This is a genomic window from Clostridium sp. Cult1, from assembly GCF_021655095.1.
In the GTDB taxonomy this organism is placed as follows: domain Bacteria; phylum Bacillota; class Clostridia; order Tissierellales; family Tepidimicrobiaceae; genus Schnuerera.
The window spans coordinates 760,922-805,302 of sequence record NZ_PPXW01000001.1 but is presented as its reverse complement, the minus strand read 5'-3'; the positions used below and the strand labels follow the sequence as shown (position 1 = coordinate 805,302).

Annotated in this window: 37 protein-coding genes, 1 tRNA gene, 1 pseudogene and 3 other annotated features; of the genes and pseudogenes, 38 read left to right on the top strand and 1 reads right to left on the bottom strand. The window is 31.9% G+C overall.

The annotated features are described in order from the left end of the window. Positions 1-164: 164 nt before the first annotated feature. The 24 genes and pseudogenes from C3E89_RS03840 to disA all read left to right on the top strand — a co-directional run. Positions 165-341 (top strand): annotated as a pseudogene (locus C3E89_RS03840) (site-specific integrase); the annotation flags it as partial. A gap of 638 nt (positions 342-979) precedes the next feature. Beyond that, entirely contained in the window at positions 980-2,110 is a 1,131-nt protein-coding gene (locus C3E89_RS03835) for a hypothetical protein (RefSeq protein WP_236911166.1), read from the top strand. 20 nt (positions 2,111-2,130) lie between these two features. Continuing rightward, entirely contained in the window at positions 2,131-2,640 is a 510-nt protein-coding gene (locus C3E89_RS03830) for a hypothetical protein (RefSeq protein ID WP_236911165.1), read from the top strand. A gap of 280 nt (positions 2,641-2,920) precedes the next feature. After that, a complete protein-coding gene (locus tag C3E89_RS03825; protein ID WP_236911164.1) occupies positions 2,921-3,790 on the top strand; it encodes a radical SAM protein in 870 nt (289 codons plus the stop codon). Between the two features lie 257 nt (positions 3,791-4,047). After that, on the top strand, positions 4,048-5,313 hold the full coding sequence (locus tag C3E89_RS03820) for a uracil-xanthine permease family protein (RefSeq protein WP_236911163.1): 1,266 nt from the start codon (positions 4,048-4,050) through the stop codon (positions 5,311-5,313). A gap of 120 nt (positions 5,314-5,433) precedes the next feature. Further along, positions 5,434-8,148, top strand: coding sequence for a sigma 54-interacting transcriptional regulator (locus C3E89_RS03815; protein WP_336512931.1), 2,715 nt, complete (start codon positions 5,434-5,436; stop codon positions 8,146-8,148). A 265-nt stretch (positions 8,149-8,413) separates the two neighbouring features. Beyond that, the gene (locus C3E89_RS03810) at positions 8,414-8,722 is read left to right on the top strand and encodes a PTS sugar transporter subunit IIB (RefSeq protein ID WP_025642731.1); all 309 of its coding nucleotides are present in this window, start codon (positions 8,414-8,416) and stop codon (positions 8,720-8,722) included. Between the two features lie 31 nt (positions 8,723-8,753). Beyond that, complete coding sequence (locus C3E89_RS03805) at positions 8,754-10,031, top strand: PTS sugar transporter subunit IIC (protein WP_005588583.1); 1,278 nt, start codon at positions 8,754-8,756, stop codon at positions 10,029-10,031. Positions 10,032-10,197: 166 nt separating this feature from the next. Continuing rightward, a complete protein-coding gene (locus tag C3E89_RS03800; protein ID WP_236911161.1) occupies positions 10,198-11,523 on the top strand; it encodes a 6-phospho-beta-glucosidase in 1,326 nt (441 codons plus the stop codon). A gap of 88 nt (positions 11,524-11,611) precedes the next feature. Next, a complete protein-coding gene (locus C3E89_RS03795) occupies positions 11,612-11,953 on the top strand; it encodes a PTS lactose/cellobiose transporter subunit IIA (RefSeq protein WP_025642725.1) in 342 nt (113 codons plus the stop codon). After that, positions 11,946-13,034 (top strand): DUF871 domain-containing protein, encoded by a 1,089-nt coding sequence (locus C3E89_RS03790; protein ID WP_236911160.1) that lies wholly within the window; start codon positions 11,946-11,948, stop codon positions 13,032-13,034. The genes C3E89_RS03795 and C3E89_RS03790 overlap by 8 nt, the downstream gene beginning before the upstream one ends. Before the next feature lie 154 nt (positions 13,035-13,188). Further along, a complete protein-coding gene (locus C3E89_RS03785; protein ID WP_236911159.1) occupies positions 13,189-14,412 on the top strand; it encodes an NAD(P)/FAD-dependent oxidoreductase in 1,224 nt (407 codons plus the stop codon). 40 nt (positions 14,413-14,452) lie between these two features. Beyond that, a complete protein-coding gene (locus tag C3E89_RS03780) occupies positions 14,453-15,745 on the top strand; it encodes an NAD(P)H-dependent oxidoreductase (protein ID WP_236911158.1) in 1,293 nt (430 codons plus the stop codon). Between the two features lie 83 nt (positions 15,746-15,828). Further along, a complete protein-coding gene (locus tag C3E89_RS03775; protein ID WP_236911157.1) occupies positions 15,829-16,815 on the top strand; it encodes a lipoate--protein ligase in 987 nt (328 codons plus the stop codon). Between the two features lie 54 nt (positions 16,816-16,869). After that, positions 16,870-17,090: a binding site (T-box leader), on the top strand. Between the two features lie 49 nt (positions 17,091-17,139). After that, positions 17,140-20,250 carry an isoleucine--tRNA ligase gene (gene ileS, locus C3E89_RS03770; protein WP_236911156.1) on the top strand — a complete coding sequence of 1,037 codons (3,111 nt, stop codon included), beginning with the start codon at positions 17,140-17,142 and terminating at the stop codon, positions 20,248-20,250. 281 nt (positions 20,251-20,531) lie between these two features. Further along, on the top strand, positions 20,532-20,852 hold the full coding sequence (locus C3E89_RS03765) for a putative heavy metal-binding protein (RefSeq protein ID WP_236911155.1): 321 nt from the start codon (positions 20,532-20,534) through the stop codon (positions 20,850-20,852). Between the two features lie 53 nt (positions 20,853-20,905). After that, on the top strand, positions 20,906-21,250 hold the full coding sequence (locus C3E89_RS03760; RefSeq protein ID WP_236911154.1) for a hypothetical protein: 345 nt from the start codon (positions 20,906-20,908) through the stop codon (positions 21,248-21,250). Between the two features lie 204 nt (positions 21,251-21,454). After that, complete coding sequence (fusA, locus tag C3E89_RS03755; protein ID WP_236911153.1) at positions 21,455-23,518, top strand: elongation factor G; 2,064 nt, start codon at positions 21,455-21,457, stop codon at positions 23,516-23,518. Between the two features lie 215 nt (positions 23,519-23,733). Further along, the gene (locus C3E89_RS03750) at positions 23,734-24,192 is read left to right on the top strand and encodes a CtsR family transcriptional regulator (RefSeq protein WP_236911152.1); all 459 of its coding nucleotides are present in this window, start codon (positions 23,734-23,736) and stop codon (positions 24,190-24,192) included. A 15-nt stretch (positions 24,193-24,207) separates the two neighbouring features. Beyond that, on the top strand, positions 24,208-24,723 hold the full coding sequence (locus C3E89_RS03745; protein ID WP_236911151.1) for a UvrB/UvrC motif-containing protein: 516 nt from the start codon (positions 24,208-24,210) through the stop codon (positions 24,721-24,723). A gap of 3 nt (positions 24,724-24,726) precedes the next feature. Continuing rightward, complete coding sequence (locus C3E89_RS03740; RefSeq protein WP_236911150.1) at positions 24,727-25,743, top strand: protein arginine kinase; 1,017 nt, start codon at positions 24,727-24,729, stop codon at positions 25,741-25,743. Between the two features lie 21 nt (positions 25,744-25,764). After that, on the top strand, positions 25,765-28,197 hold the full coding sequence (locus C3E89_RS03735) for an ATP-dependent Clp protease ATP-binding subunit (protein WP_236913435.1): 2,433 nt from the start codon (positions 25,765-25,767) through the stop codon (positions 28,195-28,197). Between the two features lie 36 nt (positions 28,198-28,233). Further along, positions 28,234-29,613: a DNA repair protein RadA gene (gene radA / locus C3E89_RS03730; RefSeq protein WP_236911149.1), complete on the top strand. Its 1,380-nt coding sequence runs from the start codon at positions 28,234-28,236 to the stop codon at positions 29,611-29,613. A gap of 101 nt (positions 29,614-29,714) precedes the next feature. Then, the gene (disA, locus tag C3E89_RS03725) at positions 29,715-30,758 is read left to right on the top strand and encodes a DNA integrity scanning diadenylate cyclase DisA (protein WP_236911148.1); all 1,044 of its coding nucleotides are present in this window, start codon (positions 29,715-29,717) and stop codon (positions 30,756-30,758) included. A 53-nt stretch (positions 30,759-30,811) separates the two neighbouring features. Here disA and C3E89_RS03720 read toward each other — a convergent pair whose 3' ends face one another. Continuing rightward, positions 30,812-31,228: a DUF1573 domain-containing protein gene (locus tag C3E89_RS03720; protein ID WP_236911147.1), complete on the bottom strand. Its 417-nt coding sequence runs from the start codon at positions 31,226-31,228 to the stop codon at positions 30,812-30,814. Between the two features lie 213 nt (positions 31,229-31,441). Here C3E89_RS03720 and C3E89_RS03715 point away from each other — a divergent pair, with 213 nt between their 5' ends. The 14 genes from C3E89_RS03715 to C3E89_RS03650 all read left to right on the top strand — a co-directional run bounded on the left by C3E89_RS03715 (position 31,442) and on the right by C3E89_RS03650 (position 44,244). Continuing rightward, entirely contained in the window at positions 31,442-31,924 is a 483-nt protein-coding gene (locus C3E89_RS03715; RefSeq protein ID WP_236911146.1) for a CarD family transcriptional regulator, read from the top strand. A gap of 71 nt (positions 31,925-31,995) precedes the next feature. Then, complete coding sequence (locus C3E89_RS03710) at positions 31,996-33,093, top strand: PIN/TRAM domain-containing protein (RefSeq protein WP_236911145.1); 1,098 nt, start codon at positions 31,996-31,998, stop codon at positions 33,091-33,093. Between the two features lie 107 nt (positions 33,094-33,200). After that, a complete protein-coding gene (gene ispD, locus C3E89_RS03705; RefSeq protein WP_236911144.1) occupies positions 33,201-33,941 on the top strand; it encodes a 2-C-methyl-D-erythritol 4-phosphate cytidylyltransferase in 741 nt (246 codons plus the stop codon). A gap of 11 nt (positions 33,942-33,952) precedes the next feature. After that, the gene (gene ispF, locus C3E89_RS03700; protein ID WP_236911143.1) at positions 33,953-34,441 is read left to right on the top strand and encodes a 2-C-methyl-D-erythritol 2,4-cyclodiphosphate synthase; all 489 of its coding nucleotides are present in this window, start codon (positions 33,953-33,955) and stop codon (positions 34,439-34,441) included. A gap of 50 nt (positions 34,442-34,491) precedes the next feature. Next, positions 34,492-34,699, top strand: a binding site (T-box leader). Positions 34,700-34,791: 92 nt separating this feature from the next. Continuing rightward, positions 34,792-36,516: a proline--tRNA ligase gene (locus tag C3E89_RS03695; RefSeq protein ID WP_236911142.1), complete on the top strand. Its 1,725-nt coding sequence runs from the start codon at positions 34,792-34,794 to the stop codon at positions 36,514-36,516. Positions 36,517-36,659: 143 nt separating this feature from the next. Further along, a complete protein-coding gene (locus C3E89_RS03690) occupies positions 36,660-37,517 on the top strand; it encodes a DUF1002 domain-containing protein (protein WP_236911141.1) in 858 nt (285 codons plus the stop codon). 76 nt (positions 37,518-37,593) lie between these two features. Further along, positions 37,594-39,075 carry a glutamate--tRNA ligase gene (gene gltX, locus C3E89_RS03685; protein WP_236911140.1) on the top strand — a complete coding sequence of 494 codons (1,482 nt, stop codon included), beginning with the start codon at positions 37,594-37,596 and terminating at the stop codon, positions 39,073-39,075. Between the two features lie 65 nt (positions 39,076-39,140). Beyond that, positions 39,141-39,354: a binding site (T-box leader), on the top strand. A 113-nt stretch (positions 39,355-39,467) separates the two neighbouring features. Next, a complete protein-coding gene (cysS, locus tag C3E89_RS03680) occupies positions 39,468-40,865 on the top strand; it encodes a cysteine--tRNA ligase (RefSeq protein WP_236911139.1) in 1,398 nt (465 codons plus the stop codon). 69 nt (positions 40,866-40,934) lie between these two features. Beyond that, positions 40,935-41,300 (top strand): Mini-ribonuclease 3, encoded by a 366-nt coding sequence (locus C3E89_RS03675; RefSeq protein WP_236911138.1) that lies wholly within the window; start codon positions 40,935-40,937, stop codon positions 41,298-41,300. Between the two features lie 25 nt (positions 41,301-41,325). After that, a complete protein-coding gene (gene thyX, locus C3E89_RS03670) occupies positions 41,326-42,084 on the top strand; it encodes an FAD-dependent thymidylate synthase (protein ID WP_236911137.1) in 759 nt (252 codons plus the stop codon). 35 nt (positions 42,085-42,119) lie between these two features. Next, positions 42,120-42,869, top strand: a complete 750-nt coding sequence (gene rlmB / locus C3E89_RS03665; RefSeq protein WP_236911136.1) for a 23S rRNA (guanosine(2251)-2'-O)-methyltransferase RlmB — start codon at positions 42,120-42,122, stop codon at positions 42,867-42,869. Then, entirely contained in the window at positions 42,850-43,383 is a 534-nt protein-coding gene (locus C3E89_RS03660) for an NYN domain-containing protein (protein ID WP_236911135.1), read from the top strand. The genes rlmB and C3E89_RS03660 overlap by 20 nt, the downstream gene beginning before the upstream one ends. Before the next feature lie 110 nt (positions 43,384-43,493). Next, positions 43,494-44,111 (top strand): RNA polymerase sporulation sigma factor SigH, encoded by a 618-nt coding sequence (sigH, locus tag C3E89_RS03655; RefSeq protein ID WP_236913434.1) that lies wholly within the window; start codon positions 43,494-43,496, stop codon positions 44,109-44,111. A gap of 57 nt (positions 44,112-44,168) precedes the next feature. Beyond that, positions 44,169-44,244 (top strand) — tRNA-Thr (locus C3E89_RS03650). Positions 44,245-44,381: the final 137 nt, after the last annotated feature.

Sequence of the window (44,381 nt, the reverse complement as noted above, 5' to 3'; positions counted from 1 at the left end):
TTAAGCCTCTCAGCGCCGATGGTACTTGGGTGGTAACGCCCTGGGAGAGTAGGACGCTGCCAAGTACATATATAAAAACCCTCTATTTCGTAGGTCGAAATAGAGGGTTTTATTTTTTTGAATAAAATCTAAAATAGCTATATACATATATAAATCTAGGATTTGAGAAAATAGGCACACACACATTAAGAAAAACATTTGGATATTGGCACTATAAACGTTATAAAGATATTGCACTATTGCAGAAATTGTTTAATCATTCAGCTCCAAGTGTTACTTTAAGATATATTGGAATTAATCAAGACATAATGGATAAGACTATTGAGGACTTTTATTTGTAGAAAGGGGTTGAAATAGTGAAAGAAATTAAAGTAAACATTGAGGAACTAGAAAAGTTTTTAGATTGTTTATAAGACAAAGTTGAGGAATGTTATAAGTTTGAAACTGAAAAAGTAATTAGGGAATATTTAAAAGAGGTCAAAAGGAGTTGGAAATATTAATGAGAAATATATAGGCATTGATTTTAATATGATAGAAAGATTTAAAAAGTTAAGTAGATAGAAGATAAAAAAGATAGTAGTATAGTTTTCTTATTACCTTTAATACAAACTTCGACAAATTAGTCGAGTGTAATATAATATACTTTAATTAAAATATAGAAAAAGACCAAGATGCATTAAAAGGTATCATTTATAACTAATTATTTATAGCTAATCTTTTATAACATAAATATTATCGCTTTGAGCCTATTAATATACTTCATAATCCAGATATTTTTATCAATATACCTATAAAAAAGAGTTAAATGACAATATAGATAATGGGAGGTGGATATTATGTTATATATTAGGACAAAACCAAAGTAACGGTAGCAACTGTGAAGAGGTTATAGTTATAGTGAATGTTTAAAAAAATTAGTTTGAGTGTTCAAGTATATTTTTGTATTTGATACTACGGTAAAAAAAGAAAGGTAATTGTTATGAAAAAAAATAATTTCACGATAATATTAATAATTAGTTTATGCTTAGTCATGTTCACAAATACAAGTGTTATAGCTATTAGTACATTTGTTGATTTTAATGAACAAGAAATTGATAAATATATAGAATATATTACGAATAATAAAACTGTTACAAGTGATAGCGATAATTCAATAAATGATGTTTTTTGGGATTTGTTTTTAACAGGCGTTGACTGGGTAATCAGTAAAATAAGTGGTGCAGTTTTTTATAGAGAACCTGATGTTGTGGAAGGGCCTAATTGGTGCCAAGTATCTACTGGCAGTCTTACTTATGGAAATGATGATGATGACATCAGAAGAGTTAGAAGAGAACTAGACTTGCCTCAAAAATTTACTATTGATGCTTGGGCACAAACAGATTGGCATAATTGGTTAGAAAAGATAAATATATGGATAGAGGATGAAGACGGTTATGAAGTAGCAGGTGCAAATGCCACACATAATCAACATGTTATACATTATGCTGATCCTGAATATTATGAACTTTATTATAGCTCCTCTGATGGTGAATGGGATCATTATGTTATGCTTTTGGATTTTACAGAGGATTCAGAAGGATATTCTGCAGATAAAATAAAATATGCAGTAAATTCTGATGGAACTAAATTTGAATATATGTTAGATGAAAATAGCAATAAACATTATGTATTACCTAGTGGCATCTTTAATGCAAACACATCATTTAGAAAAAATGTTTTAGATAATGGAATAGCACTAAATGCTAGGGATTTGTATTATCAATTTTATGATTCAGAATTAAAAATATCAGTAAATGCTTTAAAAGATTTTGATGTTGGCGATTCTATAATATTTGAAGATACAATAAAAGATATAAAATATGATCATGAGACAAACTCAACTAAAATTTATTTTGACTGTTTAGATAGTTGTGACCTCATGTGGCCTTTTAACGGAGATTTAACTGAAAAATATGTTGTTGATGATTCTTTGAGATTAAAATTCGAAGTCGTTGAAGAATATTCTGAAGATAGTTATGTTTTTGAAAATCTTGATTATATACTAGAAGGTTATAAAGGAGTTCTTGGAGGAAGTTATCCAGAGCTAGAAGATTATATCATTGAAAATTAATTATTGTGGAGATAATGAGTATGAAAAAGATTGTAAAATTTGCATTGCTAACAATATTATTAATATTTGCTGCATCAATTATTTATGAAATATATGAAAATAGTAATTCATCTTATGCAAATAGAAGAATAGATACTGTATTGAGAGCAATGTTTATTTATCCTAAAGGCACTAAATCTTATAATGAGCAAGTTTTATTGAATTTAGAAATGGAGAAATATCCCGGAGTAGTATTAATGACCGAAGAAAAAAGGCTTACCTATAAGATAGTAGTTAACAATAAATTAGCTGACAATGTATTAGGATATAAAATATTAAATATTGACCTTAGACGTTCGTCGTGGAATAAATCTAGCATAGCTTGGGAAATACCATTTTTTGTTGATTTGCTCGTATATACAGATAAGAAGAATATAGAGATTACTGCTTTAGGCATTGCAACTTTTGATTTAAGTAATTCAAATAAGCCTTATAAAATATCTAATATATACATTAGTACTGATATAAATAAAATTGTAACTCAACAGTAATTTTGATATGCTCCCCTTTAAGTAGATAAATGAAATAAAAAATCTGTCTATAAAAGGGGAGCTATCTTTATTTCTAAAAGGAATAAAGATTCTGCAGAATAAAATAGAATATAAATGTTGATAGTATTATTATTTGCAATCATATAACTCCTTTTCGTAGGTCGAAGTAGAGGGTTTTTATTGTCGTAATATTTTAGATATATTATAATCTTATTATAGGAATAATGATAGAAATCTAGGGTAAAAAGGAAAATGGGGATAAAAGAAGGAGAAGATACAAATGAAATATGAAGGAGCTCTTTATAGGCCACCTAGTGAAGCCTATAGTCTTATAGTTCAGGCTACAATAGGTTGCTCTCATAATAAGTGTACTTTTTGTTCTATGTATAAGGGAAAAAATTTTAGAATAAGAAGTACGGAAGAAATAATGGAAGATTTAATTATAGGTAGAAAACATTATAGGAATGTGAAGCGTGTTTTTTTAGCTGATGGAGATGCTTTAGTAATTAAAACTGAAGAATTAATCAAAATATTACAAGGCATAGAAGTTTTGTTTCCAGAATGTGAAAGGGTAGGTATATACGGTTCTCCTAGATCTATTCTAAACAAGTCCCAGGAAGAGTTATTGGAGTTAAAAGCTTTAGGGTTAGGTATTGTATATTTAGGTTTAGAATCCGGAAGTGACAAGATATTAAAGGATATTAAAAAGGGTGTAAATTCTGCTCAAATGATAGAGGCAGGTAGAAAAATTGTAGGGGCTAATATAGAACTTTCAGTGACTTTAATATCTGGGATTGGAGGAAAAGTAAATTCAGAACTTCATGCTGTAGAATCAGCTAAAATTCTAAATAAAATGAAACCCCATTATATTGGATTGCTGACTTTATTACTAGAAGAAGATACCCAACTTTACAAAGAGGTACTGGAAGGAAGATTTCAGCTTTTAACTCCTAGAGAAGTATTAAAAGAGACAAGAATTCTAGTAGAGGGGCTTGAAATAAATAATTGTATTTTTAGAAGTAATCATGCTTCTAATTATGTTTCATTAAGAGGAACTCTTATGAAGGATAAGAAGCTTATACTTGATCAGATTGATGAAGGTCTAAATATAGGCGGATTAGATGATAAAGAAATATATAGACGATTGTAAAATAATTATTGCTTATTGGAGAATATAATGATATAATATTTAGGAATAAAAACATATAGTAATCTTTAAATCAGTCCAGAGAGACTGGCAAGATTGTAATTAGTATGGATAATTATGCCTATTTGCATAAAAGGTCTTGCTGTTAGCGAGACCTTTTTTATGGCTAAATTATTACAATCTAACAGTCCTTTAAATCAGTCCAGGGAGGCTGAAAAGGAGAGAAAACTCTCCTTTAAATTAGAAAGGGAGGTTTTTTTATGACTGAAAATGTAATTGCAAGTAAATCTAAAAAAGAAGAGGCTAGATTATGGCAAAATTCAAAAAAGGTTATTTTAGCTCTTCAACATTTAATTGCTATGTTTGGGGCAACGGTTTTAGTACCTATATTGACAGGATTCGATCCATCGGTGGCATTATTTTCTGCTGGACTTGGAACTATCATATTTCACCTTTGCACAAAAGGTAAAGTTCCAGTTTTCTTAGGTTCATCATTTGCATTTATTCCGGTAATATTGACAGTAAAGGAGATATATAATGGTGATCTTGCATATGCACAAGGTGGGATGGTAGCAGCAGGTTTAATATATATATTTTTGTCCTTCTTAATTAAAAAAATAGGAATAGAAAAAATACAAAGATATCTTGCTCCTCAAGTAGTAGGGCCTATGATAATAGTAATAGGTATGAATTTAATTCCAGTGGCCTTTGGAAATGCCAGTGAAAACTTTTTAATAGCTGGTATAACCTTAGGAATAGCATTATTAGTTAATTTTAAAGGAAAGGGCATATTTAAACAATTGTCAATATTGATAGCTGTAACTGCTGGCTATATAGCCTCTTATAAAATGGGAATTACAGACACTAGTGTGGTAAAAGAAGCGGCTATATTTGCAGTGCCTGCTTTTAGATTACCCAAATTTGATATAGGCGCTATAACTATAATCGCTCCAGTAGTATTAGCAGTATTTATGGAACATTTAGGAGATATAACTACCAATGGACAGGTTGTAGGTAAAAACTTTATAGAAGATCCAGGTCTAAATAGAACGTTATTGGGGGATGGATTAGCTACAACCATGGCAGCTCTAATAGGAGGACCTGCCAATACAACTTACGGAGAAAATACTGGAGTTTTAGCCATAACAAAAAATTATGATCCATCTATATTAAGGCTAGCAGCAGTTTTCGCAGTAGTATTAGGGTTTGTGTCAAAAATTGGTGCATTTTTAAGTACCATACCTACCCCAGTTATGGGTGGAATCAGTTTAATGCTTTTTAGTATGATATCTCTTATAGGTGTTAAAACCATAAAAACAAATAAAGTAGAACTTAACTGGAAAAACATTATAGTCATGGGAACTATATTAGTACTAGGCCTTGGAAGTGGTGTTATAGAAAATAAATTAGGTATTACTATAGGAATTCCTATCACCGAAACTGTAAAAATATCAGGACTAAGTTTCGCTGCTATAGTGGGGATAATATTGAATGTTGTTCTATATAGAAAAGAAAAATTAAATTGATAAAATGAAGCCTGTCTTGAATCATAAGGACAGGCTTTATTTTATTTGGTATAATAATTACAAGATAATCTAAACTATTTATTAATATCTTTATTATAAACCAATATTATAGTTGAAAAGGTGGTAAATTTGGGCAGAGTAGATGAGGTATTTGAAATTTTGCTCCATCTGGAAAAGAAAAAAAGGGAAGGTGTTTCTGCTAAAGATATAGCTTCTATGCTGGAAACTGATAGATCTAATATTAGCAGGTATTTAAATATCCTTCATAAAGAGGGAAAGTTAGAAAAAATAGATGGAAGACCGGTTTTATATAAATCTATTAATAATGATACTAATAGGGTTTCCCGAGGGGGGAATTCAATAGTGGATTCTAACAACAGCCTAGACAAAATGGTAGGAGCGACACAGAGCTTAGCTATGCCTATACAAAAGGCAAAGGCTGCTATTATGTATCCTCCTAAAGGCTTGCATACTTTACTTTTAGGGGAAACAGGCGTAGGAAAATCCATGTTTGCTGAACTTATGTATCAATTTGCTATAGAATCTAATATAGTGAGAAAAAACGCTCCTTTTATTAGATTTAATTGTGCAGACTATGTAGATAATCCAAATCTATTGACGGCTCAAATATTTGGGGTTAAGAAGGGAGCCTATACTGGTGCTGATAGGGATAGGAATGGATTGCTTACAAAGGCAGATTCGGGATTTATTTTTTTAGATGAAATCCACAGGTTACCGCCTCAAGGTCAAGAGATGTTGTTCACCTACATTGATAATGGTTTTTTTAGACCTTTAGGAGAAACGGAAAAATTAATCCATGTAGATGTTAGAATAATTGCTGCAACAACAGAAAATCCAAATTCCCATTTATTAAAAACTTTCACTCGCAGGATACCTATGATAATAACCTTGCCTCCTATAAGGGATAGGAGCCTACCTGAAAGATATTTTTTAATAGAAACCTTTATCAAGGAAGAATCCCATAGGCTTGGGAAGAGCATATATATAAATAAAAATTCTATTATTTCTTATCTATTGTATGATTGTCCAAACAATATAGGTCAGCTTAAATCTGATATACAACTGGCTTGTGCTAAGGCTTTTCTTAGATATAAATCTGAAAATGGCGATTACCTGATTATCAACCAAGGGGATTTACCTAATCACGTAAGAAAAGGAATTTTAAATATCAATGAGTATAGGAGTGAAGTAGATGAACTACTAAATACTACCTATGATATTTTTAAGTTTAACCAGCATGAAGAACCTCCCCTTCTATTGAATATAGATGATAATAGATCCGAGGATTTTTATACTGCTATTGAAGAAAAACTAGAATCTTTAAAGGGATCGGGTATAGATGAAAAGGACATTAATGAGATAATAAACATTGATATTGAATCCCATTTTGAAAAATATATAGGAAGTATACATAGACGTTTTGATAGAACCGGGATATCAAATGTAGTAAATGATGACATACTTCAAGTAGCTGAGGAAATATTATTATTGGCTCAAAAACATTTGGGAAAAGAGTTTGATGAAAAAATATACTTTGGGTTATCCTTCCATTTAGAGCGGAGTATAGAAAGGATAAAAAAAGGGGAAAAAATATACAATCCTAAGCTAAATTCTATAAGAATTAATTACGAGGAAGAATTCTTATTTGCTATGAAAATTGCAAAGATATTGGACAGTAAATTTCACATTGAAACTCCTGTAGATGAAATAGGGTATCTGGCCATGTTTTTTACAACAGATTCAGATAAAAAATTTAGAGAAGAAAAGCCAAAGGTAGGAGTAATAGTTGTCATGCATGGTAGATCTACTGCAAGCAGTATGGTAGAAGTAGCCAATAGTTTAATAGGCATAGAACATGCCGTTGCCTTAGATATGCCTTTATCCATGAATCCCAAAATTATGTATGAGCTAACAAAGGATAAGGTCCAGCAAATAGACAAGGGAAAGGGAGTAGTAATGCTAGTGGATATGGGCTCTTTAACAACATTTGGGGACATGATATGGGAAGAAACTGGAATAGAAGTAAGAACACTTGAAAAGGTTAGCACTCCCATGGTTCTTGAGGTATTGAGAAAGGTTGTAATGGGCTATGGTTTAGATGAAATTATTGAATCTTTAAACAAAAAGGATCTTTATAAAGATGAGCTGCCGAAGAAAAAGATAAGGAAAAACATAATTGTTACCGCTTGTTTTACAGGAGATGGGGCTTCTAAAAAGTTAAAATCAGTAGTAGAAACCTCTTTAGTTGATGAAAATATAGAAATAATGGCCATAAATATTATAGATGAAGAAAAGTTAGAAAATAGAATATGTAGATTAAGTAAAGAGTATAATATCATAGCCATTATTGCAACGGTAAATATGGATATAGGATATATACCTTTCATACCTGCCATAGAAGTGTTCAGGGGTTATGGCATAAATAAATTAAAGAAAATTATAGATGAAGAAAATATGTATATGAAGGTAGCAGAATCCTTAAAAGAACATTTAACAAATTTAGATGGGGAAGAAATAACTAGGGATATTAAATATTTAATCTATAGTATTGAAAACAAGCTGGAAATAGAAATAATATCCGACGCTAAGATAGGAATCGTACTCCATATATCTTTTTTAATAGATAATCTATTGGCTGGTGTAATCCCTAGGAAATTTGAAGATTTGAAGATTTATAGAAATCTATATGAAAAAGAGATGAATATTATTAAAGAATCTATTTCCTTTATGGAGAAAAAATATAAGGTTTCCTTAGGGGAAGATGAATTAGCCTATATATTGAAATTGTTTTTGTTAAACCAAAATACTGTGTAATAGTGTGTAAACTTTTACACAGTATTTTCTTTTTTTGTTTAGAAATTTACACGGTTTTTATATATTTATTTTACCCATTATTAAATATATAATGGTGAAATTATGAAAGAAGCTGCTAAAGATAGATTTTTATTATTTGAATTATTTTATCAGTGATATTGGCAAGGTAATTGCAAATGTAATATAGTACATAAAAATAAATTGTTGGAGGTGAATAGGGTATAGCTTAAACTACTCATTAACCTTACAGAAAGGACTGATTCATATGGTAAATATTATGCTTGTCTGTTCTGCAGGCATGTCCACTAGTTTACTAGTAAGCAAAATGAATAAGGTAGCTAAGGAAAAAGGGATGAATGTAAATGTATTTGCTGTAGCAGAGGCAGATGCAAAAAATATTATGGATAAAATTGATATTGTTTTACTTGGACCGCAGGTAAGGTATCTATTGCCAAAGATGAAGGAACTAATGGAACCTAAGGGGATACCCGTTGATGTAGTGGATACCATTAATTATGGGACTATGAATGGGGAAAAGGTTTTAGAACAGGCTTTAAGTATGGCTAAAAACTAATAAAAGTTTCATATTTAAAAGGGGGATTAACATGAATAATTTTTTGGATTTTATGGAAAAGAGATTTGTTCCCGTTGCAGCTAGGATTGGTGGACAAAGGCATTTAGTTGCTATCCGAGATGGTTTTGTAGCCATTATGCCTTTGATACTTGCAGGTTCTACTGCTGTATTATTAAAAAACACTATCTTCCAATGGATAGCACCATTAGGAATATTAATTCCTATATGCGATCAAGTTTGGTGGGGTACTTTAGCTATAATGACATTATTAGTTGTTTTTTCTACAGCTTATAGTTTAGCAAAATCCTACAATGTAAACTCTCTTGCAGCTGGACTAATTGCAGTAGGTTCTTATTTTGCTACATTACCACAGGCCCATGGTGATGCAGGTTGGGGATATATTCATTGGGGTTACTTACAAGCTACAGGTTTGTTTACAGGATTGATAGTAGCGTTAATTGCCACCGAAATATTTGTTAAATTGATTAAAAGAGATTTAACTATAAAAATGCCAGAAGAGGTACCTCCGGCAGTAGGTAGAGCTTTTGCAGCTGTTATACCAGGAATGATTACTATCTTTACTTTTGGAATTGTATTTCTGATTATAGATAAGCTAGGAGGAGTAAGTTTATATGATGTAATATACGAAGGGATTCAAAAACCACTGCAAGGTTTTAGTCAAGGAGTAGGTTCAGCTATGGTAATGGCCATGTTAATCAATTTGTTTTGGTTCTTTGGTCTACATGGTGCAAATATATTGGATCCTATAATGAATGCATTATATCTACCTGCTCTTACAGATAATGCTGCTGCAATAGAGGCAGGACTGGCGGCACCAAATGTAATAACTAGGGTTTTCTTTGATACCTATGTACATTTAGGTGGCTCAGGTGCAACTATAGGATTAATAATTGCTATTTTTATTGCAGCGAAGAAGAGAAAGGAATATAGGGAAGTTGCTAAACTATCAACACCATCGGGGATATTTCAAATTAACGAGCCTATGATGTTTGGACTCCCCATAGTGTTAAATCCAATATTATTTATTCCATTTATAATAACTCCTGGAATATTGACTCTTATAGGTTATATTGGTACCGCTACAGGTTTTGCACCTCCAACGTATGTTGCTATACCTTGGACTACTCCTCCAGTAGTAGGAGCATTTTTAGCAACAGGGGCTACTTCAGCAAGTTGGAGGGCAGCAGTTTTAGCTGCTATAAACCTTGTAATTTCAGTACTCATATATCTACCTTTTATTAAACTAGCTGATAGACAAAGTAGGAAAACTAAAATAACTAATCAATGAATTATTTTATACTAAGGGGATTGGGATTTTTTATATCGGAAATATATTTAATATTCAATTTACTTCTAACTAATATCTTATAGGATATTTGGTTTGTTTATTGGTGTATAAAGGACTAATTCTTTATACACCAATAACAATATTATTTTGTAAAGGGGTGGCATATTTGAATAAAAAAATTAAAATAGCTGTAATTGGCGGTGGTTCATCTTATACTCCAGAATTTATTGAAGGGATAATCAAAAGGTACGAAGAACTTCCGGTAGATGAACTTTGGCTTGTAGATGTAGAGGAAGGCAAGGAAAAGCTTAATATAGTTGGAAATTTGGCCAAGAGAATGGTGGAAGAGGCTAAAATACCAATGGATATTTTTCTAACTTTAAATAGGGAGGAAGCATTATACGGAGCTAGTTTTGTCACAACTCAAATAAGGGTTGGGATGCTCGAGGCTAGAAATAAGGACGAAAGTATTCCACTATCCCATGGATTTATTGGGCAAGAAACCAATGGGCCAGGCGGACTTTTTAAAGGGTTAAGAACTATACCAGTATTATTAGAAATTGCTGATGATATGACAAATTTATGTCCTGATGCTTGGTTAATAAACTTTACAAATCCAGTAGGCATGGTAACCGAAGCTTTTTCCAAATATTCAAGACATAGGAAGTTTATAGGTCTTTGTAATGTCCCGATAGGAGTAGAAAAGGGTATAGCAGAAATAATGGGTATAGAAGGAGATAGGATTAGAATAGATTTTGCTGGATTAAATCATATGGTATATGGATTTAATGTATTTATAGATGGAGAAGATAGAACAGATGAGGTATTAAATATATATATAGAAAATTCAGCTTCTATAAATATGGAAAACATAGATCCTATGGAATGGGATAAAGGATTTATTAAGGCCCTCAGGTTAATACCTTGTCCATATCACAAATATTATTATAAAACTAAAGACATGCTGGAAAATGATATAGTGAAATTTAAAGAAGGTAGGAATAGGGCGGAGGAAGTAATGGAAGTAGAAAGATCCTTGTTTGCACTTTATAAAAATAGGGAATTGAAGCACAAACCTAAAGAATTGGAAAAGCGAGGAGGTGCCTACTATTCTGATGCTGCTTGTAATCTTATAAGTTCCATATATAATGATAAGGGAGACCTTCAAGTAGTAAACACATTAAATGGAAATACTATTAAGGATTTAGATAGAAACAATGCTATTGAAATAACTTGTAAGATAACAAAAAATGGGCCTATACCCTATAAATTTATTGATGAGTTTCCCATTCCTATAAAAGGAATTATACATCAGATAAAAGCTTTTGAAGTATTAGGAGCAGAGGCAGCGGTAGAAGGGAATTATGAGAAAGCCCTTCTAGCAATGATAACGAATCCCCTTGTTGCAAACGATAGGGAAGGACATAAAATGTTGGATGAACTACTACAAGCACATAGAAGTTATCTTCCAAACTTTTTTAAAGGAATATAGATAACATAATTTTAAAGAGGATTTGTGTCATATTATAGATTATTGTAGCAAATGTATATAATTTTTAAATTTTAAAGGAGAGAGTAATATGGACTTAGAGATGATAATAATGAATATTATTAATTACAGTGGAGAAGCAAGGAGTCTATGTATGGAGGGGATATCTTATGCAAAAAAAGGCGATTTTGATAAAGCAAGAACTAATATAGAAGATGCAAATGAAAAGATTGCTTGTGCACATAAAAGTCAAACTAAGCTGATACAATCGGAAGCTCAAGGGGAAAAACAAGATTTCTCCCTGCTTTTAGTTCATGCTCAAGATCATCTAATGAATGCCATAACGACTAGAGATATGGCTAGAGAATTTATAGACCTATATGAAGTAGTTTATAGTTCTATAGTGGCAGGGGGTAGTAGAGTCAATGCGTAGACTAGGTGTATCCATATATCCAAATAACTCGTCCCTAGAGGAAGATAGAAAGTATTTAAGTTTAGCAACGAAATATGGATTTAGTCGGATATTCACAAACTTGATTTCAATTGATGAAGATAAGGACAGGATACTAAGGGAGTTTAAGGAAATAATAAACTATGGAAAGGATCTAGGCATGGAGGTAATAGCAGATGTATCTCCATCCGTATTTAAATCTTTAGATATTCATTATTCAGATCTAAAGTTCTTTAAGGATATGAATTTAACGGGAATTAGATTGGATTTAGGTTTTTCTGGCAATGAGGAAAGTATAATGTCGTTTAATCCCTATGGTTTAAAAATAGAGATAAATATGAGCAACAATACTAAATATTTGAAAAACATAATGGCATATATGCCAAATAAAAATAATATTATTGGATGTCATAACTTTTATCCTCATAGGTATACGGGATTATCCAGGAAACATTTTATGGAGACATCTGAGAGCTTCAAAAAATATGGCCTTAGGACGGCAGCCTTTGTTTCTTCAACAAATGCTACCTTTGGTCCTTGGCTAGTTAATGAAGGCCTACCTACATTGGAAGAGCATAGAGAGCTTCCTATAGAAACTCAAGCCAAAGATCTTTTTAATACCGGGCTTATAGATGATGTGATAATAGCAAACTGTTATGCTTCTGAAGAGGAATTAAAAACCCTAGGGAAAATGAACAAGGATCTCCTTACGCTAAAAGTAGAGTTAATAGATAGTCTACCAAAGTTGGAAAAGAAAATAGTATTGGAAGAACTCCATATTAATAGGGGAGATATATCAGAGTACGTAATTAGGTCAACTCAAAGTAGGGTTAAATATAAAGGTTATGACTTTAAATTGATTAATCCAAAGGACATTGAAAAAGGAGATATTATAATAGACAGCAGCTTATACGAACATTATGCTGGTGAATTACAAATAGCATTAAAGCCTATGAAAAATAGTGGAAAAACTAGCGTAGTAGGGAAAGTAGTAGATGAGGAAGTATTTTTACTAGATCATATAAAGCCTTGGCAAAAATTTAAGTTGGAGTCTTTTATATAGAATTTGCAAGCGAGAAACACTGAGGTTATAAATTTTCCGTTCAAAAGGAAAATCTATAACCTTTTTTTAATTAAATAGACAAAACCACAAATAACATATAAAATATAATGGAATAATAAGAAATGAATCTTAAATTAGAGAGGAAGTTTGAATCATGCCTAAGGTATTAGTAGTAGGCGGTGGTGCTGCTGGGATGATAGCTGGAATTTTTGCGAGGAATTATGGTGCAGATGTAACTATACTTGAAAGAAATAATAGAGTAGGTAAAAAGATACTAGCTACAGGAAATGGTAGATGTAATTATACCAATGTGAACTTGTCTATAGAAAATTATCATGGTAACAATCCAAAATTTGCCTATAGCTGCCTATCCAAGTTTGGAGTAGATAAAACATTAGATTTCTTTGAACAGTTAGGCATAACCCCTGCCATAGAAGATAATGGCAAAGTATTTCCCCTATCTTATCAAAGTTCTAGCGTTTTAGATGTATTAAGGTTTGAGCTAGAGGAATTAGGTGTAGAGGTTATAACCGATGGATTTGTGGTAGATATAAAAAAGGATAAGAGATTTGTATTAACTTTAGAAGACGGTAGAAAAGTATATGGAGATAGGGTTATTTTGGCTACTGGAGGCAATGCAGCTCCTAATACGGGTTCAGATGGCAATGGTTATACCTTAGCTGAAAATATGGGTCATAGCATAGCAGAGATTTTTCCCGGATTAGTACAGCTTAAACTTGAGGGAAATATATTTAAGCAAGTAGATGGAGTTAAATTTGTGGGAACAGTAGGCCTTTATAATGGGAATCAATTAATTAAAGAGGATAGTGGAGATATATTGTTTACTAACTATGGTATATCTGGTCCTCCTATTCTTCAACTGAGTAGAATAGCTTTAAAATGTTTAAAGGATAATAAAGATGTAGAGCTAAAGGTAGCCATTATTCATAGTAAGACAGAAGAGGAGCTATATAACTACCTAATATATAGGTTTGGGTTTATGGCAAAAAAGACTATAGAAATAGGATTAATAGGATTAATAAACAAAAGATTAATTCTTCCCATATTGAAGGAATTAGGAATTGATAAAAACAAACAAATTGCTAGTTTGAGTAATGATGAGGTAAGTAGATTATCAAAAATACTTACGGATTGGAGATTTAAAATATCTGGTAGTAAATCTTTTAAAGATGCTCAGGTAACAGCAGGTGGAGTAGATACTGATGAAATAGACAACTCTACAATGGAATCAAAACTAGTAAATGGATTATATTTTGCAGGAGAAATTGTTGATATAGATGGTGATTGTGGCGGCTTTAATCTTCAATGGGCTTGGTCATCAGGTTATGTGGCTGGCAGAAATGCCTCTTTAGAATAAAGGAGAATAAGGGAAGAAAGATATTGAAAGGACGGATTTCATGCTAACTATGAATAGAAAATTAAATGAATTAGCAGAACAAGGTAAATATATAAAGGTTGCTATAGTAGGAGCAGGGAAGATGGGAAAAGGTTTGGTAAACCAAATGTCTAGAATTAGAGGTATGTTGCCCTCTTTGGTTGTTAATAGAAATATAGAAAAAGCAGTAGATGCATTTTTCTCAGCAGGAATTGGACAAGAAGATATTGTAATTTCAAACTCATTAAATGAAATAAATTATTATTTAGAAAAAGGAAAATTCATCGCAACTGAGGATATGGACATAGCAACAAAGGCTAATACTATCGAAGCGGTGGTAGATGCTACGGGAGTACCAGAAGTAGGGGCAAAAATTTCTTTAGATTCAATAGAGAATAGAAAGCATATAATTATGTTAAATGTGGAAGCTGATTCGGTAATTGGACCAATACTATATAAAAAGGCCAAGGAAGCGGGAGTAGTATATACAGGAACTGCAGGAGATGAACCTGGTGCTGTTATGGAGTTATACGATTTTGCAGTAGGTTTAGGTTTTGAAGTATTAGCAATTGGAAAGGGAAAAAACAACCCTTTAGATTTAGAAGTAAATCCAGATATTGTATATGAAAAGGCTTTGAAAAAGGGATTAAAACCCCATATGCTTACAGGATTTATAGATGGTACCAACACCATGATAGAGATGACCTGTATGGCCAATGCTACAGGTTTTGTTCCAGATATAAGAGGAGGACATGGTATTAATAGTGATTTAAAGGATTTGACTAGCTTTTTTAGGCTAAGGGAAGAAGGGGGTATTCTCAATAAATATGGAATAGTTGACTATGTTATGGGAATTGCTCCAGGAGTTTTTGCTATATTTACTACTAAATTAGATGAAGTACATAAACAATTACAATATTTAAATATGGGTTCAGGGCCTAATTATGTACTATATAGGCCTTATCATCTTACTAGTTTGGAAACACCTATAACTATATTTAATGCCTGTTATTATAAAGAAGCAACTATAGCACCTACAAAGGGAATAGTTGCAGAAACTATTACAGTGGCTAAGAAAGATTTAAAAGTAGGGGATAGATTAGATGGCATAGGAGGATATACTGTCTATGGTAGTATTGAAGAGTATAAGGTGGCAAAGGAAAAAAACTTAGTACCTATAGGACTTATCGACAAGGATACAAAAGTAATCAAAGATATTAAGAAAGGTCAACCTATAACCTATGATATGGTAGCAATGAATAAAGAGAGAAATATATATAAATTGAGAAAGTTACAAGAGGAAGTAATGGGTTAAATGCTAAACAATATTTTACAACTTTAAAAAAATTAGATAAAATATAAGAGTATTATTAATTATAATAGCATGGAGGGATTTTTATGATATACATAAAAAATGATGATAATAGGCCTCAATTCAATTTAGCTTTAGAACAATATGTTTTTGATAGTTTAAATCAGTTTGATGAGATATTTTTATTATGGATAAATGAACCTTCCATAATAGTAGGGAAAAACCAAAATACCATCCAAGAAATAAATTTAGATTATGTAAAGGAAAATAATATTAATGTAGTTAGAAGGTTATCTGGTGGGGGAGCCGTTTACCATGATTATGGGAATTTAAATTATACAATTATATCAAAAAGTAAGGAAACTTCTGCTTTTAACTTTGAAGCTTTTTCTCAACCGGTAATAGAAGTATTGGCAAAACTAGGAGTAAAAGCTGAATTCTCTGGTAGAAACGATATTACAATAGATGGCCAGAAATTCTGTGGCAATGCTCAATATATGAAAAAAGGAAAGGTCCTTCATCATGGAGCAATGCTTTTTGATACGGATTTAGAAGTTTTAGGAAAAGCTTTAAAGGTATCAAAGGATAAAATAGAATCCAAAGGAGTTAAATCTGTAAGAAGTAGAGTAACTAATATTAAGGATCATTTAAAAGAAGATATAACTGTAGAAGATTTCAAACAACTTTTATTAGAGCATATGTTTAAAGAAAATAAAGAAATTGAAGAATATAAATTAACAGAAGAAGATTATGCTAATATAAATAAATTGATGGAAGAAAGATATTCTACATGGGAATGGAATTTTGGAAGTTCCCCAGATTTTAATATAGAGAAATCTAGGAGGTTTCCTTCAGGGAAAGTGGAAATTAAAATAGATGTCCAGGAAGGAATTATAAGGGGAATCAAATTTTATGGTGATTTCTTTGGTGGTGGAGAAATATCCGATGTAGAAGATAAATTCATAGGTATTAAATACAAAGAAGATGAAATCAGTAAGGTATTAGACAATATAGATATAGGATATTACTTTTCAGGAATATCAAAATCTGATATAATGGGTTGTATTATATAAATAAACTTGACAAACTAGACTTAATTGTTATATATTAGTACTCAAAATGCAATATTAATTACGAAGATGAGGATAGTAGTAAGGGGAATTTATTATACAGAGAAATAATCCTAGGGTGAGAGATTATTAATAAACCTTTTATGAAGATCACCTCGGAGTATAGTATCCGAAATTATAGTAGGATATTACGCTATAGGCGTTATATTAAAGGAGTGATAGGATAGTAGATTATTTATCCTATAATTTGGGTGGTACCGCGGAAATCCGTCCCTAAGCTTTGCTTAGGGACTTTTATTATACTTTAATATAGAAAGGATGAAAAAATTGAAAAGGTTTAGAGAACTATCTAACGAACCAGTGAACAAGAGAGAGCAGAATATTTCAAAATACTGGGAACAAATCGATCTTCTTCATAAATCTGTAGAGACTAGGAATGAAAGTAAGCCTTTTGTTTTCTATGAAGGGCCACCAACTGCTAATGGGAAACCTGGAATTCATCATGTAATGGCTAGGACCTTAAAGGATTTAGTATGTAGATATAAAACTATGGAAGGATATCAGGTTAAAAGAAAAGCAGGATGGGACACCCATGGGCTACCTGTAGAAATCGAAGTTGAGAAAAAGTTGAATTTAAAAAATAAGCATGAAATTGAAGAATATGGAGTTGAAAAATTTAATAAACAATGTAGGGAATCCGTATTTCAATATGAAAAACTTTGGAGAGAAATGACTACTCGAATGGCCTATGAAATCGATTTAGATAATCCATATATAACTTTAGAGAATGATTATATAGAATCAGTTTGGTGGATTCTAGATAAATTCTTTAAGGAAGGGTTAGTATACGAAGGCCATAAGATATTGCCTTATTGCTCACGTTGTGGAACTGGGCTAGCTTCCCACGAAGTAGCTCAAGGCTATGAAGAGATAAAATCTGAAACAGTGGTAGTTAAATTTAAGCGAAAGGATAGGGATGAATACTTCCTTGCTTGGACTACTACACCTTGGACTTTACCTAGTAATGTATGTCTCACTGTTAATCCAGAAGAAACATATTTAAGAGTAAAACAAAATGATGAAATATACTATATAAGTAAAGTTTTAGCTGATAAAGTATTAGGAGAGGATTATGAAGTATTAGAAGAATTCAAGGGTAAGAATTTAGAGTATGTAGAATATGAACAGTTAATTCCATTTATAAAAGTAGACGAAGGCAAAAAAGCATTTTTTGTTACATTAGGAGACTATGTAACTACAGAAGATGGTACAGGAATAGTCCATTCTGCTCCAGCTTTTGGGGAGGATGATTATAATACAGGAGTGAAATATAATTTACCAGTATTACAACCAGTAGATGATGAAGGGAAGTTTACTGATACTATTTGGAAAGGGAAATTTGTCATAGATGCAGACCCAGATATAGTAAAATGGTTAAGGGAAAATGGTAAGCTTTATAAAAAAGAAAGAATGGCTCATAATTATCCTCATTGTTGGAGATGCCACACACCCCTTCTATATTATGCAAAACCAAGCTGGTATATAGAAATGACTAGATTAAAAGAACAACTAATTGAAAATAACAATGGAGTAAACTGGTATCCTGATTTTGTTGGAGAAAAAAGGTTTGGAAATTGGTTAGAAAATTTAAATGATTGGGCTATATCTCGAAGTAGATATTGGGGTACACCACTTCCAATATGGAGATGTGAAGGTTGTGGGCACACTACTAGTGTGGGTTCAATAGCTGAATTAGTAGAGAGGTCAATGGAGGATATAGATGAATCTATAGAACTTCATAGGCCTTATGTAGATAATGTTCATTTAAAATGTGAAAAATGTAATGGTATAATGAACAGAGAATTAGATGTAGTGGATGTATGGTTTGATAGTGGTGCAATGCCTTTTGCTCAACACCATTACCCTTTTGAAAACAAAGAAAATTTTGATAAATTATTTCCAGCAGATTATATATGTGAAGGAATAGACCAAACTAGAGGATGGTTCTATTCATTATTAGCTATATCTACTTTTGTAACTGGTAAATCTCCATATAAAAATGTCTTGGTTAATGACTTAGTTTTAGATAAAGAAGGTAAGAAAATGTCTAAGTCTAGAGGCAACACAGTAGATCCATTTACTCTATTTGATCAATATGGAGCCGATGTATTGAGATGGTATTTAATCTACGTATCACCACCATGGACTCCAACAAGATTTGATGAAGACGGGCTTAGAGAGGTAGAAAGCAAATTCTTCAGAAGTATAAGAAATGTGTATAACTTCTTTTCTCTTTATGCCAACACAGATGATGTAGACCCAAGAGAATTCTTCATAGAATATGAAAAAAGGGAAGAAATAGATAGGTGGGTACTTTCAAAATACAATAGTCTTATAAAACAAGTAAAAGAAGATATGGATAAATTTGAATTGACCAGAGTAGTAAGGGCAATCCAAGAATTTGTCATAGAGGATCTTTCTAATTGGTATATTAGACGCTCTAGAAGACGTTTCTGGTCTACAGAATTAGATGATGATAAAAAGGCTGTATATAATACTACCTATGAAATTTTAGTAGGTATTAGTAAGATGATTGCACCTTTTGTACCTTTTATTGCAGAAGAGATATATAGAAGCCTAACTGACAAAGAATCAGTCCATTTAGATTACTATCCTGATTGCAAAGAAGAATTGATAGATTTGGAATTAGAAGAAAAGATGGATTTAGTAAGAGATTTAGTAGGGTTAGGCAGGGCTTCTAGGGAAGCTGTTAGGATTAAGGTTCGTCAACCGATAAAAGAAGTATTGATAGATGGAAAGTATGAAGACAAGATCCAAGATTTAGTGCCTCTGATAAAAGAAGAGTTAAATGTTAAAGAAGTTGTATTTGAAAAGGACCTAAGTCAATTTATGAACTATTCTTTAAAACCAAACTTTAAAGTAGTAGGACCTATCCTAGGTTCTAAGGTTAAAGCCTTTGGAAAAGCTTTGAATGAGTTGGACCCCCATAAAGCAGTGGGGAAATTAGAATCTGGAGAAAAGTTAACTTTAAACCTAGATGGAGAAGAAGTAGAAATAGAAAAAGATTATATTATGGTTACTATATCTTCAAAAGAAGGTTTTGATGTAGCTATGGAAAACAATCTGTTTGTAATCCTTGATACAACTCTTACTAAGGATCTAATCAACGAAGGATACGCAAGAGAATTTATATCAAAAGTGCAGCAGATGAGAAAGAATAATGGCTATGAAGTTTTAGATAATATTAATATTTATTATGATGGAAATGATGAGATAAAGGAAGCAATAGAGTTATTTGAAGACTATATCAAAGAAGAAACTTTAGCTAAATCCATTGAAAGAGTAACTGATGAATCCTTTGAAAAACAAGATTTAAACGGTCATATGACAGGGATAAAATTGGAGAAATTTGAATAGCAAAGCCGTAGCGAGGTTTTCACTGCTTGAATACTAAATAGATAGCATTAGCTATCTATTTTTTTATAACGAATAAGAAAGTTCTCACTTATTTCTGATTTATAAAAAGAACTTGACCTTATGAGTTTCAAGAGAAGCTACCTTATAATGCTTAAATAGAAGCCTTTCTTATCAATTAAGAATAATGTTCTGAATATTATAATCACTCATATTTTAGCTTATTAATTTATGATACAATGTATTATAAGATTAATAAAATATAAAGAAGGAGGCCGTTTTTAATGATATCGACAACAACGCCTAATATCGAAGGTAAAAGGATAATAGAGTACAAAGGAATCGTTTTTGGTGAAGTGGTTTCAGGGGTAGATTTTATCAAGGATTTTGCAGCAGGATTATCTAATTTTTTTGGTGGTCGTTCGAAATCTTATGAAGGTGAATTAATTGAGGCAAGAGAAAATGCTATAAGGGAAATGGAACATAGAGCATCAAAATTGGGAGCAAATGCTGTTGTAGGAGTGGACATAGACTATGAAGTATTAGGCCAAGGCGGGAACATGATTATGGTAACTGCTTCTGGAACAGCAGTAGTTGTTGAATAATAATTTAAATAAAAAGAACCGTCCCAGTATTTGAAAGTAGAAAGAGGTATTCCATGAAAAGCAAATCAGTTATAAGGGGTTTAACAAGGTATGTAATAAGAGTAATAATCACGGCAATAATTATTATGGCATTAACATTTATATTAAGTAATATTCTAGATAAAGAATTTAAAGTTCTATTAGAATATGCTGCTTTAATAGTTATATCTATTGGAGGGTTCTCAGTAATTGGCGGTCGTAGTTTGCCGTCTAATTATGTATATAACCGTTCTAAACCCACAAGAAGAACGATTGAGATAGGGAAAAGTGATATGGATTTAATAAATGAGAGTTACAGATTTTTAATATTTATGGTTTTGGTTGGCGTCGTATTATTAGTATCTATATTAGCTTTTTAAACCTAATAAAACCTTTCCCATTATATGAAAAATTTGTAATATATTATGAATAATTTTTCTGACAATAAAAAACACTATGACAATTAGCAGTTTCATGATATAATCTAAAAGGATAGTTGTAATGATTTTTCGATTTGAAAGGTTTTATAATATAAAATCTTTGAATATAAATAATAAAACGCTGGTTAAGGGGGAAAGGTATTCATGAAAGTATATCAAACTGATGAAATTAGAAACCTAAGCTTAATAGGACATAGTGGTAGTGGAAAGACAACTTTAACGGAAGCAGTACTATATGTTGCAGGCATAACCAAAAGACAAGGTAAGGTAGATGATGGAAATACTGTATCAGATTTTGATAAGGAAGAAATTGCAAGAAAAGTCTCAATTGGTACAGCTGTAATTCCTGTGGAGTTAAATGGTATTAAATATAATTTTTTAGATACTCCTGGATATTTTGATTTCGTAGGAGAAATGTACGGCGCTCTAAGGGCAAGTGAAGGCGCTATATTACTTGTAGATGCTTCCTCAGGCGTAGAAGTAGGAACAGAGAAATCATGGAAACTTGCAGAGAAAAACAATACCCCAAGAATTATATTCTTGAATAAAATGGATAAAGAAAACGTTAATTTTGAGAAAGTTTTAAATGATATTCAAGGACAGTTTGGGGATAAGGTAGTGCCTTTTACTTTACCTATTGGGCAAGCTGAAAGTTTTAAAGGATTGGTAAATATAATTGATGAAACAGCTTTTGAATATACAGGAAAAGATGCTAAGCAAATAGACATACCAGCAGAAATTCAAGGAGAAATTGAATCAATAAAAGAATCACTAATGGAAAAAGTTGCTGAAACAGATGAAGAACTAATGGAAAAATACTTTGAAGGTGAAGAGTTTACTATTGAAGAAATTAGAAAAGGGCTAAAACTTGCAGTTGCTAATGGAGATTTGGTACCTTTACTAGTTGGTTCAGCGGAAAATTCTATTGGAATTGATATATTATTAAATGTAGCTAAAAATTATATACCAAAACCAACAGAGGTTGGTCCAAATATTGGCTATAAAGGGGAAGAAAAAGTTGAAAGAAAAGTAGAGGTAAATGAACCATTTTCAGCTATAGTATTCAAGACTATTGTAGACCCATTTGTAGGAAAATTATCTTTATTTAAAGTATTGTCGGGCAAGATTACAAAAGATCAGGACATATATAATGTCAGTAAGGATAAAACTGAAAAACTAGGTGGATTATTTGTACTTAGAGGTAAAAATCAAATAGAAGTATCGGAAATAGTAGCTGGAGATATTGGAGCTACATCAAAACTACAATCAACTCAGACAGGAGATAGTATCAGCTATAAATCTGATCCAACCTTATACGATAGGATAGAATACCCACAACCAACATTATTTTTAGCGGTAGAACCTAAGGCTAAAGGGGATGAAGAAAAGATAGGGACATCTTTGCATAGGTTAACAGAAGAAGATCCAACCTTTGTAGTAGAAAGAAATGCGGAAACGAAACAATTATTAATAGGCGGTCAAGGCAATATGCAATTGGCAGTTATAATTGACAAATTGAAAAATACCTTTGGTGTTGAAGTTAATTTAATTAATCCAAAGGTTGCCTATAGAGAAACTATAAAAGGCACATCTAGTGTACAAGGGAAACACAAGAAACAATCTGGTGGAGCTGGACAATATGGTGATGTTCATATAAGGTTTGAACCTACAGATGAAGAATTCGTCTTTGAAGAAGAAGTATTTGGAGGAGCAGTTCCAAGAAACTTCTTCCCTGCAGTAGAGAAAGGATTAAGGGAATCTTTAGAGGAAGGAGTACTTGCAGGATATCCTGTAGTAAACTTAAAAGCTACATTATTTGACGGTTCTTATCATCCAGTAGATTCTAATGAGATGGCGTTTAAAATAGCAGCTTCCCTTGCTTTTAAGAAAGGTATGGAGGAAGCTAAACCAATATTATTAGAACCTATTATGAAAGTAGAAGTATTGATCCCTGAAGATTATATGGGTGATGTAATGGGAGATATGAATAAACGTAGAGGTAGAATTCTAGGTATGGAACCTCAACCAGATGGTTCTCAGCTAGTTATAGCAGAAGCACCACAAGCTGAATTATTTGAGTATGCTATAGATTTAAGAAGTATGACCCAAGCTAGAGGAAGCTTTACTATGGAATTCATTAGATATGATGAAGTTCCATCCAATATTGCAGAAAAAATAATAGAAGAGGCAAAAGCCGAAAAAGAATAGATTAATGAGAAAAAGTTCGATTGTAATAATCGAACTTTTTTATTTTAATTAAAACAATTGCGTAATATTAATATTTATTCTGGGTATAACAAATATATATACTTTCTTATCTATGCTTTATTTATTATTTTTGAGATAAGATGTTGAAAATATTGAAAAAAAATATATAATATATATTGAAGGACAAAGAAAGTCAAAGTCAAGGGAGTGATACTTTGCCACGAATAAGTAATATTATTGAAAGATTTATAAAAGAAATGTTAGAGGAAGCAGAAAATGGAATAATAGAAATAGGTAGGAATGAGTTAGCCGAACAATTCGGTTGTGCACCTTCCCAAATAAACTATGTGTTAACTACTAGATTTACTCCTTATAAAGGATACTATATTGAGAGCAGAAGAGGCGGAGGTGGTTATATAAAGATAATGAAAGTAGGTATAGAAGAGGATCAAGATATGGGGAATTTAATTATTAATGTAATAGGAGATTCCATAACTAAAAATAAGGCATATCACTTAATTGAAGGCTTAAGAGAAGAGAAGGTAATTTCAAAAAGGGAAGAAATGTTGATGAAGGCAGCTATAGAGGATACTGCTTTAGCCAATGTAACTGCAGGTAGAAATAATTTACGAGCAGATATACTTAAGAATATGCTTCTTATTCTTATTAGATGATTGGGAGGTGTCAGTATGTTATGTCAAGTTTGTAACAAAAAAGATGCTACAGTCCATTATACTAAAATAATAAATGGTGAAATAGAGGAATTGCATATGTGTGATGAATGTGCTAAGGATAACAATGAGTTTGAATTTGATTCTACTTTTTCATTTCATAAGCTATTGACGGGACTAATTGATAGTCTTCAAGGTGAAACAAAAAGAGAGGAAATTGGTGAATTTATTTGTCCTTTTTGCGGATTAAGTTATGCTCAATTTAGACAAACAGGGAAATTTGGGTGTTCTCAATGCTATGATACATTTCAATCAAACTTAGCTCCTTTATTTAAAGGCATCCATGGTCATAATAAACATATGGGAAAAGTGCCAAAAAGGACTAATAAAACTCTTGCCCAAGAAAGGGAAATAGCTCGACTTAGAAGGGAAATGAGTAAACTTGTATCACAGGAAGCTTTTGAAGAAGCAGCAATATTGAGAGACAAAATCAAGAAATTGGAGAATGAATTAGACAGTCAAAAGGAGGAATAGGGAATGGTAAAATGGGTTGAAGGAACTGGTTTTGATGAAGATGTGGTGGTTAGCACAAGAGTCAGATTAGCTAGAAATTTAAAAGATTTTAGATTTCCGCAAAAAATGAATATAGAGGAATCTGAAAAGCTTACCCAAAAAATTTTGAATGTAATGAAAGACCTTCCCAGCAATATAAATTATAAATTTATTAGGATAAACAATTTGACTCCTTTAGAAAGAGTAGTTTCTATAGAAGAGCATTTGATAAGTCCAGGACTAATACAAAAACCAGATTATAGTAGCTTTTTAATAAGGGATGATGAAAATATTACTATAATGATAAATGAAGAAGATCATTTGCGAATACAGGTTCTACTCCCTGGTTTAAATTTTGAAGAAGGTTGGAAGACTAGCAATGAAATAGATGATTTTTTAGAAAGTTCTTTAGATTACGCTTTTCACCAAGAGTTCGGATATTTAACGGCTTGTCCTACCAATGTAGGAACAGGACTTAGAGCTTCCGTAATGGTTCATTTACCTTCTTTATCTATAACAGGTTATATTAATAATTTGATAAATGGTTTAAATAAAATTGGGTTGACTGTAAGAGGACTTTATGGAGAAGGAACGGAAGCAGTAGGCAACTTATTTCAAATATCCAATCAAATAACTTTGGGGGAAGGAGAAGATCAAATAATAAGGAAGCTAAAAAATATAATATATCAAATTCTAGATAAAGAAAGGAATGTTAGAAATAATTTACTAGAAAACAGAAAAAATCAAACAGAAGATAGGGTCTTTAGGTCTCTAGGCATATTAAAATATTCTAGAAACATAACGTCTAAAGAGGCAATGAGACTTCTTTCTAATGTGAGATTGGGTATAGAAATGGGTATAATCGATGATATAGGGTTTAAGGATATTACTAAGCTGATGATTGAAGTTCAGCCAGCTTCTATTCAAAAATATGCGAATAAGGAATTAACCCAGGAGGAAAGAAATATAATAAGAGCTAATTTTATTAGAGAAAGAATATAGAATAGGAGGGATAAAATGGCAATGTTTGGAAGATTTACTGAAAGAGCTCAAAAAGCCATATTGTTAGCTCAAGAAGAAGCAAAAAGATTGCGTCATAATTACGTAGGAACAGAGCACATATTATTAGGATTACTTGCAGAAGGAGAAGGAGTTGCGGCTACATCACTTGGGAAAATGGGTGTAGACTTAGAAACCGTTAGAAATGAAGTTGTAAAGGCTATAGGAGAGGGAAGTTATGATGCAGATATAATGGGGTTTACCCCTAGGACTAAAAGGATCTTTGAATTAAGCTTTTTGGAAGCTAGGAATTTGGGGCATAACTATGTAGGTACTGAGCATATACTATTGGGGTTATTAGAGGAAAGTGAAGGAGTAGCTGTAGCTATATTGAAGAAACTAGGTGTTGATACATTAAAATTAAGACAGGGTATCCTAAGTGTATTATCTGATGGTATAAATAAATCAACATCATCACCAGAGGGAGGTAAAGGAAACACCCCTAATCTTGATAAATATGGAAGGGATTTAACTAAACTTTCAGTTGATGGAAAAATTGATCCAGTTATAGGAAGATCAAAGGAAATTGAAAGGGTAATTCAAATATTAAGTAGAAGAACAAAAAATAATCCGGTATTAATTGGAGAGCCTGGGGTAGGTAAGACTGCCATAGCAGAAGGTTTAGCTCAAAAAATAGTAGAAGGTCAGGTTCCAGAGATAATAAAAGATAAAAGAGTAGTAACTTTAGATTTACCTGGAATGCTTGCAGGAGCTAAATATAGAGGTGAATTTGAAGAAAGGTTAAAATCTGTAATGAAGGAGCTAAAAGAATCTGGCGATGTAATACTGTTTATTGACGAACTCCATACCATAATTGGTGCTGGAGCTGCAGAAGGAGCAATAGATGCCTCTAACATTTTAAAACCGGTTCTGGCAAGAGGAGAACTTCAAGTAATAGGGGCTACCACCATAGATGAATATAGAAAACATATAGAAAAAGACTCGGCTTTAGAAAGAAGGTTCCAGCCTATTATGGTTGAAGAGCCTACAGTAGAGGATACTATTAAAATACTAGAAGGATTAAGGGATAGATATGAAGCTCATCATAGAGTTGAAATTTCTGATGAAGCTTTAAAGGCAGCAGCAGAATTGTCAAGCAGATATATTACAGATAGGTTCTTGCCAGATAAGGCTATTGATTTAATAGACGAGGCCGCTTCTATGATCAGGATAAACTCTTATATTGCTCCTGATGGATTGAAGGATTTAGAAGAAAGGTTAGAAGAATTATCCCAAGAAAAAGAAGAAGCTATAAACACACAAAATTTTGAAAAGGCAGCTAAAATACGAGATGAAGAAAAGAAAATCAAAAAAGAATTAGAAAAAGAGAAGAATCGATGGGAGAAAGAAAAACAAACATCTAATATGGTAGTAGGATATGATGAGATAGCCCGTGTTGTATCTAACTGGACTGGAGTTCCAGTAAGCAAAATGACTACAGAAGAAACTCAAAGGCTTCTAGACCTTGAAGAAGTATTACATGAAAAGGTAGTGGGACAGGAACAAGCAGTAGAAGCTGTGTCTAATGCAGTTAGACGTGCAAGAGTAGGGTTAAAAGATCCAAAAAAACCAGTAGGTACATTTATATTTGTTGGACCTACAGGTGTTGGTAAAACTTACTTAGCTAAAGCATTGGCTGAAACTTTATTCGGGGACGAGGAATCAATGATAAGGATCGATATGAGTGAATATATGGAGAAACACTCGGTATCAAGATTGGTAGGTTCTCCTCCGGGATATGTAGGTTATGATGAAGGAGGACAATTAACTGAAGCCGTTAGAAGAAAGCCATATTCTGTAGTATTATTTGATGAAATTGAAAAAGCCCATCCAGATGTATTCAATATATTATTACAGATATTAGATGATGGTAGACTAACTGACTCAAAAGGGCGAACTGTTGACTTTAAAAACACGGTAATAATAATGACATCTAATGTGGGTGCTACAACTATTAAGAAGCAAAACGTATTAGGTTTTTCAATAGGTACTCAAGAGGATAAAGAAGAATATGAAAAGATGAAGGAAAGCATTATGGAAGAGCTTAAAAGAACCTTTAGACCTGAATTTTTAAACAGAATAGATGAAGTAATTGTATTCCATTCTTTAAAAGAAGAAGATGTAAGAAAAATTGTAAGTATAATGATTAAAGATCTAGAGAAGAGAATGAAGAAACTAAATATAAATATTAAAGTTACAGATAAGATAATAGACCATATAAGCAGAGAAGGATTTGACCCGGTATATGGAGCTAGACCTCTTGAAAGAACCATAACTAAGATGATAGAAGATCAGCTAGCAGAAGAAATATTAAAGGGAAAGGTTTCAAAAGAAGATAATATATTGATTGATTTTAAAGACGATAAATTAATATTTGACAAAGAACCTGTAGTTTAAACTATGGGTTCTTCCTACATATCTTAGGAGGAAAACATGAAGAAAAAGATTATATATAGATGTTCTCAATGTGGAAATGAAAGTATAAGATGGATGGGACGCTGTTCTGAATGTGGTTCTTGGAATAGCTTTGACGAGGTCCTTATAGACCATAAAAAATCAGATAATAAAAAGCAAAATCGGAAAGTTGAAGGAATATCTCCTATAAAACTTTCTACAATAGATGTAGATAATGGACAAAGAATAGTAACGAGTATAGATGAATTCAACAGGGTATTAGGCGGTGGTATAATAAAAGATTCCGTAACTATACTGACTGCTAGACCTGGAGCTGGAAAATCTACTTTATTATTAGAAATAGCGAAGGACATTGCCCAAAAAGGTTTTAAAGTATTGTATGCATCTGGTGAAGAAAGTGAAACTCAAATAAAGAATAGAGCTAATAGAATTTTAGATGAAATTCCAAAGGATATTTGGATTTTATCTGATATCAGTATGGACAATGTTCTGCAAACAATTGATACTATTGATGCGGATTTAGTAATTATTGATAGTATTCAAACCTTTAAATTGGATGAGTTTAATTCAAGAGCAGGTTCCCCGATTCAAACTATAGAATGTGCTAATGCACTAGTAGATATGGCAAAAAATAAAAATAGGCCAAGAGCTGTAATAATGGTGGGGCATATGACTAAGGCTAATGAGATGGCTGGACTTAGAACACTGGAACATTTAGTTGATACTGTCATATATTTAGAAGGAGAAAGTGATGAGGAATTAAGAACTTTAATGGCTACTAAGAACAGGTTTGGACCTACAGGAGAGATTGGGTTATTTGCTATGGAGGAAAAAGGGATGGTACCCATAGATAATCCATCTGAATTCTTTTTAACAAGTCGTAAACAGAATGAAATAGTTCCAGGTAGTGCATTATCCGTCATAAAAGAAGGATCAAGGTTAATAATTGTTGAAATAGAGAGTTTAGTATCCCATTCCTTCACTCCTTATCCTGCTAGAATAGGAGATTGTTTAAGAAAAGATCAGCTAAGCACTCTAATATCAATACTCGAACAAAGAGGTAAGATAAGTTTATATGATAAAAATGTGGTTATAAAGACTACAGGAGGATTGAGATTAAGCGAGCAATCTGTTAATTTAGCTATAATAATGAGTATAGTATCTTCAGTAAGAGATAAAGGAATACCTAGTGATGTAGTGTTTATTGCAGATGTAGGTCTTACTGGAGAATTAAAACGAGTTCCTTCTATAGAAGCTAGAATAAAAGAATTAGATAGAATGGGTTATAGAAAAGTATATACTTATAAAGATGGAATAAAACCAAATATGAAATGGGAAGGTATTGAGGTAATAGGGTTAAAGACCTTGCAGGAAGTAATAAATCATGTTTTTAGTTAGATAAGGGCTATATACTTTTATTGTATATAGTCTTTTTTTAGTATTAGAATGTAAAATTCTCCATATAATATCTTACAGTATAAGGATTTGGAGGCATCTGTATGAGTTCGGATCTATTAAATACTTTAAAAATGGTGGCCCCAGGAACTCAATTAAGAGATGGGCTAGATAATATAATAAATTCTAAAACCGGAGCCCTAATAGTTATGGGGAACACAAAGGAAATTTCAAATATTACCCATGGAGGATTCTATATTAATTGTGAATATAGTCCTGCCCATATTTATGAATTGGCCAAAATGGATGGTGCAATTATATTAAGTAATGACTGTAGGAAAATTTTGTATGCTAATGCACAGCTTTTTCCTTGTCAGTATATACCATCAAATGAAACGGGAACTCGTCATAAAACAGCGGAAAGGGTTGCAAAGCAAACAGGAGCCCTAGTAATTGCTATATCTAAAAGAAGAGAAGTAATAACTCTTTATAAATCAAACTATAAATATGTATTGAAAGATATTGGTGAAATACTGAGTAAAGCTAATCAGGCAGTTCAAACTTTAGAGAAATATAAAGATGCATTGAAACAGGTAATATTCAATTTAACATCTTTAGAATTTAAAAATATGGCAACTCTTTATGATGTAACCAATGCGATTCAAAAGATAGAGATGGTTTGGCGAATAGGCAATGAAATAAATATGTATATTTCCGAATTGGGAACTGAAGGGAGACTGCTTAACATGCAAGTTGTAGAGCTTATGAATGGGGTAAATGACGATAGGATTAACTTAATAAAAGATTATATAAACAATGAACATAAAGATTATATTACTGTAATTAAAGAAATTAATAGTTTTAATTCTCGAGAATTACTAAATCTAAATTTAATTGCCAATACACTTGGCTATAATAAAGGATTGGATACATTAGATATTAAAGTAGAACCTAAAGGCTATAGAGTAATTAGCAAAATACCAAGAATTCCTTCTAATGTTTTAGAAAATCTAATATTTACCTTTGGTTCTTTAAAGAACATTATGGATGCTAGTTCTTACCAATTAGGTTTAGTTGAAGGAGTAGGAGAAGTAAGAACTATCAATATAATGGAAGGTTTAAAAAGGATTAAAAGCCAATTTTTATAATACTAATACAAAAGGCTAGAATATAAAATATATCTAGCCTAATATATTTAGCATTATTTGAGACTAAAAATCCCTAATGTCTTCATGTTTCCATATTCTTTTAATATTGCTTCTGATAAGTTTATATTCAAAGCGTTACATAGGGCAGATAAATAGAAAATATAGGCTCCTATTTCTTCTTCCAAAACTTCTTTACAGCTAGGGCATAAATTTCCTTTTACATGATTTTGCATATTGTTTTTGATTTCTTCTAGTGATTCTCTATTATAATCTTGCTTTGTAGCATGAATTTCAATACAACCGCAATAAGTGACAGATTTTACTACAGCCCTGTCAATTCTGGAAGTATATTCATTTAATTTAGTAATTATATCAAGAATACTTCTATGTCTAATAAGCACATCTTCTACTTGAGCTTGAAAATCATCACAACTAACGTTTTTATCAATGCTTACTGTGTTTCTGTCCATATAGTTCCACCCCTGTCAAATGATTATTGTTTATGTTTTTATTATACTGACAAGGACAAGTTGTTGTCAAATAATTCTAGCAATTATTTTTAAAAGTAAAATTAAAAATAAATAGTTGACAAGCGAAATATGACTATGGTAGAATATAATCTTTACAACCTTTAATTATTATTGTATAATATAATGAGAAGCAGTATGATAGGAGGTTGTTACATGTTTAATATTGGAGATAAAGTTGTTTATCCTATGCATGGGGCGGGAATAATAGAAGGAATAGAAGAAAAAGAAATTTTAGGAGAAAAAAGAAAATATTATATAATGCGAATGCCAATAGGGGATATGAAAGTAATGATACCTGTGGATAATGTAGAAGAAATTGGAATCAGAGAGATAATCAATAATGATGACTTGGAAAAGGTATTAAACATTTTAAAAGGAGATAGAACCAAAATGCCCCAAAATTGGAATAGACGTTATAGGATAAATATGGAAAAAATAAAGTCGGGAGATATATTTGAAATTGCATCTGTAGTTAGGAATTTAATGTTAAGAGACGCTGAAAAATCTCTTTCTACAGGTGAACGAAAAATGTTAAATAGTGCAAAACAAATGCTCATAAGTGAAATTGTTTTAGTAGTTGATTCAAATCAAGAAGAAACTGAAAAACTCATAAATGAAGCAATTAATTCAGCATAATTTTAAAATGAAAAAATTTTTGTTATATTATTCGATTAAATGGTAATAAATATACTTAGGGAGGTGAACTAATGATTGATAAAATTATTAGAGGTGTTATTACATTAGTTGGATTACTAGTAGGATATGGTATTGTGGCAGGTTTGATAGCTTTGGAAATAATAAACCTGTCAAATAAAGGTTGGTTAAGCTTAATGTTTTATTTAGGTATAAGTTTGATTTTTGGAATTATTTTTTTCTTACTATCTCCAAGGGTTATGAAGGTTGGAAGGGTAATCATTCAGTTTGTTGAGACTGAACTTCAAAAAGTTCCGGCCTATGACATTGCTTTAGGCTCTGTTGGTCTTATTATTGGTTTAATAATTGCATATTTACTAAGCCAACCTTTTTATAAACTTGAGATTCCTTATTTAGGTGTTGCTATATCAATAGTTCTTTATATAATATTTGGTTACTTAGGGATAAAAGTTCCTACTAGAAAGAAAGATGATTTTTCAAACACTATCGGGAGTTTCCGTAAAGGTTTTGGAAAAGATAAACTGAAGTCAGATTGCAGGTCTTGCCCTAAAATACTAGATACCAGTGTAATCATTGATGGAAGAATTGCAGATATTTGCAAAACTGGTTTTATTGAAGGGCCTTTAGTTATACCAGAATTTGTATTAGAAGAACTTCAACATATAGCTGACTCTTCAGATGCTCTAAAAAGAAATAGGGGTAGGAGAGGACTGGATATTTTAAACAAAATACAGAAGGAATTAGATGTAGAAGTAATTATTCATGACAAAAAATTTGAGGATGTTAAGGAAGTAGACTCTAAACTGTTGAAACTTACCCAATTATTAAAAGGAAAGATTATTACAAATGATTATAATTTAAATAAAGTAGCTGAAGTACAGGGCATTAGCGTTTTAAATATTAATGAATTAGCCAATGCTGTTAAACCAGTAGTTTTACCAGGAGAAGAAATGGTGGTTCAAGTTATAAAAGATGGTAAAGAATCAGGGCAAGGTTTAGCTTATTTAGATGATGGTACCATGATAGTAGTAGAAAGTGGTAAAAAGCATATTGGAGAGACTATAGATGTGTTGGTAACTAGTGTTCTTCAGACATCTGCAGGCAGGATGATATTTGCTAAACCTAAAACAATTGTAGATAAAGCAGTATAGGACCAATTTTATTGGTCCTTATATTTTGTGCATTTTTAGGAAATATAAATATATAAATCGTTTGATCTTCATCTTATCTATGCTATAATGTTTAAGAGGTGAAGTATATGTATGAAAATCACTATATTTCTGTTGTAATCGCCGCTGCTGGAATGAGTAATAGAATGGGATCTAAGATAAATAAGCAATTTATTTCTATAAATAATAAACCTATACTTGCTCACACCATAGGAAAATTTGAAAGATGTAGATATGTAGATGAAATAATAGTTGTTGCAAAAGAAGATGATATAGAATACTGTAGGAAAGAGATAGTAAAAAGGTTTAAATTTAATAAAGTATCTAAGATTGTGAGAGGTGGAAAAGAAAGGCAAGATTCAGTATACAATGGCATATTAGCTTTAAATGAAAGATGTAATATAGTTTTATCCCATGATGGAGCAAGGCCTTTTGTCAACATTAAAAATATAGTCGATGGAATAGAGGGGGCAATAAAACATGGAGCATGTGTGATTGGAGTACCTGTTAAGGACACTATAAAGATAGTGGGAAATCATAATCATATAGATAGTACTCCTAAAAGAGATTTCCTATGGGCAGCCCAAACTCCTCAATGTTTTAAAAAAGAAATTATTATGGAAGGTTATAAAAAGGCTATAAATGATAATTTTATTGGTACAGACGATAGTTCATTAGTAGAAAGATTAGGAATAGATGTTAAAATGGTAATGGGTAGCTATGAAAATATAAAGATAACAACTCCAGAAGATTTAATAGTAGCTGAATCTCTTTTGAAGGATAAAAGTATAGTTTTTAAGAGAAAAGAATTTGTATTACAAAGTAGATAGGATGATAAAAGATGAGAATAGGCATAGGGTATGATGTTCATAGGTTGGTAGAAGGGAGAAAACTAATAATTGGCGGTGTTGAAATTCCTTGTGAGAAAGGATTGCTAGGCCATTCAGATGCAGATGTTTTAGTACACGCTGTTATGGATAGCATATTAGGTGCTTTAGGTCTGGGAGATATTGGGAAACATTTTCCAGATGATGATATTCAATATAAAGATATTTCTAGTTTAGTTTTATTAGAACGGGTTTATAATATTATGTCTCAGTCAAATTATAGAATAGGGAATATAGATGGGGTAATTATAGCAGAAGAACCAAAAATGGCTCCCTACATAGAAGATATGAAGAAAAATATGGCTAAAATCCTTAGGATCCCCCTATCGCGTATAAATATTAAGGCCACTACTACGGAAAAATTGGGGTTTGAAGGTAGAGGCGAAGGTATTAGTGCTCAAAGTGTCTGTTTGCTAGTGCTTTCTGATAGTAAATTAGAATAAAAACTATTTGACATATAATTCAAGTTTTAGTATGATTAATAATAATTGAATATATAGCTATGATAGGAAATAGTAAGTATTAATGGTCAAAGAGAGGAAATCGTTAGGTGGAAGATTTCTGACCCCCTTAATACCTAACCCATCCTAGAGCCTTTAAGCAGAAGAAAGTATGCTTAAACGTTAGTTGCGTTAAAACTTTAAGAGGGCTTTAGAAGTCTATTAGAGTGGTACCGCGGAAGCAAACCTTTCGTCTCTATATTTGGAGATGAAAGGTTTTTATTTATAGTGAATAGTAGATAAGAAGTAGGACTTCTGTCCGTAAAAGAATAATATTTAAGGAGGAAATAAAAATGAAAATGTCAAAGTTATATATGCCTACATTAAGAGAAGTACCATCAGAAGCTGAGATACCTAGTCATAAACTTCTCTTGAGGGCAGGTATGATGCGGAAATTGGTGTCTGGAGTATATTCATATCTACCTCTTGGATACAAAATAATAAAGAAAATAGAAAATATTGTTAGAGAGGAAATGGATAATGCAGGCTCCCAAGAGTTATTAATGTCCGCAATCCAACCTAGAGAATTATGGGAAGCTAGTGGAAGGTGGGAAAATTTTGGACCAGAAATGTTCAAGTTAAAGGATAGAAATAATAGGGAATTCTGTCTTGGTCCAACTCATGAAGAATATTTTACATCACTAATAAAAGACGAAATTAAATCCTATAAGCAATTACCATTAAATTTATATCAGATTCAAACTAAATATAGGGATGAAAAAAGGCCTAGATTTGGAGTAATAAGAGCTAGGGAGTTCATTATGAAGGATGCCTATAGTTTTGATAAAGATGAAGAAGGAATGAGGAATTCTTACAGGGAAATGTGGGAGGCTTATGATAAGATTTTTACAAGATTAAGACTGAAATACAAAGTTGTTGAAGGAGATTCAGGGGCTATGGGTGGGAACGAATCCCATGAATTTATGGCTATGGCAGAAACAGGCGAAGGCTTAGTTGCTTATTGTAATAAATGTGACTATGCAGCTACTGATGAAAAGGCAAAGGTTGTTTATAATATTGAACCAAAGGCTGAGGATCAAAAGGAAATGGAAAAGGTTCATACGCCTAATGCTACAACTATAGATGATTTAGTAGATTTTTTCAAAATAGAAAAAAGGAATTTCGGGAAGGCTCTTGTATATTTGGCATCAGGAGAACCTGTAGTAGTAATTATACCAGGCGATAGGGAGTTAAATGAAACGAAACTATGCAATTATTTAAAAGTTCCGGAACATGAGCTAGAGATGGCAGATGAAGAGACTATAATAAAAATATCTGGAGCAAATAAAGGCTTTACTGGGCCTGTAGGACTTAAGGAAGATGTAAAAATTATAGTAGACTCTCGAATTACTAAATCAAAAAATTTAATCGTTGGTGGAAATGAAACAGATTATCATATAAAAAATGTAAACTATGGTAGGGATTTCGAAGGTGAAATAGTTGAAGATTTATTATTAATTGAAGAGGGAGATATTTGTCCAAAATGTGGAGCGGTTCTCTCTATGGATAGGGGGATTGAAGTAGGTAACATATTCCAACTAGGGACTAAATATAGTTCGAGTTTAGGCGCAACCTATCTTGATGAAGATGGAAAAGAAAAACCTTTTGTAATGGGCTCTTATGGAGTTGGAGTGTCAAGGACTATGGCAGCTATTGTAGAGCAATATCATGATGACAATGGTATTATATGGCCATTAATTGTAGCACCATACCATGTGATAATTACCATTATAAATGTTAAAAATGAAGAACAGAAAAGTTTAGGAGAAAAGATATATAAAGAATTACTAGATGAAGGCTTAGAAGTATTATTAGACGATAGAAAGGAAAGAGCTGGTGTCAAATTCAATGACAGAGATTTGATTGGTATACCTATTCGAATTACAGTAGGTAAAAAGGCTAATGAAAATATTGTTGAATATTCCCTCAGAAAAGAAGATGAAAGAATTGAAATTTCAGTAGATGATATATTTCATAAGATAAAGGAATCATTTAAAAAAGAAGGATTGAGAATATAAAATAAAATAAGGCTGTTATCCTACAGCCTTATTTTATTTTGTTCATTTTTCCTAATTTGGGTATATAATTCTAATAGCTTGTAATATTCATGTTAATAAGGTATTCTATCTTAAGAATCTATTTTAATTTTGGAGGGAGAATAATGAGGAAGAAAACCTTGATTTTTTTTCTAACGATAATTTTAACTTTATCATCTATAGTTTTTGCTGATGAGAAAGGAGAAGACATAGTTGTTGCCCTAGGGAAAAATTTATCTACAGAACAGAGAAGGGAAATGCTGAACTTTTTTAATGTAGATGAAAATGTAAAGATAATCGAAATTACAAATGAAGAGGAAAGAGAGTATTTAGGGAAATATATTGATAATAAACTTATTGGTACTAGGGCTATATCTTCTGTTTATGTAGAAAAACTTCCAGAGGGAGAAGGTATTACAGTTGAATCTCATAATATTACTTGGGTTACCAATGATATGTATAGGAATGCTTCAGTAACTGCTGGGGTTAAAGATGCCAAAATAATAGTTTCTAGTCCTGTTAAGGTTTCAGGAACGGCAGCTCTGACAGGAGTCATAAAAGCTTTTGAAGATATTACGGGAGAGGAGATAACTGAAAAAGAAAAGGAAATAGCTAGTGAAGAGATAGCAAAAACTGCCACACTAGGAAATGAGATTGGACAACAAAAGGCTCAAGAACTAATTAATAATGTTAAAATATATATAATTGATAATAATATTAAGAGCAAAGGTTCTATAAAAAAGGTTGTAGAACAAATGGGCCAGGACCTAGGCATAGAATTGACATCGGATCAAATAGATCAAATAGTATCCCTTATGAAAAATATATCTAAATTAAATTTAAATATAGATGAGATTAAGGAGCAGCTTAAGGATATATCAGGAAAGATTGATAAAATAACAGAACAAAATATAGAAATAAAATCTGTTTTGGAACGTATATTAGATGCAATAACCAATTTTTTTAATAGAATATTTGGATAAGATTTAAGATAGGTTTACACACGTAATTAGCTGATATATAATATAATAGTGATTAAAATGGAAGGAGGCACTATTTGTGAAAGAAGTTAGATTAAGGTTTGCACCAAGTCCTACAGGATATCTACATATAGGTGGACTTAGGACTGCTTTATATAATTACTTATTTGCAAAACATAACAATGGTAAATTTATATTGAGGATTGAAGATACAGATAGAACTAGATATGTAGAAGGGGCTATTGAAAATTTAATTGAATCACTTCAATGGGCAGGTATTAAATATGATGAAGGTGTATTTGTAGAAGAAGATAAGATAATACAAAAAGGAGAATATGGACCATATATTCAATCTGAAAGATTGGATATCTACCAAAAATATGTAGATGAGTTGATTGAAAAAGGGTATGCCTATTACTGCTTCTGTTCTAAGGAAAGATTGGATAAGGTTAGGGAAGAACAGAAGATAAAAGGTCTTATACCTAAATATGATGGTCTTTGTAGAAGTTTAAGCATAGATGAAGCTAAGAAAAAGATTGCTAACGGAGAAGAATACGTAGTCAGACTTAAACTTCCTCCAAATGAGGATATTAAATTTGAAGATTTAGTAAGGGGAACTATTACTATAAATACGGAAGATATAGACGACCAAGTGTTGTTAAAGTCAGATGGATATCCGACATACCATATGGCAGTAGTAGTAGATGATCATTTAATGGGCATTACCCATATCGTAAGAGGAGAAGAATGGTTACCGTCTACCCCTAAACATGTATATTTATATGAAGTTTTTGGATGGGAAAAACCAGTCTATGTTCATTTACCTACAGTTCTCAATAAGGAGAGAAAAAAACTAAGCAAACGTCATGGTGATGTGGCTGTAGAGGATTTTAGGAAGAAAGGCTATCTTCCGGAAGGATTAATAAATTATTTGGCCTTAGTTGGATGGAGCCCAGAAGACAATGAGGAAATACTTACTATGGAAGAGTTGATTGATAAGTTTTCTTTTGAAAGAGTGTCTAAAACCGGAGGAATTTTTGATAAAGATAAATTAGACTGGGTAAATGGACATCATATTAGGAATTATGATTTAGATAAACTAACAAAATTAGCCATACCTTATCTAAAAGAGGCCGATTTAATAGACGATAAATTTGTAGAAGAAAGATATGATTGGATAAAAACCATGGTAGAAACTGTGAAGGAAAATTTATCTAATGTATCTGAAATAATAGATAAGGTAGATATCTTTTTCAATAATGAAATACAACCAGAAGATGACGAAGCCCTATCTGTATTGAAACAAGACCATGTACCTGATCTTTTAAACGCTTTTAAACAAGAGCTGGAAAATATTGAGGAAGTAGATGAAGAATTTGCTAAAACCATAATGAAGAAAATACAAAAAGGTACAGGAATAAAAGGTAAAAAATTGTTTATGCCTACTAGAGTTGCTTTAACTGGGAATATTCATGGGCCAGAATTGATAAGCATAATCTTCCTACTAGGTAAACAAAATATAATAGACAGAATAGAATATGTAAAACAACATTATCTATAATACCTAAAATCAAAACTACTTGAACCTTATATGAAGTTAAAGTAAAATTAAAGTAAATGGATAAACATAAAGTGATGAGGAGGACAAGTAAACTATAATACCTAAAAGAGAAAAGTTCTCATAGGCTGAAAGGAACTTTAAGGTTAAATTATAGTTGAAATGCACCTTGGAGCTTATTGCCTGAAAGTTTTAAGTAAGGTGAGACGGCTTACGGCGTTATACGTAATAAAGTAGGGTTTAAACCAAACAGAGTGGAACCGCGGACTTGCCGTCTCTTTAAGTAGAGACGGGTTTTTTTATCGATACACAGTCCACAATATACGATGCACAATTAAAAGTCCAAAAGCTCCACCTCAATATGTGAACTGTGAATTGGAGAAAGGAGGATATAAATGAAGCTATATAATACCTTAACGAGAAAAAAAGAAGAATTTAAATCCATAAGAGAAAAAGAAGTAACTATGTATGTATGTGGTCCTACGGTATACGATTATATACATGTAGGTAATGCAAGACCAATGGTAGTATTTGATACTTTAAGAAGATACTTTATATATAAAGGCTATGATGTAAAGTATGTTGTAAACTTTACCGATATAGACGACAAAATTATTAATAGAGCCAATAAAGAAGGGACAACTGCAAAACAAATTGCAGAAAAATATATAGAAGCTTTCATTGAAGACGCAAAAGGACTAAATTTATATGAAGAGAGGACAATGCACCCAAGAGCCACAGATTTTATCCAATCTATGGTTGATTTTATAGAAGGATTAATAAATAGAGGAGCAGCCTATAATGTAAATGGGAATGTGTATTTTAATATAAATAGCGCTAAGGATTATGGAAAATTATCTAAAAAAAGTATAGATGATTTGATATCTGGAGCTAGGGTAGATATCAATGAAGAAAAAAGGAATCCTATGGATTTTGCATTATGGAAAAAAGCTAAGGAAGGAGAACCTTCTTGGGATAGTCCTTGGGGGGAAGGGAGACCTGGATGGCATATTGAGTGTTCTGTAATGGCAAGAACTCTTCTAGGTGAAACTATAGATATCCATGCTGGAGGAGAAGACTTACAATTCCCTCATCATGAAAATGAAATTGCTCAATCTGAAACTTTAACAGGAAAACCATTTGCTAATTATTGGTTGCATAATGGTATGTTGACCATAAATAATAAAAAAATGTCAAAATCCTTAGGGAATTTTTTTACATTAAGAGATATTGCTAAAGAATATGATTTAGAAGTTTTAAGGTTTTTCTTGCTATCTGCCCATTATAGGAATCCAATAAACTTCAGCAGGGATGTAATGGAACAGTTAAAAAATGGATTAGATAGGCTTTATAATGGAAAATCTAATTTAGAGTATTTAATAAATAGGACTGAAGATAGAAAATTAGGTGAAGAAGAAAAGAAAATTCTAAAGAAAATTGATGAATATAAGGATAATTTCATCACAAGTATGGAAGATGATATAAATACAGCTGATGCAATATCTAGTTTATTTGAAGTAGTTAAATTAGCCAATACTAATTTTAACGAACAAACACCTAAATTTGTGATACAATATACCTATGATAATTTGGTAGAGTTATCTAAAATATTAGGTATTTTATCTAAAAAAGAAGAGATTTTAGAGGAAGAAATATTAAGATTAATTAAAGAAAGGACTCAAGCAAGAAAAGAAAAAAACTACCAATTAGCAGATCAGATTAGAGGAGAATTAAGGGAAAAAGGAATCATATTAGAAGATACACAAGAAGGAGTGAAGTGGAAAAGAATCTAGCCTATGGAAAATGAATACAAGAATACTTTCAGAAATATAAACAGAAATCTAAAGGGAGAGGATATTAATATGCTCTCTCCCCTTCAATTAGCATATATTGGAGATGCGGTATATGAATTATGTGTAAGGACTTATCTGTTAAATAAAGGTATTCCAGTAAAAATGCTACATCAGGAAACTACCCAATATGTTAAAGCTAAGTCCCAGTCAAATATTATTCATGCCTTAAGAGACATATTAACCGAAGAGGAAAAAGCCCTAGTTAGACGAGGAAGGAATGCAAAATCAAAATCAATTCCTAAAAATGCAGAATTAATAGATTATAAATATGCTACTGGCTTTGAATCCTTGATAGGATATTTATATTTAATGGGGGAAGACAAAAGGATGATGGAACTGTTTGATAAAATAGTTCATCTTCCCATATATAATTGATTATAACTAAAAAGAGGGGGAAAAAATGAAGGTAGAACTGTTAAGGTATACACCTGATGGTGAAAAATTGATTGCTTCTGCAGCTAAATTATGTTACTCACCTGTAGGAATTAGTGATATTGAGAAAAATTTAGATGATAAAAACATGGAGAAGTTTTTAGATATGCTAGTAAAATTAGGACATGAGTCCCCTATAGAACATATAAGTTTTACCTTTGGAGTGGAAGGAGTATCAAGGACATTAACCCATCAACTTGTAAGACATAGAATTGGAAGCTATTCACAGCAATCTCAAAGGTATGTAAAATTAGAACAATTTGAATATATAATTCCTCCTTCCATTGCAGAAGAACCAGAGGCGCAAAAATTATTTGTAGAAGCTATGGAAAAAGATCAACAGTATTATAACAAAATAACTGAAATTTTATTTAAAAAACATTTTAGGGAATACTTAGAGAAAGGTATTAAAGAAAAAGAAGCTAGACAAAAATCCGAAAAACAAGCAATAGAAGATGCTCGATATGTATTTCCAAATGCTTGTGAAACTAAGATAGTTTTTACAATGAATGCCAGATCTCTATTAAATTTTTTTAAACTTAGAACTTGTAATAGAGCACAGTGGGAAATAAGACAATTAGCAACGGAAATGTTAAAGGTCGTAAAAAAAGCATATCCAACTCTATTTAAAAATGCAGGTCCTGCTTGTTTAAAAGGTTCTTGCCCAGAAGGGAATATGACTTGTGGGGAAATAGTAGATGTAAGGAATAGGTTTGGAAGCATTTAATTCAAAAATGGAGAATATGAAAGTGGGAGTAAAGAATGGATGAACAATATATAATTGGAAGAAATCCTGTTTTAGAAGTATTAAAAACAGGAAAAGAAATTGAAAAAATATTTATTTTGAAAGGTGATTTAAAAGGCTCTATCAATAAGATAGTTGGTATAGCAAAAGATAAAAATATTTTAATACAATATGTTGATAAAAATAAGTTAGATCAGATAGCTCAAGGGGGTTCTCATCAAGGGATTGCTGCTTTGGTGACGCCTTATGTTTATTTTTCTATAGATGATATATTGAAAAAGGCAGACAAACAGGAGAAAGCTCCATTTATATTAATATTAGATGGTATAGAAGATCCTCACAATTTAGGTGCCATAGTTAGGACTGCTGAATGTGCAGGTGTTCATGGCATAATAATACCTAAAAGAAGAGCGGCTCACGTAACATCGACAGTATATAAAAGTTCAGCTGGAGCAGTAGAGCATATGATGATTGCGAAAGTTAACAATCTTTCTGATGCTATAGAAAAATTGAAGAAAAAAGGGCTATGGATATATGGAGCTGATGTAGATGGTGAATCATACTATTTTAATACAGACTTAAAGGGATCCATTGCATTGGTAATAGGAAGCGAAGGCAAAGGCATATCTAGACTTGTAAAAGAGAAATGTGATTTTTTATTGAAAATACCTATGTTTGGTAAAGTTTCTTCTCTCAATGCATCTAATGCAGCCTCTATATTAATATATGAAGTGGTAAGACAGGGTTATGAAAAGAAAAGGCAATGAGTTTAAAGAGTATCTTTTCGTTGATGGCTATAATATCATTAATTCTTGGAGTAATCTCAGAGAATTGAGTAGTTTAAACTTAGAGGTAGCAAGAGAAGAACTAATAGAGACTATGGCTGAATATCAACATTACTCAGACATTAAAGTTATAGTAGTATTCGATGCACATATGGTAAAAGGTAACACTGGAAAGAAAGAAAATGTTAAGGGGGTAGAGGTTGTATATACAAAGGAGAATGAAACGGCAGATCAATATATAGAAAAGACTTTAGATAGTATTGGTAGGATAAAGCGGGTTAGGGTTGCTACTTCGGATTGGATGGAACAACAAATAGTGCTAGGAAGAGGAGGAACAAGAATATCTGCTAGGGAACTAGAGGTAGAAATATCTAATCAAAGAAATTTATTAATGAAGAAGAAAAATAAGGAAAAGGATAAAACCGACTTATTCATAGGTAGATTAGATGAAGAAATATTAAAAAAACTCAATAAATGGCGAAAAAGTAATGAATAACTTGACTATTGAGAAATATTTAATTATAATTTAGTTAATTATGGGGTATATTTCAAACATTGTTTTGGAGGGGATGCTTGGTGGGGCTTGGATTATACAATGAGTTAGATATGTCTATTTATGAAGATATGGAGGATGAAGATATTGTAGAAGAGGCCAAAACTGGCGATCCTCAAGCATTAGAATACTTAATTACCAAATATAAAAATTTTGTTAGAGTGAAAGCAAGGGCTTATTTTTTGGTAGGAGCTGACAAAGAAGACATTATTCAAGAAGGAATGATAGGGCTTTATAAGGCAACTCGTGATTATAGAAGGGACAAGCTTACATCATTTAAGGCTTTTGCAGAGCTTTGTATTACCAGACAAATTATTACAGCAATAAAAACTGCTACTAGGCAAAAGCATATTCCTTTGAATTCCTACATATCACTGAATAAACCTATATATGATGAAGAGTCAGACAGAACATTATTAGATGTAATAGCTGGCGCTAAAATTACTGATCCAGAGGAATTAATAATTAGCAGTGAAGAACTATATTCTATGGAAAATAAAATTGTTGAGCTTTTAAGTGATTTAGAATGGGAAGTGCTAATGGCTTATTTAGATGGGAAGTCCTATCAAGAAATTGCCGACGAATTGAAAAGGCATGTAAAAAGCATTGATAATGCGTTACAAAGGGTGAAACGTAAACTTGAAAGATATTTAGAATTAAAAGAATATTAAAATACCTATTGACAATAAAATATCTTGGTAGTAAAATATGTTACAGTGGTTTTAGATGCCCATGTAGCTCAGCAGGTAGAGCACTTGCATGGTAAGCAAGAGGTCACCGGTTCAAGTCCGGTCATGGGCTCCAAAAATTTAAAAGGAAACACCCGGAAGAGTTTTCTTATGTAATAATTATTATTAAGGAGGAATAGGAAATGGGAAAAGCAAAATTTGAAAGGACTAAACCTCACGTAAATATAGGAACAATAGGTCACGTAGACCACG

Excerpts from the sequence above, each read along its gene's own strand:
- C3E89_RS03835 (WP_236911166.1), top strand. The coding sequence starts at position 980 with ATGAAAAAAAATAATTTCACGATAATATTAATAATTAGTTTATGCTTA.
- C3E89_RS03830 (WP_236911165.1), top strand. The coding sequence starts at position 2,131 with ATGAAAAAGATTGTAAAATTTGCATTGCTAACAATATTATTAATATTT.
- C3E89_RS03825 (WP_236911164.1), top strand. The coding sequence starts at position 2,921 with ATGAAATATGAAGGAGCTCTTTATAGGCCACCTAGTGAAGCCTATAGT.
- C3E89_RS03820 (WP_236911163.1), top strand. The coding sequence starts at position 4,048 with ATGACTGAAAATGTAATTGCAAGTAAATCTAAAAAAGAAGAGGCTAGA.
- C3E89_RS03810 (WP_025642731.1), top strand. The coding sequence starts at position 8,414 with ATGGTAAATATTATGCTTGTCTGTTCTGCAGGCATGTCCACTAGTTTA.
- C3E89_RS03805 (WP_005588583.1), top strand. The coding sequence starts at position 8,754 with ATGAATAATTTTTTGGATTTTATGGAAAAGAGATTTGTTCCCGTTGCA.
- C3E89_RS03795 (WP_025642725.1), top strand. The coding sequence starts at position 11,612 with ATGGACTTAGAGATGATAATAATGAATATTATTAATTACAGTGGAGAA.
- C3E89_RS03790 (WP_236911160.1), top strand. The coding sequence starts at position 11,946 with ATGCGTAGACTAGGTGTATCCATATATCCAAATAACTCGTCCCTAGAG.
- C3E89_RS03785 (WP_236911159.1), top strand. The coding sequence starts at position 13,189 with ATGCCTAAGGTATTAGTAGTAGGCGGTGGTGCTGCTGGGATGATAGCT.
- C3E89_RS03780 (WP_236911158.1), top strand. The coding sequence starts at position 14,453 with ATGCTAACTATGAATAGAAAATTAAATGAATTAGCAGAACAAGGTAAA.
- C3E89_RS03775 (WP_236911157.1), top strand. The coding sequence starts at position 15,829 with ATGATATACATAAAAAATGATGATAATAGGCCTCAATTCAATTTAGCT.
- C3E89_RS03765 (WP_236911155.1), top strand. The coding sequence starts at position 20,532 with ATGATATCGACAACAACGCCTAATATCGAAGGTAAAAGGATAATAGAG.
- C3E89_RS03760 (WP_236911154.1), top strand. The coding sequence starts at position 20,906 with ATGAAAAGCAAATCAGTTATAAGGGGTTTAACAAGGTATGTAATAAGA.
- fusA (WP_236911153.1), top strand. The coding sequence starts at position 21,455 with ATGAAAGTATATCAAACTGATGAAATTAGAAACCTAAGCTTAATAGGA.
- C3E89_RS03745 (WP_236911151.1), top strand. The coding sequence starts at position 24,208 with ATGTTATGTCAAGTTTGTAACAAAAAAGATGCTACAGTCCATTATACT.
- C3E89_RS03740 (WP_236911150.1), top strand. The coding sequence starts at position 24,727 with ATGGTAAAATGGGTTGAAGGAACTGGTTTTGATGAAGATGTGGTGGTT.
- C3E89_RS03735 (WP_236913435.1), top strand. The coding sequence starts at position 25,765 with ATGTTTGGAAGATTTACTGAAAGAGCTCAAAAAGCCATATTGTTAGCT.
- radA (WP_236911149.1), top strand. The coding sequence starts at position 28,234 with ATGAAGAAAAAGATTATATATAGATGTTCTCAATGTGGAAATGAAAGT.
- disA (WP_236911148.1), top strand. The coding sequence starts at position 29,715 with ATGAGTTCGGATCTATTAAATACTTTAAAAATGGTGGCCCCAGGAACT.
- C3E89_RS03720 (WP_236911147.1), bottom strand. The coding sequence starts at position 31,228 with ATGGACAGAAACACAGTAAGCATTGATAAAAACGTTAGTTGTGATGAT.
- C3E89_RS03715 (WP_236911146.1), top strand. The coding sequence starts at position 31,442 with ATGTTTAATATTGGAGATAAAGTTGTTTATCCTATGCATGGGGCGGGA.
- C3E89_RS03710 (WP_236911145.1), top strand. The coding sequence starts at position 31,996 with ATGATTGATAAAATTATTAGAGGTGTTATTACATTAGTTGGATTACTA.
- ispD (WP_236911144.1), top strand. The coding sequence starts at position 33,201 with ATGTATGAAAATCACTATATTTCTGTTGTAATCGCCGCTGCTGGAATG.
- ispF (WP_236911143.1), top strand. The coding sequence starts at position 33,953 with ATGAGAATAGGCATAGGGTATGATGTTCATAGGTTGGTAGAAGGGAGA.
- C3E89_RS03695 (WP_236911142.1), top strand. The coding sequence starts at position 34,792 with ATGAAAATGTCAAAGTTATATATGCCTACATTAAGAGAAGTACCATCA.
- C3E89_RS03690 (WP_236911141.1), top strand. The coding sequence starts at position 36,660 with ATGAGGAAGAAAACCTTGATTTTTTTTCTAACGATAATTTTAACTTTA.
- cysS (WP_236911139.1), top strand. The coding sequence starts at position 39,468 with ATGAAGCTATATAATACCTTAACGAGAAAAAAAGAAGAATTTAAATCC.
- C3E89_RS03675 (WP_236911138.1), top strand. The coding sequence starts at position 40,935 with ATGCTCTCTCCCCTTCAATTAGCATATATTGGAGATGCGGTATATGAA.
- thyX (WP_236911137.1), top strand. The coding sequence starts at position 41,326 with ATGAAGGTAGAACTGTTAAGGTATACACCTGATGGTGAAAAATTGATT.
- rlmB (WP_236911136.1), top strand. The coding sequence starts at position 42,120 with ATGGATGAACAATATATAATTGGAAGAAATCCTGTTTTAGAAGTATTA.
- C3E89_RS03660 (WP_236911135.1), top strand. The coding sequence starts at position 42,850 with ATGAAAAGAAAAGGCAATGAGTTTAAAGAGTATCTTTTCGTTGATGGC.
- sigH (WP_236913434.1), top strand. The coding sequence starts at position 43,494 with ATGTCTATTTATGAAGATATGGAGGATGAAGATATTGTAGAAGAGGCC.